Here is a 57,671-nt window from a genome sequence, read left to right as displayed (position 1 = left end):
AAATCAAGGACGGGACCAACGTGATTGGTAACCGGACTCGAATCAAAGTTGTTAAGAACAAGGTTGCGCCACCGTTTAAGCGTGCTGAAGTCGATATCATGTATGGTCACGGGATTTCTCAAACCGGTGAATTGATCGACATGGCCGTTGAAAAGGAAATCGTTGATAAGAGTGGCTCATGGTACTCTTATGGCGAAGACCGAATTGGTCAAGGTCGTGAGAATGCCAAGCAGTATTTAGCTGATCATGCTGACATGATGGCTGAAGTGAACCAACGTGTCCGGGCTGCCTATGGTGTTGCTGACGATGACGCTGCTGCGTCGAAGAAGGCTGACACTAAGGGGAAAGATAAGGCTGTTGAGAAGGATACCAAGTCTAAGGTTAAGCCCAAGGACACGGCTACTCAGATGGATTTGACCCCAGATACGGCGAATAAGCCAGATACTAAATAAGTTGTTCCTGTAAAACGTTGTTTCGTTTTTCGACCGGGAGTCGGGAAATTACAACGTTTTTTTACTATCCACAGATGTTTTCGTGACAACCGGTCGAGATTCCGGTGAGTTTAGTTGACAGCGTTCATGGCAACCATTAAAATTGAACTTGTGTCAGTTATCATAATCACCATCTAAAAAAAGTCTGATTTTAAATTAGTCATTTTTGATGATGCGGAGGTGGAATCATGAGTGTTCCAATTATAATCCTCGCAATCATCGCTATCGTTGTTGGTGTTGTGGGCGGGTATTATTTTCGTAAATCTGTCCATGAACGCAAGCTAGATGCTGCCAAGTACACTGCTGAAGGTGTCTTGACGGAAGCCAAAAAGCAAGCTGAGACTGCTACTAAAGAGGCTTTACTTGAAGCCAAAGAGGACAGCCATAAGTATCGTGCAGAGGTCGAACAAGAGCTGAAAGAACGTCGTGCCGAAGTTCAGAAGCAAGAAGACCGATTGATTCAACGGGAAGAAACGTTAGACCGGAAGGATAACTCTCTGGAAAAGCGTGAGAATTCGTTGAACCGACGCGACAAAAAGCTTAGCGGTGAAGAACAGAATTTAGCTAAGAAGCAACAGCAAGCAGACTCACTGATTGAAAAACGCCAGGCAGCGGTCGAAGAAGTCGCTGCCTTATCCCAGGAAGATGCGCGTGACCTGATTATTTCAGAGGCTAAGAAGGCTCTGGCGGGTGAACGTGCCAAAATGATTAAAGAAAGCGAAGAGACGGCACGCAAGACGGCCCAGGCGAATGCCAAGGACTTGATTGTGTCTGCTATTCAAAGAAGTGCTGCCGATATGGTGACCGAGACAACGATTTCTGTTGTGACGTTGCCTAACGACGACATGAAAGGCCGGATTATCGGTCGTGAAGGGCGGAATATTCGGACGTTGGAGACGTTGACCGGAATTGATCTGATCATCGATGATACGCCTGAAGCCGTCGTTTTGAGTGGCTTCGATCCTTTACGGCGCGAAGTTGCCAAGATTGCCTTAGAGAAATTGATTCAAGACGGTCGGATTCATCCGGCACGGATTGAAGAAATGGTCGCAAAGGCCAAAAAAGAACTGGACGAACACGTCCGGGAGCTTGGCGAACAAGCAACCTTTGATCTCGGGATTCATTCGATGCATCCCGAATTGGTTAAGCTCGTTGGCCGCTTGAACTTCCGAATTTCCCATGGGCAAAACGCGTTGGCCCATTCAATTGAGGTTGCTAAGATCACTGGGGTCTTAGCGGCTGAACTAGGTGAGGATGTTACGTTAGCAAAACGTGCAGGATTATTACATGATATTGGCCGCGCTGCAGAGCATGAAGATGACAATTCTTACATTACAACTGGAACCGAACTGGCAAAGAAGTACCGGGAAAGTTCTGTTGTAGTCAATGCCATCGCTGCTCAGGCAGATCAAACGGCACCGCAATCCGTAATTGCGGAACTGGTTGGTACCGCTGATATGATTTCAGCCACCCGACCAGGCGCACGTTCTGATTCTCTCGAAAGTTACATTCATCGTTTGGACAAGTTGGAAACAATTGCCAACGCCTTCGATGGTGTTGATCATAGTTTTGCCATCCAAGCTGGACGTGAAGTGAGAGTTATTGTGCGGCCCGAGAAGATTTCCGATACGGATGCCGTTGTCTTGGCACGAGACATTAAGAAACAAATTGAAGAGGACCTGGATTACCCAGGCCACGTCAAAGTTTCCGTCATCCGGGAAGTCCGGTCAGTTGAATATGCGAAATAAGTCAGAGAAGCTAGGCCATCTTGGTCCTAGCTTTTTTACGTCAATCCACCTTATTTTCGTGTTTTGTTGCGATTGAACACCTCATAAGCCGAAAGCTAGAAATTCATGGTAAAATATAAGTTATTGCCGCTTGGCACGTTACACGTCATGTATTGCCGAGCTTATTTAAAATTAAAAATAGCGATGACGGGTGATCCGTCATCACAGTGAACTGGCTAAAGACCAGATGGGCCCAGTGGGGTCTAGATAGGGGAACGAAGATGCGAATTTTGTTTGTTGGTGACGTTGTTGGAAATATTGGTGTCGCCATGATTCATGAGTATTTACCACAGCTAAAGCGGGACCTAAAGCCACAGGTCACCATCGTTAATGGCGAGAACTCAACGCCTGTTGGCCGAGGAATCAGCCAGAGCATTTATAAGCAGATCCTTAAGGATGGTGCCGATGTTGTTACGATGGGGAATCATACTTGGGACAACGCCGAACTTTACGATTTCATCGGTGGTGCCAATCGTCTGGTGAGACCCGCTAACTTTCCTGGGGATACTCCTGGTCAGGGGTGGACGAAGGTAAAAGTAAATCAACAGGTCTTGGCCGTGGTCAATCTGCAGGGGCGGGTCTTTATGAATCCCATGGATGACCCCTTTGCCAAGATGAAGGCCTTGCTTCCCGAGTTAGACACGGACTTTGTCTTCGTCGACTTTCACGCTGAAACGACCAGTGAAAAGCGCGCCTTTGCCATGCGGTATGATGGTCAACTCTCGGCAGTCGTCGGGACCCACACGCACGTTCAGACCAGCGATGCCCAAGTCCTGCAGGGCGGAACTGCCTTTATGACCGAGGCCGGGATGACCGGGCCAGCTGATAGTGTTTTGGGGATGAAGTCGGATAGCGTCATCGAGCGCTTCGAAAATCAACGACCGACCCGTTACACGGTTCAAGAAGTCGGTCCCGGATTGTTATCCGGTGCCGTCATTGATCTCAACGATAAGACGGGGCATGCGACGAGCATTAAACCTATTTTGATCAGTCCACAACACCCGTATCAAAGCTAAGTTCTAACGGAAGGATGAACCATTTTTCATGACGAAAACGAACACAACGCCCATGATGGTGCAGTACCAAAAGATTAAGGACCAGTACCCCGATGCCTTTTTGTTTTACCGGCTCGGTGACTTCTATGAAATGTTTAACGAAGATGCCGTTAAGGGGTCACAGCTGTTGGAGCTGACATTGACGAGTCGTAGTCACAGCGCAAAAAATCCTATTCCCATGTGTGGGGTACCGCATAAGGCCGTACAAAGTTATATTGATATTTTGGTTGACCAGGGTTACAAGGTCGCTATTTGTGAGCAGATGGAGGATCCCAAGCTGGCCAAAGGTATGGTTAAGCGCGAAGTTATTCAGCTGGTCACGCCAGGAACCCAGACAGATACCGGTGCTGCAGGTGCTAAACGGAATAACTATTTGACCGCACTAACGATGGTGGCACCCGATCAATATGGATTTGCGTACACCGACCTGTCGACTGGAGAACTCAAGGCGGCCGAAATTTCCGATCGTGAAGCTGTCATCAATGAACTCATGAGTCTCCAGACCAAGGAGGTTGTGATTGATGACAGTGTTGGTGAGGACCTACAAGCGACAATGAAACAACTGAGCGTCATGATTTCCAAGCAACTTGAAATTCAGACCAGTTCAGAATTGAGTTACGTGGAACAGGATTTGACCACGGCTACGTTAAAACGAGTCGTTGGGGTGTTGGTCACCTACGTGACGGTAACACAGAAGCGTAGTTTAGCGCATTTACAGCGGGCAGTGGCTTACCAACCAACGGCCTTTTTGAAGATGGATCACTCCTCACAGACTAACTTAGAAATTACCCAGAATCTGCGAACCAAGAAAAAATCTGGAACCTTGTTGTGGCTGCTGGATGAAACAAAAACGGCGATGGGCGGGCGACTGCTCAAACAGTGGCTCGACCGTCCACTGATCAACCGACAGCAGATAGAAGACCGTCAAGCCAAGGTCGAGGCACTGCTCGACCACTACTTTGAACGCAATAGCTTGCAGGCTGAACTTGTTAAAGTCTATGACTTGGAGCGATTAGCTGGACGTGTGGCGTTTGGAAGCGTTAACGGACGGGATTTGATTCAACTGCAAACGTCGCTAGAGCAGGTGCCACAGATTCAGCATACGATTGAGGAGTTGGGGGATGCGGTCTTTGATAGCATGCTCAACAAGCTTGATCCCGTGACCGACGTGGCCGACGCGATTCGTGAAGCCATCGTTCCCGAACCACCGCTGTCCGTCGCAGATGGTGGCGTCATTCGCGACGGCTTCAACGCCCAGTTGGATGAATACCGTGACGCCATGCGTAACGGAAAAACCTGGTTGGCAGAAATGGAAGCTCACGAACGCGAAGTCACTGGTATTAACAATCTGAAGATTGGCTACAACCACGTCTTTGGCTACTACATTGAAGTGACGAAGGTCAACCTCGATAAGTTGCCTGCTGATCGTTATGAACGTAAACAGACATTGGCAAACGCTGAACGTTTCTCGACCCCCGAATTAAAAGAAAAGGAACAGTTGATCCTGGAGGCCGAAGAAAAATCGGTCACTCTGGAGTATCAGTTGTTTGTCGACCTACGTGAACAGATCAAGCAAGCCATTACGCGACTTCAGAAGTTGGCGGCGACGATTGCTAGTCTTGACGTCTTACAGAGCTTTGCCGTGGTTAGTGAAGACTACCACTTCGTAAAGCCAGTGCTTGTCAAAGGCCACCAATTGAAAATTAAGCAGGGACGGCACCCAGTCGTTGAAAAAGTCTTGGGTCGTCAATCCTATGTGCCTAATGATGTGACGATGGATGATCAGACCAATATTTTGCTGATTACCGGGCCCAACATGTCTGGAAAGAGTACCTACATGCGGCAACTCGCATTGACGGTCATTATGGCACAGATGGGCTGTTTCGTTCCGGCCGAATCCGCTGAAATGCCGATCTTCGACCAGATTTTCACACGGATCGGGGCAGCTGATGACTTAATCTCCGGGCAGAGTACCTTCATGGTTGAGATGCAGGAGGCCAATCACGCCCTGAGTCAAGCCACGGCCAACAGTCTAATTTTATTTGATGAGATTGGACGTGGGACCGCGACTTACGATGGGATGGCGTTAGCCCAAGCTATCATTGAATATGTCCATAACCGGGTTCACGCCAAGACTTTGTTCTCCACACACTATCATGAATTAACGGCTCTGGAGACCTCCCTAAAGCAACTTCGTAATGTTCACGTTGGCGCAGTTGAACGCGATGGTGATCTGGTCTTCTTGCATCAAATGCAACCGGGTCCCGCGGACAAATCGTATGGGATTCATGTGGCTAAATTAGCTGGGATGCCCGACAGTCTCTTGCAACGAGCCGATGTCATCTTACGTGGCTTGGAGCAGGAAGCTAAGGAAAAGCCGGCAGTGGCAGCGATAACGGCGACTCCTGTCGCTGCGTCAGCCCCTGCGGAAGCTGACGTATCAGAAGCAGCAGGGACTGACACACCCCTAGTAGCACAACAACCGGTGGAATCAGAAATCCCCGAGTCAGAGGCAGATCAACAATTGTCTCTGTTTACGGACGAACCGGAGTTGAATCCGGCGCAAGCAAAGATTTTGGCCCAGTTAAAGGACCTTAATCTGATGGGGATGACGCCGATGGCAATTATGAATCAAGTTTATCAGTGGCAGCAAAAGCTGTCGAAATAGTGTAGAAAGGAGGGGGCGTTATGGCTAAAATCCATGAACTAGCGTCGGTATTGGCCGACCAAATTGCGGCGGGTGAAGTGGTTGAACGACCCGCTTCCGTTGTCAAAGAATTGGTTGAAAATGCGGTCGATGCCCACAGCACCCAAATCGACATTACGGTCGAAGAAGCTGGCCTACAGCGTATCAGCGTGGTCGATGATGGGGATGGTATTGCCGATGAGGATGCCGAGATGGCGTTCAAACGCCATGCCACCAGTAAAATCACCAATCGGCGAGACCTCTTTCGTATCAAATCACTTGGATTCCGTGGTGAGGCGTTGCCTAGCATTGCCTCCGTGGCTGACGTTACGCTCACGACCTCAACGGGTAGCGTGGGAACCTTGATTCACAACGTCGGTGGCATTATCAAGGAACACACCGCTGCTGAGGCACGTAAGGGGACGACCGTGACGGTCAAGGACCTCTTTGGCAACGTGCCGGCGCGGTTGAAATATTTGAAGTCACCGGCAACGGAGCTGGCGCGGATCACGGACATCGTGAACCGGTTGGCGTTGAGTTACCCCAATATTGCTTTTTCTCTGGTCCATAACGGACGTGAACTCACGCGGACGGCTGGTCGTGGGGACCTACAACAGGTGATTGCTGGCATCTATGGTGTTCAGAATGCCCGGAAGATGGTTGCTATCAATGGTCAGAATCAGGACTTTCAGGTCAAGGGGTATGTGAGCTTGCCGGAGCTGACACGCGCTAGTCGGCAATACATTTCACTCCTGTTAAACGGTCGCTACATCCACAATTTTCAGCTTAGTAAGGCATTGGTTGCAGGCTATGGGTCAAAGCTCATGGTGGGTCGCTACCCAGTGGCCGTCTTGGATATCACGATGGATCCGCTGTTGGTCGATGTGAACGTTCACCCGACCAAGCAGGAGGTCCGTATTAGTCAGGAACCAGAGCTGACCAAGCTGATTCAGGAGACTGTGTTTAAACGGTTATCGCAGGAAAATTTGATTCCCGATGTTTTCAGTGAAATGCCACAAAATAAGCATGAAGCTTCGACGACGGATCAATTGACTATGGCGTTGAATGACGTTTCCGCGAAATATGACATGTCGACCATGCCAACGTCAATGTCGTCTATGACGCCGCTCCCGCAAATATCAACGCCAGCACCAGAGGAATCCGCTGCGGCCGCTCCCCAGCCAGCAACGGCTGCGGGGCCACAACCGCTGCAGACACCAGAAGAGGTGCCAGTTGCGCCAGTCGTTATTCACAATCGAACCGATTTCAATCAACCTGCCGTTCAGGCGTTTGACGCCAAGTATCGAACTGAGCGGGTTGCGGCCCCCTTAGGTGGTTCCGCAATCAAACACGAACCGGTACCGGAAACCACATCAGTCGCTCTGGATCATCCGATTCCAGAACAACGGTTTCCGCAATTGCGGTATCTGGGACAGGTCCACGGCACATATCTATTGGCCGAAGCCGATGATGGCCTGTATCTGGTCGACCAACACGCGGCTCAAGAACGGGTCAACTATGAATTCTATCGGCAAGCCATCGGTGAAGTTAGCAACGATGAACAGAAATTATTGGTACCGATCGTCTTGGATTATCCGACTACGGACATTTTGGAACTCACGAACCATTTGGAGACACTGGCGACGGTCGGTATCCATTTGGAATCGTTTGGACCCAATAGCCTCATCGTCCATGAACATCCAACCTGGTTTAAGGCCGGGCAGGAGACTGATACGATTAAGGAAATGATTGATTGGGTCCTAAAGGACGGGAAGATTTCTGTTGCGGCCTTCCGTGAAAAAACGGCCATCATGATGAGTTGTAAGCGGGCCATCAAGGCCAATCACCATCTGGACGACCAACAGGCACGGGCTTTGCTGAAGAAGTTGGCAACGGCTGAAAATCCGTTCAATTGCCCACATGGTCGGCCCGTACTAGTGCATTTGACGGACCAGGATCTCGAGAAGCTGTTCAAACGGATTCAGGATCCGCATCACAGTGGGGATGACTGGGGAGAGTAAACTGATTCCAGGGATTCTGTCTGTTACGGGGGAACATCTGCAGTCTAAGAAGCGGGCTTTTGGCTCATCTGCAAGCCTCGAAAAACGTGAGTCTCTCAGGCCGCTCGCCGACGTGGGCTGGAAAATATCCTAAGTCACGTTGGCGACACAGCTGGCTACCTTCGGCTTACAACGCGTTCTGGGGTGTTAACCCGGTGGCACACAAACTATCTGGCTAGATTCACAACGGATTGGGAGCTACACAGCAACCGTAACGTCCTTTGAAGTCACTTCGGAGTTACCGTGTAAGCCGGTAAGGCGAGGCAATTACCAAGTTGTCGATAACCAATATGAATTTTCAACCTTCAGTTGTCGGTTTGAGCGGACAGTGTGGTACAATTTGAAGAGCAAACATATGTTTTCTTAAAGGAGATTAACTGGCATGTACGAATACCTTCACGGAACGGTAGCGGCCGTTTATCCGGATCACGTGGTGATCGATGTGAACGGTGTGGGGTACTTGGTCAATACGGCCAACCCCTACCGTTACGCGGCCAACGACGACCCGATTACCATCTACGTTTACCAAGCGGTCAGTGACTCTGCACAGACACTGTACGGTTTCGTGGATTACGCGGAAAAACAATTATTTTTAAAATTGATCAACGTTAACGGAATTGGTCCGAAGAGTGCTTTAGCAATTTTGGCTAATCCAGACCATCAAGGCCTGATGTTAGCGATTAAGACCAATGACGTCAGTTTTTTGACGAAGTTTCCTGGCGTTGGGAAGAAGACCGCTGGGCAAATCGTCTTGGACTTACAAGGGAAGCTAGATGATCTGGATCCGGCTGGCAGCGCCGACCTCTTCACACCAGAAGTGGCTGGCAGTACTGGGGATAATCCAAAGTTAGACGATGCGATTGCGGCATTAAACGCCTTGGGATACAAGGAAGCCGCCGTAAAAAAGATTTTGCCACAGCTTAAACAGACGGCGAGTCAGACCACGAATGACTATCTGAGTGCCGGCTTGAAACTGCTAACGAAGTAACGCGAAGGGAGGAATTTTAATGGCCGATGATGACCGTCTCGTTTCACCCGAACCAGAAGATGGAAACGAAGATTCAATTGAAAAGTCGCTCCGGCCGCAGACATTGGCTCAGTACATTGGCCAGGAGCCCATTAAGCATGAATTGCGCGTCTACATTCAAGCAGCCAAACAACGGGAAGAGTCCTTAGACCACGTGTTACTGTACGGGCCCCCCGGCTTAGGAAAAACGACGCTAGCCATGGTGATCGCCAATGAAATGGGCGTGCATATTCGGACGACCAGTGGTCCGGCCATTGAAAAACCGGGCGACCTGGTTGCGTTACTCAACGAGTTACAACCGGGCGACATTCTCTTTATTGATGAAATTCACCGCCTGCCGAAGATCGTTGAGGAAATGCTGTACTCAGCAATGGAGGATTTTTACATCGATATCGTGGTCGGGCAAGGGCCAACTGCCCATCCCGTTCACTTTCCGTTACCGCCGTTTACCCTGATTGGGGCAACGACACGTGCCGGGTTGTTGTCATCACCACTGCGGGATCGGTTTGGAATCGTCGAACACATGGCGTACTATCAAACCAACGATCTTCAGGAGATCGTCTTACGTTCCGCAGATATCTTTGACACGACGATTGCAACTGAAGGGGCCCATGAGATTGCGTTACGTTCTCGCGGAACGCCACGGATTGCGAACCGTCTTTTGAAACGGATTCGTGATTTCGCGGAAGTTTCTCCGGATCACTCGATGATCGACGTCGAAATTGTCAATCATGCGTTGTCTCTGTTGCGGGTCGATTCGGCCGGACTGGATTCGACCGACATCAAGCTATTGGAAACCATGATCGATTATTACGATGGAGGACCCGTTGGCTTGAATACGCTCGCCGCTAACGTGGGTGAGGAGACGGAGACCGTGGCCGCCATGTATGAACCGTATCTACTACAACGTGGGTATTTGAAACGCACCGCGCGTGGACGGGTTGTCACCGCTGCTGGTTACAAGCATCTTGGTCGTACCTTGCCGGAAGATAATCGTGGTTAGGCCCACGTTATTTTTAAAAATAATAGCGATAATGCCGAACATCTGAAGATTTTTTAGAAATAATTGGACGGATTCCCTGGATTCTGGTAAAGTTGTCCAATAGATAGGATACGAAGGAGTGTAAGATATATGGGTGGACAATACTCAACTTTAATTATTTTAGTGGTCTTCTTAGGTTTAATGTATTTCTTAATGTTACGACCACAACAAAAGCAACAAAAGAAACACCGGGACATGATGAGTGATTTAAAGAAGGGCGACCACGTGGTAACAATTGGTCGCTTGCACGGTGTGATTGATGAAATCAACGAAGCCGACAAGACGGTGACGTTGGATTGCGATGGTATCTACTTGGTCTTTGACCTGCGGGCCATCTCTAGTGTCACGTCGCAAGCACCAGCCGCTGTTACCGCACCAGTTGCTGCTAGCGAAGCTGCTACAAAGGAAGAACCTGCTGACGACGCCAGTGCTGCTAGTGCTGCTGAAGAACCAGCTAGTGAAGCTGCTGCCAGTGAAGCATCTGCTGACGACGCGGACGATTCCGAAGCGAATAAATAAGTTTATGAGAAAGTGGTTCCCGTTGCGGGCGACCGCTTTTTTTTAAACCCAAAAATGGGCGACCTTTTGATTGAGAACAAACGCGTGTTCGATTATAATCTAAATAGTAATAAAAACTGTGATGGTGCATTATGGCTGCCAGAAATTACGGCCGGCAAGACGGATAGGCGCTAGCGTTGCCAATTGAACGATTACTTAAGTATTTAAACGATGTAGCCAATAAGAAGGTGATCCGGATGGTACCGGAACAATTTACGCAACGAAAAATTATTCATGTGGATATGGATGCCTTTTATGCGTCCATTGAGGAAAGGGACCATCCGGAGTTCAAGCACCACCCACTGATTATTGCCCGAGATCCACGGAAAACGGGCGGCCGCGGCGTCGTCACCACGGCGAATTATGTGGCTCGCCAAGCCGGGGTGCACTCGGCGATGAATGCTAATGAGGCACTGAAGTTAAGCCCCAACGCTATCTTTCAGGAGCCAAATTTCCCCTTATACCGGCAGATTTCGGATCAGATTCATGCTATTTTTCACGAATACACGGATAAGATCGAACCAGTGGCGTTTGATGAAGCCTATTTGGACGTTACGGAGAATAAGCATCACATGCATTCTGCGGTGCAGGTAGCCCATGCCATCCAAGCCGAAATTTATGATAAAACGCACCTCACGTGTTCGACGGGAATCTCGTACAGTAAATTTTTAGCCAAGGAGGCCTCCGATTTTCGCAAACCAGTGGGCGTCTGTGTGATTTTACCGGAAGATGCCCACGATTTTTTGATGCGGTTGCCGATTGAACGCTTTCGGGGCGTAGGAAAGAAGACCGTGCCTAAGATGCATGACTTGGGGATTCACAATGGCGCTGATCTTTACCAGCGGCCACAGTTGACGTTGATTCATGACTTTGGTAAATTCGGTTACATTCTCTATCAGCGAGTGCGCGGTATTGATGATCGACCCGTCGAGTATCAGCGTGAACGCAAGTCGATTGGCAAGGAACGCACGTATGGCCCGCCCTTACAAACACTCGGCGAAGTGGAAAATCAGTTACAAAGGCTGGCTGAAATGGTGGCCGTGACGGTTAAACAGAAACAGCGACATGGCAAGACACTAGTCTTAAAGTTACGAGACAGTGAGTTCAACACAATCACTAAGCGGGTGACCCAAGCCGATTTTTTGGAAAATGACCCGCAAGTTTATTATGATTTAGCCTTAGAGCTCTACCACAGTGTGGCTGCCGATGATGAGCAGGTCCGTTTACTGGGCATCACGATTACGGGACTAGCTGCACAGACATTTGAGAACGTTCGTCTGCCACTGTTTGGCCAAAGCTAAAGAATGAATTTATCGTTTTAGGTGGCCGGACGCTTTTTTCAACGTTAGGTGTTGTCGCGTTGAGATTGACCAAGTATCTGTTTTGGCCAGAAAGTTGAAAGTCAGATTGTACACATTACTCTTACAACGGTAAGCGTTATTACCACTAATTAGTGATAATGGCCGCACGCCAGCTGCCAGCTAATCGTCCCTGGGAACATTCTTTTTCAGATAGTCGCAGACTTTCTTTGAAATTACCCGCTAAAACTTGTATACTGAAACGCGGTATCGACGCGTCTTGGTCGAAAAATCGGATAGAAAACGGGTGAACTATATGGCCATTGAAGTTGCCATTTTAGAAGAAATTAAAAAGTATCAAACGATTATTATTCACCGTCACCAACGGCCTGACCCCGACTGTATCGGGGCTCAGCTGGCTTTACGGGACATTTTACAAGCAAGCTTTCCGGACAAGAAGGTCTTAGCCGTCGGAAAACACTACCCGGGCTTTGACTGGATGGGTCAAGCCGACCAAGACGTGGTGGATGAAGTTTATCACGGGGCGTTAGTGATCGTTGTGGACACGGCTAACCAACCACGGGTAGATGATGAACGGTGGTCCACGGGGGCTGCTGTTATTAAAATCGACCACCATCCCAATGACGATGCCTTTGGGGATATTCAGTGGGTCTTGGATCAAGCATCTAGTACTTCTGAAATTATTTACGATTGGTTTGCGAAGAATGAATCGGAATTGACGATGCCGGACGATGCTGCGCGGTTACTTTACGCGGGTATCATCGGGGATACTGGGCGCTTCATGTACCCAGCCACTTCGGCGAACACCTTTGCCGTTGCCAGCAAGTTACTCGGTTATGACTTCTCGATGACGACCGTTAATCAGGCCGAAGATGAGATCTCACCAGCCATGGCGCGGCTGTCCGCTTACGTTTACCAGAACTTAGAAATTTTGCCTAGTGGGGCGGCTTACTTGAAGCTGACCGATGAAATTGTGGAATCATTCGGCCTCGCTGCCAGTGATTCGACCTCTGCCGTTGTGCCATTACCCGGTAAAATCACATCGGTCGTTGCTTGGGCTATCTTCGTTGAGGCTAAGGACAAGACGTTCCGCATTCGGTTGCGGTCCAAGGGTCCTTCTATCAACGGATTAGCTAAGAACCACGGTGGGGGCGGTCACGCGCTCGCCAGTGGTGCCACCGCCCATGATCAGGCTGAAATTGACCAGGTTATCCACGAACTCGATGAAGTCGTGGCTAGCGATAAAGGAGAAAATGAATGACCGCAGATTTTAAAGAGTTTAAGTTGCAGCCGTACTTGATGACGGCCCTGCATAAGATTGGGTTCACAACACCCACTAAGGTTCAAGAAAAATTGATTCCCGTGATTGCTGCGGGGAAGGATGTTGTCGGCCAATCCCAAACTGGGAGTGGGAAGACGCATACGTTCTTGTTGCCCATTTTTAACCAGTTAACGTCAGAAAATCAGGTTCAGGCAGTGATTACTACCCCTAGCCGTGAACTTGCTTACCAGATTCATACGGCTGCTGAACAGTTGGCTGCCGAAGCGCCATTTGAGATCCGGATTGGGAACTATGTTGGGGGGACCGACAAGCAGCGTCAAATCAATAAGTTACGCCATTATCAACCCCAACTGATTATTGGGACTCCAGGTCGTGTGCTGGACTTGATCCAATCACAAGCATTGGATGTGCATACGACACGGCAGTTTGTGGTCGATGAAGCCGACATGACGTTGGACTTAGGATTCTTGGACCAAGTCGATAAGATTGCTGGACGGATGCCTAAGAAACTCCAAATGATGGTCTTCTCCGCAACCATTCCGCAACGGCTCGATCCGTTCTTGAAAAAGTACATGAACCATCCCGTCATCGAAGAGATTCCGTCCGCAACGATTATCTCGGACACCATCGATAACTGGTTGATTTCTACTAAGGGTCAAAATAAGAACCAGCTGATTTACCAATTGATCACGATGGGGGAACCTTATCTGGTTCTGATATTTGCCAACACCAAGACGCGGGTTGAACAGATTCACGACTTCTTGCAGGCACAGGGCATGAAGGTCGCTATGATTCACGGGGGCATTAAGCCGCGTGAACGGAAACGGGTCATGCGTGAAGTGAAGAACCTTCAGTATCAGTTTGTTGTGGCGACCGATCTGGCTGCTCGAGGAATTGATATCGAAGGGGTCTCCCACGTCATTAACGATGATATTCCAGAAGACCTCGACTTCTTCGTCCACCGAGTTGGTCGGACGGGTCGCCAGGGAATGCCTGGTACGGCGATTACCCTGTACGCACCGGGTGAAGAGGCCAGAATTGCTGAGATTGAAGCAATGGGCATTAAGTTCCAGCCTAAGCGAATCAGTAACAATGAGATTGTCGACTCCTATGACCGGAATCGACGGACTCAACGGCGGAAGAGTACCGAAAAGCTTGACCCGACACTGATCGGTTTCGTTATGAAAAAGAAGCGCAAGATCAAGCCGGGTTACAAGCACCAAATCAAGCAGGAAATCCATCGGAAAAAGGATCAAGAGCGGCGAATTGCCCAACGTCAGGATGCTCGTAATGAGCGGAAGCGGCGGAAGCGTGAGTCAGACCGTTACCAATAAACGATCGAACTCATGAAAAGGGCACCGACTGATTGACAAGCCGGCACCCGCCACCTATAATTTCAAGTGGACAATTAAATATAGCTTTGAGGACATACCCTTGAATCGTGATTTTCAGAAACGTTTTGGCTGCTGTGAAAAACGAATCAGGATTCAAGCGGTGCTCCCTCAGTTTCATCGCGACTCAGCGTTATGAGTTTAAGAGGTTAACGATTAAAACATCGTTGCAAGTAGAGTGGTACCGCGCTTCGGCGTCTCTGCAGGCAACGGTGTTTTTGACATTTTTTTGGAGGTTATTGAGAGATGAAAGAGCTAACAAGTAGTCAAATTCGTCAAATGTACCTCGACTTTTTTAAGTCGAAGGGCCACACCATCGAACCAAGTGCGTCACTCGTGCCTAAGGATGATCCATCTTTGCTGTGGATCAACTCTGGGGTTGCCACGATGAAGAAGTATTTTTCTGGACAAGTTGTTCCAGAAAATCCGCGTCTAACCAGCTCACAAAAGAGTATTCGGACCAATGATATTGAAAATGTGGGGAAGACCGCTCGGCACCACACGTTATTCGAAATGTTGGGGAACTTTTCCGTCGGGGACTACTTCAAGAAGGAAGCCATTACTTGGGCGTGGGAGCTGCTCACATCGCCGGATTGGTTCGGTTGGGATCCAGAGAAGCTGTACATGACGGTTTACCCTAAGGATACTGATGCCAAAGCCGACTGGGAAGCTGCTGGTGTTGCGCCAGACCATATCATTCCCGTTGAAGACAACTTCTGGGATATTGGTGAGGGGCCTTCGGGTCCAGACTCCGAAATTTTCTATGATCGTGGTGAAACTTTCAATAATTTAGCTGATGATGATCCTGAAAACTATCCTGGTGGTGAAAACGAACGGTACCTCGAAGTTTGGAACATTGTGTTCTCTCAGTTTAATCATGAGCCAGATGGCAGCTACAAGCCATTGCCACGGAAGAACATTGATACGGGGATGGGTCTCGAACGGGTCGTTTCTATTTTTCAAAACGCGCGGACGAACTTTGAAACCGACTTGTTCATGCCAATTATCGAGAAAACCGCTGAACTCAGTGACGGCAAGACTTACGGTGCCAATAAGGAAGATGATGTGTCCTTTAAAGTGATCGCCGACCATGCACGGGCCATTACCTTTGCCATCGGTGACAGCGCTCTGCCTAGTAACGAAGGTCGCGGGTACGTTATCCGCCGGCTGATTCGGCGGGCCATCGTAAATGGCCAAAAGTTGGGCATCAAGGGAGCCTTCTTGGACCAATTAGTACCAGTTGTTGGTCAAATTATGCAATCTTACTACCCAGATGTTTTGAAACAAGCCGATTACATCGCCAAGGTCGTGCGTTCCGAAGAAGACCGTTTTGGCGAAACACTAGATGGTGGGTTAACGTTGCTGAACAGTTTGATTGCCGACTTGAAGAAACAGGGTGGTACTCAAATCGACGGCGCCGACGCCTTTAAGCTTTACGATACGTACGGGTTCCCGGTTGAGCTTACCGAAGAATATGCGGATGATGAAGGAATCACGGTCGATGTTGACGGTTTCAAAGCAGAAATGCAGAAACAAAAGGACCGTGCCCGTAATGCCCGGGGTAAACAAACGGCAATGGGGCTGCAGCATGATCTCTTAATCAACGTGAAGACACCAAGCCAATACGTGGGGTATACACAGTTGACCACGACCAGCAAACTGACGGAACTTGTCGTTGATGACCAGTTGGCCGATGAAGCAACGACTGGCACCGTTGAGGCTATGTTCGACACAACGCCGTTTTACGCCGAAATGGGTGGTCAAGTTGCTGACAAGGGTGATGTCTTGGACGCAGACGGGCACGTGGTTGCGCACGTTGCCGACGTGCAACATGCGCCAAACGGTCAAAATCTGCACACGCTAACGGTTGTTGCACCGTTAAAGAAGGGTGCCACATACCAATTGAAGGTCGATACGGTCTTCCATAGTAAAGTCGAGAAGAACCATACGGCGACTCATTTGTTGGACAAGGCTTTACGTGAGGTCTTTGGTGAACACACCCAGCAGGCTGGCTCGCTAGTTGAAGGCGACTACCTGCGGTTTGACTTTACTCACTTTGGGCAGGTTGACCCTGCTGATTTAGCTAAGGCCGAAGCCATCGTTAACGAGAAGATTTTCGCAGAGCTTCCCGTAACGACGGTCGAAACCGACATTGAATCCGCTAAGAAGATGGGTGCCATCGCGTTGTTTAGCGAAAAGTACGGCAAGCTGGTCCGGGTTGTGAGTGCTGGCGATTTTGTCACTGAATTCTGCGGTGGGAACCACGTGAAGAACACCAATGAAATTGGTCTCTTCAAGATTACGTCCGAATCCGGTGTGGGTGCCGGTGTTCGGCGGATTGAGGCCGTGACCTCAGGGGCAGCCTATCGGTACCTACATGACCACGATGACATTTTGCACGCCGTAGCGGCTGATTTAAAGGTCACTCAGGTGAGTGAAGTGGCATCAAAGGTATCTGCCTTACAAGCTCAAGTTAAGAGCTTAGAGCAAAAGCAAGCGGCCTTAGAAGGCAAATTGGCAAGCCAAGAAGCCAGCGCAGTCTTCGACAAGGTTACCGAAGCCGGCAACTACAAGCTGATTAACGGGACCGTTCAAGTCTCCAAGATGGACCAACTGCGGGCCCTTGCCGATACTTGGCGTGAACAAGCCTTATCCGACGTGTTGGTTTTAGGTGCCGAAGTGAATGGTAAGGCTAACCTAATTGTTGCGGTTAGCGCTGATAAGCAAAAGCAAGTTAAGGCTGGTGACTTAATCAAAGCAATTTCGCCAAAGATCAATGGTGGCGGCGGCGGTCGGCCAAACCTGGCCCAAGCCGGTGGGAAGAACCCAGCGGGCTTGCCGGATGCCATGACGGCCGCAGTCGATTGGTTGAAAGCACAAGACTAGCCGCGTTTTAGAACCAACATAAAATAGAATGAAAATAGGCGTTGTGGCGGGACTGATGGAGAAGTGGTCAGAACTACACAGCGTCTATTTAGTTATCATCGTAGCTAATTGAGGACTACACTTAAGTTGGAACGGTGATGGGCCATTTTACGACAACAACCTCATGGTGAAATGGTTGCAGTATTACGAATAGATTACATTGGGGGTCGTCCGTTGTAGTTTATCCGTCAATCGAGTAAAATTGAGGCTAAGTGAGGAAGTGCGGGGGTGTTTTATAGTGAGTTCATTAGACAAAACGATGTATTTTGACTTTGGGGCTAACCAACCAAAGGATGTTCACGATACACTGGTAACGGTTTATCAAGCACTAGAGGAAAAGGGTTATAACCCAATTAATCAGATTGTCGGGTACCTACTATCGGGCGATCCTGCGTATATTCCACGCATCAATGACGCGCGGAACTTAATTCGCAAGCATGAGCGTGATGAGATCATCGAAGAACTGGTTCGGGTTTACTTGAACCAGAATGGACCGGTGAAACCGTCATGAAATTAATGGGGTTAGACGTAGGATCCCGGACCGTAGGGATTGCAATTAGTGACGCTCTGGGCTGGACAGCTCAGGGAATCGAGATTATTCCAATCAACGAAGAGGAAAAGGTCTTTGGGTTGGACCGCGTGGCTGAGCTCGTTGAGGAACGTGACGTGCAAGGCTTTGTCGTGGGTCTACCGAAGAACATGAACAATTCGTTGGGGCCCCGGGCGGCAGCATCGCAGCATTACGGTGAGATGTTGACCGACCAGTTTGGTCTGCCCGTCGACTTTGAAGACGAGCGGTTGACAACCGTTGAAGCGGAGCGTATGTTAGTGGAACAAGCTGATACGTCGCGCCGGAAACGGAAAAAAGTGATTGATAAATTAGCAGCCGGGTTAATTCTGCAGAACTATTTAGATCGGCACGGAAAATTGACCCGAGAAAAGTGAGGTTTCCCATGAACGAAGACCAAGAACAAATCACATTAGTTGATGAAAATGGTAACGAAGAATTATACGATGTCCTGTTTACTTTTGAATCTGACAACTTTGGTAAGTCTTACATTTTGATTTACCCTTCAGGTAAGAGCGACGACGAAGAAGTTGACATCCAAGCGTACGCTTTACCAGCTGACGATGATCCAGCAAACCCTTCTGGCGGCGACTTGCAATTGATCGAGTCCGACGAAGAATGGGATATGGTTGAATCTGTACTGAACACCTTTTTGGCAGACGGTACGATTGATCCTAATGCTGGCAAACAAAGCTAGTCATTGCGCAAAGGGCCTGGGACGGATGTCTCGGGTCTTTTTTTTGTTATAATCTAAAGGTTAAAAGTCCCCAAGCATCTACTTCGTCTGGTCTAATAGTAATCCTGAGACTAAATTAGGCACCTTAGGCCAGTCATCGCTCTACCAGCTGGCAGATGTGGGCTGAAACGATGCGAACACAACCCGAACTTCGAGATGCCGAGTAAGTCAGTGGGGAAATCACCCTCTGGTAGCCGGGGTGCGGCTGTTTTCACGAATTCAGCGGTGATAATTCCTATAGGTACAAGAGTAAGGTGAGTATTTTGATTTTCAACCTTTAGTTATGATCAATTGACCTGCCGTGGGATGGGATGCAAAACGTGTTTTAGCGACCAGATTAATGGTAAAATAAGACGTTATGCGAAACAGGAGGAATTTAAAATGACTGAAGAGACACACCGTTTTAAGGCCATGATTGCGGGCAAATCCTATACAATCGTGGGTCAGGCGACGGATGAACATATGCGGGCCGTGACCGATGTCTTAAACGAACAATTGACGCAACTTAAGCAGTTGGCACCCAATATGAGTAAGGAAGATGCAGCCATTTTAATGGCTTTCAATGCGGTTTCCGACCAGCTTAAACTAGCAGCTGCCAGTGATCAATCGACAACGACTGGTGATAAAGCGACTGCTGAAACGAAAACGGAGGACTAATTTGCTGTTAAGTCTGATTATCTTAGCGATTCTGATTTTAGGCTTTCGCCGAGGTTATCGGCGGGGGTTAGTTTTACAGATCTTGACGACGATTGGCTACCTGATTGTGTGGATTGTCGCGCGATTTGGGGCTAAACCATTAGCTGCGGGTATTGGTCAGTTTGTGGGCAACTTGTCACTGGATAGTTCAGTGAGCGCCGTGGCTGCCAGCCAGAGTAGTAGTTTTTTTCTCAACGGCTTGGCGTTTTCTGCAATCCTAACGGTGGGGTATTTTATTGTCCACCGGGTGGCTTATGGGTTGAACAAAGTGACGTGGTTACCTGTAATTCATCAGGTTAACTCGTTAGCGGGGGGCCTAATCAACTTGGTGATTCGTTACGTTGTCATTTTTTTGACTTTAAATTTATTAATATTAATTCCCATTTCGGGATTTCAAAGTAGTTATCAGTCTTCATCAGTGGCACAGTGGATCGTTAAACAGACACCGGTATTATCTAAGCACGTATTCAACTGGTGGCTGACGGAGCAGAAACAAAAGACGAGTGCTACTGGTTCTGAAGAGAGAGGTGTCCTATGAATCAAAAAACGTTAAAAATTATGGAATATGAGCGCATCAAACAGGCTTTACGAGCTTATTTGGTCTCCGCTGCGGGTCAACATGAATTAAGCGAGCTGACCCCAACGACTAATGCGAAACAATTGCAAACCTGGCTGGACGAGACGCGTGATGGGGCGGATATTTACCGGCTAGAAAATGGAATTCCACTCCCCAAGTTAGATGATATTCGGCCGCACTTACACCGGTTGGCCATGGAAGCCGTTTTAAATGGGGTGGAATTGGCACAAATCAGTCGCGTACTCTGGACGACGGGATCGGTCGTCAAGTTCTTTCATGATCTGGCTGACAAGGAAGTTACCTTACGCCGATTGGATCGCGTGGTTAAGGAACTGGTAACGTTACCCGACGTGACTCGGCGTTTGCGGACGTCACTAGAAGGTGACGGGCATATCACCGATGAGGCTTCACCAGCACTTAAACAGATTCGACAGCACATTACCCAAACGGAAGCGGCCATTCGTAGTACCATGGATCAATACACGCGGGGGAAGGATGCCAAGTATCTGAGTGAAACCATCGTGACGATTCGTGATGACCGCTATGTAATTCCTGTGCGGTCAGAATACAAACAACGTTTTGGCGGCATCGTTCATGACCAAAGCGCCAGTGGCCAGACACTATTCATCGAGCCACAGGCTGTTGTGGGCTTGAACAACCAGTTACGACAAAATCAGATTGACGAACGGCATGAGGAACAACGTATCTTGACAGAGTTAACGGCATTACTGGACCCTTACCAGGAAGAAATTTTACGTAACGCCGAATTATTGGGCCACTTTGATTTTATCAACGCAAAGGCCAAGTACGCGCATCATTTGAAGGCGACGGAGCCCAGATTGTCCTTGGACAATCAAGTTAGTCTTCGCCAAGCGCGGCATCCTTTGATCGACCAAAAAAAAGTCATTGCCAACGACATTACTATTGGCAAGGACTATAAGGCCATTATTGTGACTGGACCGAACACTGGTGGGAAGACGATTACGTTGAAGACTTTGGCCTTAGTTCAATTAATGGGTCAGTCGGGCTTATTTATTCCGGCCAATGAAAACAGTGTAATTGGCGTCTTCAATGATATCTTTGCGGATATCGGGGATGAACAATCCATTGAACAAAGTTTAAGTACTTTTTCCGGCCATATGGAAAACATCGTGGCAATTCTCAAACAAGCCGACGAGAAGAGTTTAATCGTTGTCGATGAATTAGGTGCCGGGACTGACCCACAAGAAGGGGCTGCCCTTGCCATTGCTATTTTAGACGAGATCGGGACGTTGGGCAGTTACGTCATGGCGTCAACCCACTATCCGGAATTGAAAGCATACGGGTACAATCGGCCAGATACGATCAATGCCAGTATGGAATTCAATGGTGAAACCTTGCAGCCAACGTATCACTTGCTGATTGGAATTCCCGGCCGCAGTAATGCCTTAGATATTGCCGCACGCTTGGGTATGCCAAGTCAGGTCGTTGCTGCTGCACGTGGGTTGACCGATCAAGATAGTCAGGATCTAAACGCCATGATTTCTGATTTGACGGAGCAGAAACGTCGAGTCGATGCCGATGCCGAGAGTCTCCACACACAATTGGCCGAGGCAGATGAGCTACATGCCGAATTGCAAAAGCAATTTGACGGCTACCAACACCAGAAAGATCAGTTAATGCTAGATGCTAAACGTGATGCTAATCGGCTAGTCGATGAGTCACGCAAGCGGGCCAACCAGATTATTTCCGACTTGCGCAAGAAACAGTTAGCGGCGGGTCAAAGTGTGGTCAAGGAAGATGAGTTAATTGCTGCTCAGGGTGCCTTGAACGCGCTACAGCAGGATACTAAGCTCAAAAAGAACCGGGTCTTGCGGCGGGAAAAGGCTAAGCTGGACTTCCATAAGGGTGATAGTGTTCTCGTGAAGTCATATGGTCAAGTTGGGGTCCTGATGGAACAGCTCGATGATGATCATTGGGAAGTGCAACTGGGAATCTTGAAGATGAAGATTGCCAATGCCGATTTGGAAAAGGCCAAGGACCCAGCCAAGTCGAAGAAACAGCCCAAGGCCAGTATCAAACGGACCGGGTCAAATGGAATGTCACCAACGCTTGACTTACGTGGTCATCGCTACGAAGAGGCCATGGCGGAGGTGGACCGTTACATTGACTCAGCACTCTTAGCCGGTTATCCTTCCGTCACGATTATTCATGGTAAGGGGACCGGTGCCCTGCGTAAAGGGGTCACGGAATATCTGCAAAGTAATAGTCGCATCAAGAGCTTTGGTTTTTCACCAGCCAATGCGGGTGGTGACGGATCAACGGTTGTCCGGTTTAAGTAAAGGCGTACCTTCTCGACTTACCGGCCAAGTGGCGCGACCGTTCCCATATTTGCCGGAAAAATAACAGGTAACTCTGGACGGTCAGACCGATTAGCCGACAAGCATTGAATAATGCTAATAAATTGTAAGCAACTTAGTTGGTGATTGGGAGAGATTCTGGTAGACTGAGACTATCAATGAGAAATTAGGAGGTAATTAGGAATGGCAGCAGTAGCAGAAACAACGGATAAGACCTTCGAACAAGACACAGCTAAAGGCGTAACTTTGACCGATTTTTGGGCAACGTGGTGTGGTCCTTGCCGGATGCAATCACCAGTCGTTGAACAATTAGCGGGTGAAATGGACAAGGTGACCTTTAATAAGATGGATGTTGATGCCAATCCGAACACACCGCAATCATTTGGTATTATGAGTATTCCAACGCTACTCGTGAAGAAGGATGGTCAAGTCGTCGATTCAATCGTGGGCTACCACTCCAAAGACCAATTAAAGAAAATTTTAGATCAGTACGTTGAAGCTTAGGTTTTAGCGTAATTAAAAGCGACTACCGTATTGGCAGTCGCTTTTTTTAGAATGAAATTGTAAACTTAGTCTTCATTTGGATGCACGATTTTTAAGGGTTCTGGTGCATCATAGTCTGGAATAACGTCACTTGGGTCTGTATAAACGTTGAAGACGACGGCCTGGTCGCGTAATTTGCGTGGGGCGTCAGCCAACTCGGACTCCGTTTCGACGCCGAGCTGTTGGGCCATCATTTCCGCTAAGAAACCGGCTTCGAGGGTGAACCCCTCTTCAGCATTCAAGCGTTTGCGAAGCTTAACGGGTTCGCCACTTAACTGCCATTCGGAGACATGGTCGGTTTGTTTGAGTAAGGTTAAAGTACCAAAGCCAGCTTGTTCAAAGAAAATGCTGGCATCCTTGGGATTTCCCAGTGGAAAACGACGGGCAAGGGATTTTCCAGCCCAATAGTTAATCGCACCGTGATCGTCACCCAGCAGTTCTGGTAACAAAGCATCGCGGAGAATTAATTGTGGGAGGTAGGCGGCACCCTCAGCATCGCCCATGACAGTTTGGTATAAGTTTTTCACAATGGTTGGCTCCTTCATCCGTATATATTCTAATTTTATTATACCTTAATTTTTCTATGAGGTTGTCCTCACGCTAAATTTAAGTGTTTTTTTAGATGGATTGGCCGTTTTGCTTACCATGAAACTTGAAACCGGTTCATAAAAAGGCGATAATATAGTTTCAAGTAATTGAGAGGAGGCGTTGATTCATGCCTAGTGATCCAATTGGACTAATGGACTCAGGAGTCGGCGGCTTAACGGTATTAAAAGAAGTGCAACGGTTATTACCAACCGAAAACACAGTGTTCTTGGGGGACCAAGCACGACTCCCTTACGGACCACGGTCGGTGGCAGAAGTCACGACCTTTACGCGGCAGATTGCGGCGTACTTAAGACAACAAGCAAACATTAAGATGTTGGTGATTGCTTGTAACACTGCTACAGCAGCGGCCTTGACCACAATGCAGGCGGAACTTTCTGTACCAGTCGTAGGTGTGATTACACCTGGGGCTCAGGCGGCAGTTAAGGTTACCAAGAATCATCGAATTGGTGTTATTGCCACAGCAGGGACAGTCAAGAGTGATCAGTACCGGCAAAAGATTTTGGCAGCCGATTTGAAAAATACGGTTATTAGTGTGGCTTGTCCGGAGTTGGTTACCTTGGCTGAGGCTAATGATTTAACATCGGCGCATGCACAATCAGTAGTTGACGCGAGTCTAGCGCCATTTAAGGGGCAAAACATCGATACCCTCATTTTGGGATGTACCCATTTTCCACTGTTGAAAGCAGCGATTCAAACGGCCATAGGAGCGGATGTTTTATTGGTCGATCCGGGTGCGGCTACCGCTGAAGTGGCGCGCCAAATGTTGGCTCAGAATCATTTGTTAGCCCCGACAACAGTGGCTGGGACGGCGGACTACTATACCACGGGAGATGTTTCACAGTTTAATGAATTAGCCAGTCAATGGCTGAACATTGCACCCATTAAGGTGGCCCATTTGCCAGTTAGCACGTTAGAAATGACTGCAACGGAGGTTTAGTGATGGAAAACACGATTGTAATCGCAACGAACAATCCTGGTAAGGCACGTGAGTTTCGGGCAATCTTTGAACCCAAGGGATTGACGGTTAAGACGCTAGCCGATTTTCCGATGTTAAAGCAAGTGCAAGAGACAGGCAAGACATTTACGGAAAATGCCAAATTAAAGGCAATCGCAGTGGCACAACAAACGCAGCTTCCCGTGTTGGCGGACGACTCCGGTTTGATGGTCGACGCGCTGAACGGAGAACCGGGCATTTACTCGGCCCGTTATGCGGGCGATCACGACGATGCGAAGAACAACGAAAAGCTGTTGGCGAAGCTGGCGGGTGTTCCACAAGCGAAGCGTACAGCGGCTTTTCACACGTCGTTGGTATTGGTCAAGCCAAATGGTAAGGAACTTGTGACCACTGGGGAGGTTCGTGGTGAAATTTTAACGGTCCCGCGAGGTCACGATGGATTTGGCTACGATCCGCTATTTTACGTGCCCACAGAACAACAAACCTTTGCTGAAATGGGGTTGGCACAGAAAAATCAGCACAGTCACCGGGCTAAGGCTACGGCGGCGATGTTACCGCAGTTCGATCAATGGTGGGAGGAATAAACCATGAAACGTTGGTTAGTTGTGAGCGATAATCATGGTGACCGGGACATTTTGGTCACATTGAAGCAGGTATTGCAACCAGACACGATTTTTCACTGTGGTGATTCCGAAATGGATGCCACGGACCCTTGGTTCAAGGACGCTTATGTTGTTCAAGGTAATATGGATTATGATAGTCAACTACCATTGGTGGAAACACCAACCGTGGATGGCTGTAAGGTATTGCTGACACACGGTCATTATGATGCCGTCCACTGGGATTTGACCAAGCTGAAACACCATGCTGATCAAGAACAGGCGGATCTGGTTTTCTTCGGTCATACACACGAATTGGCTGCCGAACAGGTCGGTGGTCACGTCTTCGTCAATCCGGGGAGCATCAGTCAGCCACGCGGCGAGTTTCGCCAGCTGGGGGGAACTTGTGCGGTCATTACAGTCATGCCGGCGCAGTGGGTCGTTCAGTACTACACGAGAGATGCCCAACCGGTTGCCGATTTAAAATTTACATTTGACCGTTAGTTTCAGAAAGGATGAGTTCACGTATGATTGACGCAGCCGTCGAGCAACTGTTGCGCAAGGAAAAGAAAAGCTATGTGATTCCCGCAGACGTCGTTGCCAACGTGACAGCGACCAATACCTTGGAGCATGCGATTATGGTGTTGTCTAAGGTGGGCTATAGTCGGATTCCCGTCTTGGACGCGGATGATCACTTGCAGGGGATGATCTCCCTGGCAGCAATTACCAATCAACTTTTACAGGTACCAGGTGCCGCGGTGGACCAGCTCAGCAATTACACCGTTGCCGATGCCATGCTACCGATTGATCATTGGGTAGATGACCCGACAAAACTAGAAACGATTTTAAACTATTTGATTGACGAACCCTTTATTCCGTTGGTAGATGCTGATAACGTCTTTCAAGGTATCATTACGCGCCGTGAAATTTTAAAACGAATTAACTACTTAGCGCATAATTTGAATAATTACTATGATGTGATACCGCTAACCGATAAGGCGGGGCAAGCGAGAAAATAACGGGTCTTGAACCAAGAAACTGTATTTCGTGAGGGAGGGACCGCCGTGAAAATCGGATTAGGTATTTTAATTGCCATCCTGTGGTTGTTCACGATTGGCTTAGCCATCATGGCTGCTACTGGAACCGGTAGTTATTCGTCGTTCGTTATTCTTTTTGTGCTGGCAATTTTCAGCACAATCGGCTGGTGGCGACTGTAACTGTTAGCCATTGGATTTGAGAGGACTGTGACTTCGGTTACGGTCTTTTTTAGAACCTACCTTCAGCTGTAAGCTAAAGACATGTGGTGATATGTCAAGACAAAGTATTTAGAACTTTAGATACTTTGTCAGCAATCTAGATGAAAAATAACGCACTTAAATAAGCCAATCGATTCAAATTTTTTTGAATCGTGGCGATTACGCTTTACCGAGGTTAGTTTATACACCTATACCGATTCCTCCCTTTGATAGAGTTGGTGATTGCGGAGTAGTGTATCAATCACCCTGATTAGTTTTCTTGCGGTAAGTGCGAGGGCTCGTTTTCGTGGTGTTTTTTTAACCTCTGACATTTTATGGTTATAGTACTCTCTAAATACAGAATCATAGCGAACTATCGAACCGGTAGCTTCGATTAGATAGTAACGTAAGTACTTATCACCAGTATGAGTCATGGGCGTCACAGAGCTATTAAAGTTACCAGATTGATTTTGTTTCCAAGCAAGACCGGCATATTTAGCCAACTGTCTATCGTTATCGAATCGAGTTATTTGTCCGATTTCAGCAATAATACCAGCCGCGTAGACTGGACCGATGCCGGGGAAAGACTGCGTAATATCATTCTCAGGTAATATTGCCAGTAACTTCTTAATCGCTTGGTTAAGCTGTTTGATCATTTTTTCATAGGCTCGAATCTCAGCAGCATAAATAGAAAGCACCGTATCAATAGAATCTTGAACGATTGGACTTAAATGATAGGAACTACGTACAGCCTTTTGAATAGACTGAGCAAGCTTTTCAGAGTCGGCAAAGCGACCGTGACCCTTTTGGTTGAAATAAGCAATTAGATCTTCAATCGGGGTGTTCATGAGCTCGTCAGTAGTCATATCATCGATGAGTAAGTCCATCATCGTATGGCTAAAAATTGAGGTAGGAACGTCACCGACCACCAGTTTATTAGCCTTATAGTACAAGTTTTCGAGATAATGTTGTTTAGAGCGTGTCTGTGATTGGACAATCTCGAATCGTGATCGTGTTAGTCGCTGTAGAGAAATATATTCTTCTTGGCGCACGATACCAACGGTATAGTGGCCAACACGAAGAAAGTCAGCGATGTAGTATGCATCAAGTTTGTCGTTCTTATTGGCTTCAAAAACATCTTTAAAACGCTTAGTATCACGTGGATTGAGTACGACTGCTTCAGTAGCAAATTGAGCTAAATCCTCATCGTTTTTAAAGAAGAATGCTGGATGAAAGCTATAGATCGAAGTTGATTCCATACCGATTACGAGCTTGTCAAATGTGTACTGATCATTCAAGGCTAGAATGATCGTCTTAATCTCAGTAGCACCCTCTAAATCATTAGAAAAGGTGTCTCGGAAGATGGTCTCAGAACTATCAGAAGTCATCATAGCAACTTCGAGATTTTGAGAGCTAACATCAATACCTACAAGTAATTTCATTGGGTTGGCCTCCCTTCGTAATTATTGTCTGGTCTTAAGTTGGACACCGCATGATAATCCCTAATTACAATCACTACGCACATCCTCGCAAGATAAGTATTCAAAGACTATGAGGTTCAAAGCTGTCAGTCAAAAAAGCGCCATGACCGAAGTCACAGCGCAATAAAGACTAGCTTATTTAGGTGGTACGGTTGCGTGGGTCGGCAGTGTAATATTGGCCTCCCGAATGGCTTTGAGATAAGCCGTAAGAAACGTTGCTTGCAACTGGAACTGACTGCCACTCTTGGCGACAATGATGATTTGATAGACCAGTTCGCCGGTCGGTAGCGTGACAACGCCCATGACAGTGGGGTCACCAATAATACTTGGGTGTTCTGGAATTAAGCGCTCGTTCGTCGCTTGAATAATGGCGGGGAACTTCTCAACCGGTGTAGTCGAGGCGATTGGAATGTTAACCGTTGCGTGCATATCATTACGTGACCGGTTGGAAACGATGGTAATGTTACGATTGGGAATGAAGTTAACGGTCCCATCGGCACTAGTGACTTGTGTGGTTCGCAGTCCAATTGCTGACACGGTACCTTCAATCAACCCAATTTTAACCGTATCACCGACGTCAAATTGTTGTTCAAATAGAATCGAAATGCCGGTGACCAAGTCACTGACGAACCCCTGGGCGCCGAGACCTAAAGCCAAACTGAAAATTCCGGCCCCAGCAACTAGCGTACCAACGGGAACACCTAATGTGGAGAGAATCGCATAGATCCAGAAAAACATAATTGTATAGTGGAAAATGTTCATCGTTAGCATGCTGATGGTTTGTAGCCGATTGCTACCCTCAGCGCTAGGCTTTAGATAACGTTTGAAGCTCCTACGCAGGATGGCTTTACCAATCCAGTTGATTACCAGAAAGAGTAGGGTCAAGAAGAGGAGTGTGACGAAACGACTGGTAATCAGATGCATGAAGTTATCCCAGTCAAAGGATTTAAAATAATTTTGAAGCCACTTGGAAGAGGTGGCGGTCGTGGTAACTAGGGCCATCAAGGTGATGGGCCTCCTTTACTATCTGAGTTTATCTTCTAGTGTAGCAGATTTTTATCTGATTCGGGGTTTTAATTGCGTGTAAGCGCTGAGAATGCTATTCTATTGGTAAGTAACGAGTACAAGGAGGGGTTGTCATGACCGGTGGACAAGTAGCGGGCCTGATCGCAGCAATTGCGTTTTTGATCTTGGTCCTCTTCATTGGCATGTTCTTAGTAAAAATGAACAAAACGTTGGGTGAACTCAATCATTCAATGAAGACGATGACTTCGGACGTTGACGTAATTAGTCACCAGGCCGAAAACATCATGGCAAATGCTAACGAATTGTTAGAGGATGTCAACAAGAAGGTGGCGACCATCGATCCCGTCTTCCAAGCCGCCGCTGATCTAGGTGAGAGCGTTTCAGATTTGAACACGGCGACCCGCAATCTCACCGAGCGTGTGGGAGACACGGCCAAACAAACGGCTAAGGCGTCGCTAGCGACCCGAGTCGGTAAAACCGCGTTTGATTTATACCGGAACCATAAGAACAAGGATTAATCACGGAAAGGGAGTCACGAGTATGGCAAAACACAAGTTATTAGCAGGATTGTTATTGGGTGGTGCTGCCTATGCAGCCTACCACGCACTTGACTTGGAACAACGTGAAGCCTTAAAGGGTGCCGCACGCGACCGCTACAATGCATTCAAGGACCGGGCTGTCGATTACGCCTTCTACGCCGCAGATGCCGCGGACGATTTCAAGGAAGCTTTGGACGATCGCTTAGCTGGCAAGACCGACGCACCAGCTTGGAAAGACGGCGAAGACACAGCTGATGATGAAGATGACGACATCGTTTTAAGTAGTGATGAAGTTAATGATCTACCAGGTGAAGAAGCGAAGGAAGCAGCCGTAGAGCCAACTACGGCTGCTCCAGCAGATGGTGCCACAGATGTGGCTGATGAAAAACCCGCTGATGATGCACCAACTGAAGCATAATTTAGAATTAAAGAGAAAGTCGCGGCCAATTACCGGGGCTTTTTAATTTGGCGTTAATTAGTATTGCTTTCCCCAAAACAGACCGGGACAGAGGGTGGTTAGCTGGCGAGCTTGAAATCGGTCCTTTGACTGGAGGCGTTCCCCCACAGCAAGCAGAATTTTGGTAGTTGGCGTGCGGCTGTTGGCACTAATTTAGCCGTGACAACTTCTACTGCCGCAAGAGTAATGTGAACAATTTGGCTTGCAACCTCTTTAGTAATATAGATTTGGAGACATAAAAGAGCCTGGGGGTTATCCCAGACTCTAGTGAAACAGTCATTTATTTAGCCAACGTAAGTGAGTTCCTTAGAAGTATGCGTGAATGGCAAGCTCCCATCGGCGGTGACGTGGACACAGTCTTCAATCCGTACACCGGCGACTCCTGGAATGTAGATTCCAGGTTCGATGGAGAAGCACATACCGGGTTCGAGAACGAGGTCGTTACCTTCCATGATAGATGGAAATTCGTGATCACTCATCCCCATTCCGTGGCCAAGACGGTGAATGAAGTATTCGCCATAGCCAGCCTTGGTGATGATATCGCGGGCAATCTTGTCCAGCTCGGCAGCGGTCATGCCAGGCTTCACGGCAGCCTGAGCCGTCAATTGGGCTTCCAAACAAACCGCGTAGATTTCCATTTCTTTAGCCGTTGGGGTCCCTAAAGCAACCGTCCGAGAAGCGTCAGAAATGTAGCCGTCATAAACGGTTCCGAGGTCAAACAAGACCAGTTCGTTGTTTTCAAATTTCGTATCGTTCGTTGCACCATGTGGCTCTGCGGCGTGTGCACCGGCTTGAACCAGACTCCCGAAGGACATCTCCATAATGCCTTCCTTCATCAGGGCATACTGTAATTCAGCAACGGCAGATTGTTCCGTCTTGCCTGCCTTAACGGCGGCGAAACCATGTTCAAAGGCGAAGTCGTCCCATTTGCCGGCGATTTCTAGTTTCTTAATTTCTTCGGCGGACTTGATCAAGCGCATCCGTTCGATAAAACTAGTGATATCTAAGTCAAATTGGGGGGTGCTAAATTGTGCAGCCAAAGCTTCCATCCGGGCTACTGGGAGTTGACCCTTTTCCAATGCGATGTGGTCAGGATCGACGTGACGTTGCTTCACTTGATCGGCAATCATGGCCCATGGATTTTCGTGGTCCAGGTAACCAATAACTGGGAATTTCCAGCCGGTTGACTTGATGACTTCAACCTCTAAGGCTGGCGCAAAGATAAATGGATCTTGGTCTGGGAAAACCACCAGGGCTAGGACCCGTTCGATAGGATCACTGCCAAAACCAGTTAGGTACTGGATAGTTTTCGGATTGCTCAGGTACGTCATGCTAGCGTGTTGTTCTGCTGTCCATTGCTGGATTTGTTCGAGTTTAGTCATTCAATCACCCCTTCAAAAGATGAGTTTATTATAGCATAAGTTCACGGGTGATTTTGCCGTGAGGTCAATTAGTCAGCGGCTAGTTGGTCAACACCGTCATGACAGATGAAATCATGATGGAAAATGAGAAATTTGCAGATTTAAACACCGAATAATATTGGACATTTTTTTATCACATGCTAAGTTGAAAAATGTTTCTGTAAATAGCTTAACAACGCCGTTAACGAGACTTATAGTAAATCATATTAGCCTCGAAAATTCTCCTCTGTAGAGAGATGTGCCTTGAAAATTAAATGAAATTACGGTATTCTTTGACTTGAAAGCGTTTTCAATGTTGCGTGAATGATTGACTTTCTGTATACTGGTCAAGTTGCTTGAAAACGAATGAAAACAAACCAAAACAAGGAAGAAAGGGCTATCGCTATGGAAAAACAAACAGTAACGATTTATGATGTGGCGCGTGAGGCGGCGGTCTCGATGGCCACCGTTTCTCGGGTGGTTAACGGGAATCCGAACGTAAAACCAGCGACACGTAAGAAAGTTTTAGAGGTCATTGATCGGTTGGATTACCGACCAAACGCCGTTGCACGGGGGTTAGCAAGCAAGAAGACAACGACCGTTGGGGTAATCATTCCCGATGTCACGAACGCTTACTTCTCTTCATTAGCACGGGGAATCGATGATATTGCCATGATGTACAAATATAACATCATCTTGACCAACTCCGATGAAAACGGGGGCAAGGAAGTTCAAGTATTAAATACTTTGATGGCCAAACAAGTTGATGGAATTATTTTCATGGGTAACCAAGTCACCGACGAATTGCGTGAAGAATTCAAGCGCTCAAAAGCCCCAGTTGTTTTAGCAGGTTCGGTTGATGCTGAAAAGGCACAGCCGAGTGTCAACATCGATTACGTTGCTGCTGTCGCGGAAGCTGTGAAAAATTTGATTGATCACGGCAATCAGAAAATCGCCTTTGTTTCGGGGTCGATGGACCAAGCTATTAACCACGATTACCGGTTGAAAGGGTACAAGAAGGCTTTGAAAGACGCAGGTATCAGTTACGATGATAAGTTAGTCTTTGAAACGGATTACACTTACAAAGCTGGTCAATCACTCGAACCAGCTTTGACGGCTGCTGGCGCAACGGCTGCCTTTGTCGGTGACGATGAATTGGCTGCTGGTGTGATGAACGGCTTGACTGACGCTGGTGTCGATGTTCCTAGCGAATTCGAAGTTATTACCAGCAACGATACGAAGCTGACCGAATTGGTCCGGCCAAAGATGAGTTCAATTACGCAACCACTGTACGATATTGGTGCCGTGGCAATGCGGTTGCTCACCAAGCTGATGAACAATGAAACCGTTGATGAAAACACCGTGATTTTACCTTACGGGTTGATGAAGCGGAGCTCAACGAAATAAGCTTTTTTAAACGAGAAGGTTTACGAGGTCAATTAAGATTTCGGAACCTTCTTTTCGTTTACAGTGGTTCGTGGATGATGACCTGAAAAGTAGGTAAATTATGTTTTAATCTGGTAAAAATTAGCCGTTGATCTGGTGGACCTAATTGGGCGGAATCTCTGGCGACAGGGTGCGGTTAAGCTAAATGATACTGTCTTTTAACCTAGGCCATTAACTTAAGCTGGGCTTAACCCATCTGAATTTTAAATGTGCTAAAATGAAAAACAATAATAGACGTCTGATGAGGCTGATAAGCCGCGGATGACGGGTAACGGAGGTGGTTTTGTGCATACGACTAGTCGAATGGAACGCTACCATTCAGCAGAGCAGGAAGACCCGCAGCAACCTAGTCCGACCAAGTATCAACGGCGGCCTGCTTTGGGTCGATGGGTAGCCTTTTTGATATTACTGTTGACGGTTGCGGTTGGACTACGGCTGACGCTTTTTAATGCTAACTATGTTGCTGGTGTTGTTTCTCGGTCTACAACAGGAGAAAAGGTTATGGCCAATGTAAACAGTGATTTGGATGATTTAGGTGTGTCCGGTGATCCGGTCACGGCAGCAGTCATTCAACCCTATTTGGAACAGGGAATCGCGCAATTATACGGTCAGAGTGCAACGACGCCAGATAGTTCAGCTTTGTCGACCGCCATTACGACCCAGGCACAGACGTTGGGTGTCACTGCCAGTGCAACGCTCGTGAATAAGATTGCTAATCAGGCCCAAAAAAGAGCGGTAGCGGCCTTTAAGACGCCAGCTATGCAGACAGTCGGTTGGAAGATTCAACGGGCCCAACGGCTTGATTTTTGGCTACTGGTGGCAACACTCCTCTTACTGGTGGTCACGACCATCTACGCACTTGGTGTGCACCACTTCTTTGGGAGCTTAGGTCCGGGACTGACTTTGGGTGGATTTATGGGGGCAATTGTTGGTGTGGTCGGGTTTTTGGTTGCACCAGCAGTGGTGACGGCCACGACCACAACGCTCACAAGCTTGCTGACTTCGGTGATTCGTAGCGGATTGGGCGTTATCATCTTTGCCGGTGCCGCCGAATTTGTCATTGGATTGGTCGTTTTACTTGGTCACCGGACATTTCGAAAAAGCTAACTAAGCCGAAAGGTCGACAGATATGGGGTCAGGCGTGTTCGCCCGTTCCAGCCCCTATCCGTTGGTCGGTAAGGCGATGATTGGATAACATTGCCTATTTTTAACCACAAGATTGTTACGACAACCAGCATAAGTGGTAAGTTGAAACATTCAATCTTTAGAAGGTAATTTGAAGTCTAAATTTAGGGGATCTATGACGTTGGTCGTGGATCCCTTTTTTGTTCTTCAAGGGGATTCATTGCGTGCAACCGCTAACGATGGCCCACACTTAAAGTTAATTCCCGATGGTAATGTTAAGGGACTAACCCCCAGCCCCCAGTCAGAAATTGATGGCTTTGGGTAACTTCGGGACTAAAATACATGCGAAGTGAATGTTCTAATGTTGAATTCTATTCACGATTGAAGCAGTGTGTTGCGTAAAATTAAAAACTGCGGTCTATATGCGGTAAACCCAGTTCGATGGTACTTTGAGGGGGAGTCAGAGATTATGCGAGAAAAAGGGACGACCAAAGCACGCAGAAATGAACGGCAGTGGGTGGCGTTAGCGCTTGCCACGACGGCGATCGGCGTGGGGGCCATTACAGCGGTGCCGGTGACGAACGCGAAGGCTGACACAGTTACGTCAGCGAGTACGACGAGTGAAGATGAGGGTGAAAAAACGCCAGCAAATGGGCTCACCATAACTAGCGCCGCAGAGGCATCGTCCACGGCCACGGCGAGTCAGTCGACTGCAACATCATCATCTGCAGTCAGTGCAACTGCAGTATCGTCTACATCATCATCTACAGTCAGTGCAATCAGTTCAGCGACAGCACCAGCTAGTTCAGCAGCGTCAACGACTAATGTGGCCAGTTCGGTTGCTACCATAGCGCCAACGTCTACGGTGGCGTCCGTAGCAAGTAGTCAGGGGATAGCGGCAACTAATTTGGCATCTTCTGCTGCCAGTCAGTCGACGGTGGCCAGTTCGGCCTCAGTAACCATAGCCCAGCCGACGCAGTCAACACCTGCGTCGACGGTCGAAACCGCGAGCACGGTATTTAATTGGCAAACGGATGAGACGACTGGTACGGCAAGCATTATGGGGGTCAATCAGGCTGTCAGCGGCCTGTTGAATTTGCCGTCGACGTACGTGGCGAACGGGAAGACGTATCAGGTCACGTCAATTGGTCCTGACGCCTTCGCTTCGCAAACGGGACTGACGACAGGCCTAACTGGTGTGACTTTTGGGAACGGGTTGCAATCGATTGGGGAGTCCGCCTTTGCCTACCTTAACAATTTAAAAACGGCCAATTTTACGGCTGACCAGGCGCTAACAACGATTGGTAGTCAGGCCTTTGTTGGCACTGGGTTGACGCAAATTACGCTACCAAATAGTGTCACAACAATTGGTAGTGACGCTTTCAAATACGTTGGTGGGATCACAACTTTACAACTCCCAACGAATCTGGTCAGTTTGGGTGCTGGTTCCTTTTCAGAAAATCTGAATCTAACGACGGCCGACCTCACACCGGCAACTGGTCTGACGACAATTGGGAATGAAGCCTTTGCTGGGGATGGCCTGACGGCACTGACGATTCCGGCCACTGTTCAGGACATTGACGTTGGGGCGTTTATGACGAACCAGCAACTGACAGATGTGCGCTTTGCGTCAGCTAGTCAGCTAGTGACAATTGCGGATTCGGCGTTCATGTATGACACCGCGCTCAAGACGGTGACCCTGCCTGATAGCGTGCAGACGATTGGGGCTCAGGCTTTTCTATCTGATCAGAGTTTACAGACGGTCAGTTTAGGAAGTGGTGTACGAAATATTGACGCCAATGCCTTCACATACGATGGTAAGCTGACTACGGTGGATTTGAGTCGGGCAACGCAATTGGTTGCGATTGGTGACGGTGCGTTTGAGTACGCTGGGCTTTCTGGAACGCTGACATTGCCCGCTAACGTTCAGTCGTTGGGTAATTTGGCGTTTGCCGGTAATCAGATCACAACGTTGAATTTGGATAACGCTTTACAGAGCTTAGGTAACGACGTCTTTGGCAGTAACCAATTAGTCCAGATAACCGGGCCAGCATTACCAGGGTTAGCGCAGAATCAATTTGTGACGATTTTCGCTGATCCCCATGATTTAACAGTGACAGATCTATTGTCTGTAAAGGTAGGACAACTGACGCCAGCCGACGTGACAGTATCTGCGGTCGCAAACGCAACGTATCAAAATGGGCAGTTTGTGGTGACACCGGGTCAGTCGAGCTTTACCTTTGACTGGTCGCTGGCGAATGCTGTTGGCGCAACGGTCTATGCGGGACAAGCAACGGTGATATTAAGTGATCCAGCAATCAAAGCAATCAATTCGACGGTACTGGCGGGAAGTGTTTGGCAGCCGGCCGACAATTTCGTCAGTGCGACCGCACCTGATCATTCGGTGGTGCCTTTCAGTGCTGTGACGGTCACGGGGACGGTTGATTCGATGGTGGCGGGCACGTACCCGATTACCTACAATTACCAGGATGCTAGTAGTACGATTACAGTGACCGTCACGAAACGGCCAGGAACGTATCAGCTAGTGGGAGCGCCCCAAGTGACGTATACGGGCGAGCGACCATCGCTTGTACCGGCAGACTATCAGGTAGATTTACCCGATGGTCAGACCTATACGCCACAATTTGGTGATTTAACCACGACTGCTGAAGCTACAGTCGGGACCTATTCGGTGACGTTGACGCCGGCTGGAATGGCACATTTACAGGCCCTACCGGAATCCGATATCTATGATTGGACGTTGGGCGGACAGGGAAGCTTACAGGTTATTCCGGCATCAGTCACGATTACGATTGAAAATGAGTCTAAAGTGGTTGGCGATATGGGACCGACGATCCTTGCCAATGTAAGCGGTCTCCCAACTATGGGGGCGCCGCTAAACTATACAATTCAACGTGTAGTCGGAGAAACGGCTGGGACCTATCCGATTTCGGCCGTTCTTGGCTTGAATCCAAACTATGATGTTACCGTGCTTAACGGCGTGCTGACAATCACTGCGGCACCGGTTTCATCAGTTACAAAACCAGCACAGTCAGCAGCTTCAGTCCAGTCTTCATCGGCAGCCACGAGTGGGGGGGCGACCTCTAGTTCGGTAGCAACGACTAAGCCAGATTCGGCGACTAGTATCGCGTCGAGTGCTGCTGCCCCAGCAACGAGTGCTTCACAGGCGGCTTCAAGTACTGCGACGTCGGGGACCAGTAACTCGCAAGCTGCTTCAAGTGCAGCTAAAGGGTCACAAAGCGCATCAAGCGCCGCTACAGCAGTCACCAGTGGCTCACAAGTTACTTCAAATACTGCTACGCCCACAACCGGTGATTCAGAAGCTGCATCGAGTGCTGCTGCCCCAGCAACGAGTGCTTCACAGGCAGCTTCGAGTGCCGCGACGTCGGAAACCAGTAACTCGCAAGCTGCTTCAAGTGCATTTAAGGGTTCACAAAGTGCTGCAAGTGCCGCTACAGCAGTCACCAGTGGTTCGCAAGCAGTAAGTGCTGCCACGTCAGCAACGAGTAGTTCACAGAGTGCTTCGAACGCCGTTACCCCAGCGACAAGTCCATCAAGTTCGGCAACCGCCCCTGGGTCATCAGTAGCAACTAGTAGTCAGGTATCACCAATCGTCCAGCTTGGCAGCACGGCAGACAGTGCGGCAGCACCAACCACTTCTAATGCTCCCGACCGTACTGGTGAGACGCATACGGTAACCGGGGATGTTGCAGTGCCCGCGACCGCCAAGAAGGCAGAGAAGCAAGGCAAGCCTCAGGTTGAGGTGGATCGCGTCATGGGCAAGCAGCCGACAACTAAATTCCAGTCCACAGTGCAGGCCAGTGCTAAGGACTTAGCTAGTAAGGCCACGAAACATGGTGAAAAAGCTGTTCAGCTACGGAAAGCCCCCGCAAAACCAGCGCGATGGCAGTATTCGAGCCAATCAGCAAGGCAGGCAACGCTTCCACAGACCGGTGAACACACAACGGCGGATTGGTCAGTATTAGGCATACTTCTAGGTGTGTTAGGGGTCTTAGGATTTCGGCGTCGTCGAGACTAGAGAGGATGCAAGGAAGATTAATGTAAGCTGACTTCGCTCGGATCGTAACTAAAAAATTAGATGGTATTTTCACAGAATTGTTAGAAATGAGCTGGTAATTCCGAGTATCCTGGGCTGAAGACAGTTTTCACAGCAGGTGGAATTTTTGTTGGTCGAAGCGGGCTCATTTCGCGTTGATAAAAAAGGCATCATCCCAGCCAGTCCAATTAAGGGACTCGCGGGTGATGCCTTTTAAGGTTGGAATTAAATTCAGTTGTTACATCAGAATCTTGGAAAGGAAGTCTTGCGCCCGTTCCGTTTGGGGATTGTCGAAGAAAGCTTCTGGCGTGTTGTTTTCCTGAATGTAGCCGTCGGCCATGAACCAGACACGGTCAGCAACAGACTTGGCAAAGCCCATTTCATGAGTAACCACGACCATCGTCATGCCTTGGTTGGCCAGCTCCTGCATGACGTTCAACACCTCTCCGACCATTTCGGGGTCTAAGGCAGAGGTGGGTTCGTCAAACAGCATCACCTTGGGATCCATGGCTAAGGCCCGTGCAATGGCAACCCGTTGTGCCTGGCCACCGGAGAGACTGCTAGGGAACGCGTCGGCGTGATCATCCAAGTTGACCTGTTTAAGAAGTTCGTGTGCCCGCTTGGTGGCTGCTGCGTCGTTGATGCCTTTGACCTTCATCGGTGCCAACTTAATATTTTCCAATACGGTCATGTTCGGGAAGAGGTTAAAGCCTTGGAAAACCATCCCCATTTCCTCTCTAAGTTCGTTAACGCGCTTAGTATCTAGGGTGGTCAAGTTTTCACCGTCAAAGTCCACTTCGCCGCTCGTCGGTGTTTCTAAGAGATTGAGACAACGTAGGAAGGTACTTTTTCCACCACCAGAAGGACCAATAACAACGATGACTTGCCCTGAATCGACTTGTTCCGTGATATCCTTTAAGACTTCGTTTTTACCGAAGCTTTTCGCGAGATTTTTAACCTCGATGATTGGTTTAGTCATGTTGCATTCTCCTTTCGAAGTAGTTCAGAATTCGAGAAGCGGTAAACGTCAAGATGAAGTAGAGTACCATGATGACGGCGATAGGTGCCACGCCTCGGTAAGTGTCGGACCGAACAATGTTGCTTTGGAAGATCAATTCGGAAACCCCGATGATAGAAACGATGGAACTGTCCTTGATCAAGGTGATAAATTCATTCCCAAGTGATGGCCAGATGTTCTTGAGGGCTTGCGGTAAGATGACGTAGCGCATGCTCAAACCACTGGACATCCCCAAGCTTCTAGCGGCCTCCGTTTGGCCGTCATCCACAGAATTGATCCCACCACGGATGTATTCGGCAACGTAGGCGCCAGAGTTCAGCGAAATCGCAATGATCCCGGAAGTTAATGCAGGGAGATTAACGATCAAGCCTAAACCGAAGTAAACGAACATGACTTGAACCATCATTGGCGTACCTCGGATAAATTCGACGTAGGCCGTGGCTAACCAACGTAAACCAGTCTTGACAGCACCGCCTTGACCCATCCGAGCGAGGGCCAAGATGACCCCAATGATGAACCCAAAGAAGACGGAACAAACGGTAATGATCAACGTGTATTCGATCCCGGTTAGGAAGGCTTTCCAGTAGTGAAACATGCTGGTGTTGACGGTGTTGGTCTTGAGATATTTCCCAGCAGCGGGAAGGTAAGTCTTGTTGACTAAGTTTTGCTTCTTGATTTGATCAACGGACTTGTTGGCAGCGGTAACTAGTGCAGTAGACCCTTTTTTGAAGGCAACAGAGGCGCTGGTATCGGAGGCACTCAGGTTAAAGTCACTAGGGATGGCAGCTAATTCCTTGTTGTTTGCCACGTAGGCCTGAGCAGAAGGTTTTTCCATGGCGACTCCTTGAATTTTGTGACTCTGGAGCGCGAGAATCAGGTCGGACACGGAGGTCATTCCCTTAACGGTCGTGCCACTCGTTTGTTTCTTAGACTCATTGTACATCGTAGACCCGGTTTGGGCCCCAATGGTCTTGTTCACGAAGGAATCTTTGTTCTTATAAATACCCTTGTCACTTTTGTTAATGACAATACTGTACCCACCTTGATAGTAGGTATGTGTGAAGTCAACGTTCTTTCTCCGAGCTGGTGTCGGGTTCATCCCAGAGATGACCATGTCGACCTTACCCGTCTGCAGGGCAACCAGCAGGGAATCAAAGGACATGGATTTAACGACTAACTTAACGCCCATATCCTTCGCAATCTTTTCTCCAACGGCCACATCCATACCGACAATTTTAGTTTTGCCGTGAACCGTGGCTTGAAATTCGTAAGGAGGGTAATCCGGCGAGGTCCCCATGACCAACGTTCCCTTCTTTTGAACCTTCGACAGTGATGTGTCAGTGGCGGCATTGGCCGTCGTGGCGGTCATCGTGGTAAAGCCGGTGACTAACGCTAACACGAGTGCGAAGAATAATACCAATCTCTTTTTCATATTCTGACTCCTCTATAATATAAGTTGTTGCCCTTGATTATAGTGGAGACTGCGTATTTATACAAGGATTATTTTAAAAACCAGCTTTTTATACATCTAATATTCGATTAAACAATGACGAGATCCCTTGATATATGGTAACTGGTGAAATTAATATACATTTCTTGATGAATAATGGAATTTTCAAGCTAGCCAATTGAATGAATTGAAAGTAAGTGCTAACATGTATAGTGTCTGTTTTATACGGATATCTAAAAAAATTTAGAAAAGAGGAGTTACGATGTCAGGACATTCTAAATGGCATAACATCCAGGGCCGGAAAAATGCTCAGGATGCAAAACGTGGAAAAATCTTCCAAAAAATCTCACGTGATTTGTACCAAGCTGCAAAAGCAGGTGGTCCTGATCCCGACGGTAACCCTCAACTTCGTTTGGAAATGGACAAGGCGCGGGCAGCTAACATGCCTAAAGACAACATCAAGCGGGCTTTAGATAAAGCTTCTGGTCTTGGTGGCGCTAAGTTCGAAGAAATTACCTACGAAGGCTACGGTCCAGCCGGGACAGCAATCATGGTTGCTGCCTTAACGGATAACAAGAACCGGACGGCTGCGGCTGTTCGTTCTGCCTTCACGCATCATGGTGGCGCATTAGGTGCAGCAGGTTCCGTTTCCTACATGTTTGATCGGAAGGGTTACATTGTAATCTTACGTGATGGCTTGGATACGGATGAAGATACGATGTTGATGGATGCTTTAGACGCCGGGGCGGACGACATGGAAACCACGGATGACGAATTCAAGATCTACACGGACTCAACTAGTGAGATCAGTGCGCGTGATGCCTTACAGGCTAAGGGTTACAAGCTTGATACTGCTGAAGTTCGGATGTTCCCACAAAACACGACTGAAGTGCCAGAAGCTAAGGCTTCTCAATACCAAGGCCTGATTGAGGAACTTGAAGACAACGATGACGTTTCCGATATTTATGAAGCTGCCGTTTTACCTGAAAACGTTGAATAGTACTTCTGAAAGAAGATTCCCAGCGGAGTCTTCTTTTTTTTGTGCTTTTTTGAAAAAATAAAATATTCGGCGTTCTTTTACGGAGTTAACTTAAAGCAACACGGGAGGTAGGAACGGTGATTAAACCATTTATTGAAAAATTACTAGCGCAGGCGATTGATCAGAAAGTCAGTGACATCTATGTTATTCCCCATCAAGCGGATTATCAGATTCGTTTTCGGCGGTTACAAGCCGTCACCATTTGGCAAACGGTGCCATTTGCAACAGGATTGCAGATAATGACTTACTTTAAGTTTCATGCAGACATGGCGGTTAGTGAGAATCGGCGACCACAAGTGGGGGCTCTGACCTGGACCCACGAGCAGTTGCCGGTAGAGCTTCGGTTTTCCACGGTTGGGGACTATGCCGGAAAAGAATCCTTGGTGATTCGGTTGATTTATCCATATACGGCGACACAAGCGGCTTATTTGGTGCCACAGCAAGCCACGACTTTGATGCAATTGGCAGGGAAACGGGGACTGATGGTATTTGCAGGACCAACTGGGTCAGGAAAGACCACGACCATGTACGCTACAGCAAGTCGACTATGCACGACGGCCTTGGTCTTGACGATTGAGGACCCCGTTGAGATCAAAGAGTCACGGTTCATTCAACTGCAGGTCAATCCAACGGCCGGGATGACCTATGCCGATTTGATCAAGGTGGGGTTACGTCATCGCCCGGACGTGTTTATTATTGGCGAAATTCGCGACCAAGTGACAGCCCAAGCGGCGGTGCGAGCAGCATTAAGTGGTCACCTGGTCTTGACGACCGTTCATGCGCGGAGTGCGGCCGGGACGATTTCGCGTCTGACTGAACTAGGCGTGTCTTTACAGCAACTTCGACAAGTCTTGACGGCGGCCTGCTATCAGCGCCTGATTCCACGGGTGACACAAGTGCCAGCCGTACTATTGGATATTTTAACTACGGATACAATTTGGGATGCAGCCAGTCAGATGACGGAAGGATGGCGACAGACTCTTGAGCAAGCAGTCCGTGCAGGAACGATTACAACAACAACGCAACAAAATTTTCGGGCGGGGTAGGTGGACTTTAACGCAGCAGGCCCAGTTTTGCCGCCTCTTAGCGGATCAACTTCAAAGCGGTTTTTCTCTAAAGCAAGCGGTCCATTTTATTTGTGTCGTTGCCAATGGTCTACCGAATGAAGTGGCTAATTTGGAGCTTCGTTTAGCGGCGGGAGCGGATTTTGTGGGATTAATGGCGCCTTATTTACAGGCAAACGTTTACTTTCAACTCGAACTGATGACAAAATATGGGGAATTGGCGCCAGCACTCGATCAAGCGGCTACATTGTTGCAGCTGATGGCTACGCAGCGTCGGCGACTACATCAGTTGTTGGTCTATCCCATGGGTCTACTTGCAAGTATGGCGTTAGTATTTGTCACGTTACGGGTGGTGATCTTGCCACAACTACAACAGGAGATGGGGCGCGACGGAATCCTAAGCAGGGGATGGCGGGACTACCTTGTGGTGGGGGGCAGTCTATTGATCGTGGGAACTAGCGCGTTGGGCTGGCGATGGTGGCATCGCCAGTCGAGCTTATTACGTGCCAAGTGGATCTTACATTGGCCGGTGGTGGGGCACCTTTTTCGTGCTTACTACGCCTACTATTTGACCCTCAATTTAAGTCAAATGGTACACAGTGGTCTCAGTATCAAGCAAATGCTGCGGGTATTAGATCAGTTGCCAGAGCGGGCGTTGCTGCATCAATTGGCGGCGGTGTTAGCACAACACTTATCGGTCGGAGACTTGCCGATCGTTTGGCTACGGAATCAGTCCTACATTCCCCCGCAGGTCATTATTCTCCTGCAAAAGGGGAGCACAACGCCCCAACTCGGTAGAGAGTTGACGGCGTATAGTCGCTTACAGTATCGGGAGTTAGTCCGCCGCAGTGAGCAGGGGTTGGCCATTGTCCAGCCCCTCTTACTAGGAATCGTTGCGCTGCTGATTGTGGGGGCCTATTTAAGTCTATTGTTACCAATGTATCAAAACTTACAGGGGGTCGCTTAATGCGTAAACGACAAGGTTTCACGCTGATTGAAATGACGATTGTCCTATTCATTATTTCGCTGTTAGTCCTGATTATTTTGCCAAACTTGAATGGTCAAAGACAGCGTGCTCAAGGGATCCATCGGGGGGCGATGACGACGGTCGTTCAGGGACAAGTCACGGCGTACATTGACGATTATGTTGCCGTGAATCACGTGGTACCAGACGTAACCTATGCCAAACTGACAGGCAAATATTTGACTGCTGATCAGGTCAAGAGTGCGAAGACAGAAGGCTTAGTTATCGATAAGAATGAAGTGAAACAAATCAAAGATGGCAAATAGACGAGGATTTACACTCTATGAGACCTTGTTAGTCTTAATGATGGTGACTGGCTTGACCGTATTAGTAGGATTTAAATCTTCTCAGCAACATCGATTAGTCGCCGAACGCGCTTTTTGGCCGGTCTGGCAGCAGATGTGGACGGCTGGTCGACAGTGGGCGATGACGCATCATACGACGGTCAATGTCAGCATTAATGCAAAGCAACACCTCGTTTCCCTATATCATGAGCATCATCGACTAAAGAGCCTGGAGATTCCTCAGTCACTGGAGCTGATTCATATGAACGGTGGCAGTGGGGACATTGATGCTGCAGGTGTCGCCCAAGGTCGTACGTTGGAGTGGCACAGTCGAATCGATCAGCGATGGATCTATCAGACATTTCAAATGGGAGGCGTTATCTTTAATGTTGAAGATGAAGAATTTCGGCGACCGCGGTGGGTGGACGCTCCCTGACGCGCTCATTGCCTTAAGCATTGTGGCGTTGACGGTTATCATGGTGCAACAGGTCTTGATGACAACGCAAGAACAGACACAGCGGCGTACGCACGCATTACTGGTGGCACGCCAACAACATGACCAAGCATTGGAACGCTGGTTGGCACAACAATGATGCGTCGTCAGGGATTTACACTCATTGAAACGGTGTTTGCACTGATGATTACAGCGGGGATGTTTTTACTGGTATCCGGGACTAGTCGAACGTTGATCCGTGGCATTCATCAAGATTCTTTAGCATGGTTGCAAGCAGTCCAGGTTTTGGAACGGCCAGGCAAGTATCAGTTGGTTAGAACGACTGGGGATGTCTTGGTCGTTAAGGATCATGATAAGCAGGGAAAATTACGTGAAATGAAGGCGCTGCTGGACAAGAAGGGTGTTTTAAAAATGACGGCGACGTTGCCGGGGAAACGTGCGACTCAGGGTTACTACCCGTTACTCAGACACGTGACCACAATTCATTGGCAGAATCTGGGGCATGGTGTCGTCAAACTTAGGCTTAAACAGGAGAATTTACCATGGCGAGAAACGCTAGTCGATTTACGCGGCGTCAAGGGTTCTTGACCTTATGGGCACTCTTATTTCTGGCGAGTGTGAGTCTTTTATTGACCTTGATTTCGGTGGGACAGGCGGGACAACGGGAGACCACAATGATTTTAACGACCGAATATCGGACGACAACGCGGCAAATTAATGGAGAAACTCAAGCGCAACACAAGTGGTCGCGTTGGTGATAAGCCGCAGAGTTAGCCAGAGATTAACCATAAAGTTGCTTGAATAAGTCTAGAAAAATCGGTAGTATAGATAGCGGATGCAAGTACCATGGAATTTCACAAGGAGGCGAAGCGCGCTGTCACAAGAACAGACTGAAGCACTATTTAAGGTCTTAGATGAGTCAACAACGACCTTACAAGCAGTGCTAAGTACATCTTACTTAGATGCGTTTATTGAGACTGGAGACAACTTGCTCAATGGTCAGGTCCAAGTGGAAGACGGTCGTCCCGCCGACAAGGTCGTGGCCCAATTGACTGATTTGTATGCGCAGGTCGATTGGCAAAGCTTCGATGCCGAGACGGTGCGACGAGCAGTTCAATTAGTGATGCTCAAAGCGATTCGGGTTGATGAGATTCAAGCAAACCATCAATTAACACCGGATACGATTGCCTATATCATGGGCTATTTGGTAACACGGTTGGAAAAGGGTAAGTCACATCTAACCTTGCTGGATCTTACGGTAGGGACGGGGAATTTGCTAACGGCAGTGTTATCACAACTAAAGGAAGTCGTTGCTGGTACAATTGACGCGTATGGAGTGGATAATGACGATACGTTATTGGCCATTGCTCAGACGTCGAGTGATCTTCAACGGCTCCCTATTGAACTGATTCACCAAGATGCTTTGGAACAGTTGTTGGTGCCAGCTAGTGATTTGATTGTGGCGGATCTGCCAATTGGGTATTACCCGATTGATGAGAACGCAGCTAACTATCAAACACGTGCGGTCGATGGTCATTCATTTGTTCATCATCTGTTGTTGGAGCAAGCCGTGAATCAACTGACTCCTGGCGGTATCGGGGTATTTTTAGTGCCTTCCCAACTCTTTCAGACGAAAGAAGCGAAGGGCCTGTTGAAATGGCTGCCTGCCAATGCCTACTTACAAGGCTTGTTGAACTTGCCAAGTGAGCTTTTCATGAACGCCAATGCCCAGAAGGCCATCCTGATTTTACAAAAGCCAGGTGCTGGGGCTAAGCAAGTTGAACAAGTGATGTTGGGAGAATTCCCTTCGTTTAAGAATCAATCAGCGTTTCAAAAGTTTGTTGCGGAAATCGTCCAATGGGAAGAGCAAAATCTACTGACGGACCGCGCATAAAAGGAGAAAAAAACCATATGGGAAAATCATTAGCAATTAACGCCGGTAGTTCTACGTTAAAGTTCAAGTTATTCCAAATGCCTGCAGAAGAGGTCATCGCCGAAGGGGCCATTGACCGGATTGGTTTGGGTAACTCATTGGTCGAAATCAAGTATGATAACGGTCAAAAGTACGAAACGCACGAAGACGTTAACGATCACAGTGCCGCTATTCAGTTGATGTTGAACCAATTGACTGCGTTGAAGATCATTACAGACTTCAATGAAATCACTGGTATCGGTCACCGGGTCGTTGCCGGGGGTCAAGAATTCAAGGATTCCGCCATCATTGACGATGAAGTTCTCCAAAAAATCAAGGATTTATCCGAATATGCGCCACTTCACAATCCTGCCGCTGCATTAGGGATTGAAGCGTTCAAAAAAATCTTGCCTAACGTGTTGAGTGTGGCTGTTTTTGATACTTCTTTCCACACGTCCATGCCACAAGAAAATTACATGTACGCTATCCCTTACGAATATTACGAAAAGTATGGTGCTCGTAAGTACGGTGCCCACGGGACGAGTCACCGTTACGTCGCTGGCCGTGCCGCTGCAATGCTAGGCAAGCCATTGAAGGACTTGAAGCTGATTACGATGCACCTGGGTGCTGGTGGTTCGATCACAGCTATCAAAGATGGCAAGTCTTTTGATACGTCAATGGGCTTCACGCCATTGGCTGGTATCGAGATGGCTACCCGTTCTGGAGATATTGATGCCTCATTGGTTGCTTACCTGATGGAAAAACTTAACATCGACAAGCCTAATGACATGATCAATATCTTGAACAAGAAATCCGGTTTAATCGGAGTTTCTGGTGTGTCTGCTGACATGCGTGACTTGGAAAAGGTTCAAGCTAAGAACCCACGTGCCAAGTTAGCACGTGACATGTTCATTAACCGGATTGTGCGCTACGTGGGGTCTTATCTGGCTGAATTAGGTGGAGCTGATGCCATTGTCTTCACTGCCGGCGTTGGTGAAAATGACATTATGATTCGCCAAGAGGTTGCTGATAAGTTGTCATACTTTGGCATCGGTGTTGATCCTGAAAAGAACGACATTCGTGGGGTTGAGCGTGATTTGAGTGTTGCAGGCTCAAAGATCAAGACCTTATTGATTCCTACTGACGAAGAGTTAATGATTGTTCGGGACATTGAACGGTTACGGAAAAACAACTAAAAATTGGTTTAATGAAGCAGTCCTTGCCGTGAGTAGCGGAGGGGCTGCTTTTTTGAGGAGATAGGCGAATTCTTTAGATGAATATATTTCATCTTATTATTATATAGATGAATAAAATGCAGACTTCATGCTGGTTCGCGCTATTTAGTTTGGCAAACTAACCAGCGTCAGAACTGGCATTCCGGGAGGTGGCGAGTATAATGAATTTCAACAAAGGGGAGATTAAGATGAAAGAAAGTCAACCAAATAACAACCAAGAATTATCCCGGGGGTTGAAGAGTCGCCACGTTCAGCTGATTGCGCTTGGGGGTACAATCGGGACCGGTCTCTTCTTAGGTGCTGGCCAGTCGATTCATTTAGCGGGCCCATCTATTTTACTGGCTTACCTAATTACGGGCATCATGTGTTTCCTACTAATGCGAGCATTGGGCGAACTATTGCTATCCGACCTGAATGTCCACTCTTACATTGATTTTATTCAACGATATTTGGGTGACAATATGAGCTTTGTTGCCGGGTGGACCTACTGGGTTTGCTGGATCACAATTGCCATGGCAGAAGTTACGGCGGCTGGACAATACATGCAGTTCTGGTTCCCACAACTTCCACAATGGGTTACCGCGCTAGTTCTGCTGGGTATTTTACTCACGTTGAACTCCGTGACGGTCAAGGCGTTTGGTGAAACGGAGTTCTGGTTTGCTATCATTAAAATTGTTGCCATCGTTGCTCTGATTTTGGCTGGCGCTTACATGGTGGTGGTCCACTTTCCGACACCAGCCGGACACGCTAGCGTCGCCAACTTGGTGAGCGGTGGATTCTTTGCGAATGGTGCCAAGGGTTTCTTCTTATCCTTCCAAATGGTCCTCTTTAGTTTCGTTGGGATTGAAATGGTGGGGATGACTGCTTCCGAGACAGCCGACCCCAACAAAGTGATTCCAAAGGCCATCAATGAGATTCCAATGCGAATTATTCTCTTTTATTTGGGCTCCTTATTAGCCTTAATGTGCATCTACCCCTGGCAAGCCGTTTCACCTACCAGTAGTCCCTTCGTTCAGGTCTTTAAGAACGTCGGCATTCAATCCGCAGCGGCAGTCATTAACTTTGTCGTGTTGACGGCGGCAGCGTCTGCCTGCAATAGTTCGCTCTTCACAACGGGACGGATGTTGTTCTCACTGACTTACCGTGGTAAGGGCCGGTTTGCTAAGCGCATGGGTAGATTATCCCGGGCTCAAGTTCCTGTTTCTGCACTGCGTTTCTCGACGATAGTCATTGCGGTATCGGTCTTCTTGAATTTTATCATTCCGGGGCACGTATTCGCATTTGTGTCCAGTGTGGCTACGACTTGCTTTCTCTTTATCTGGGGACTGATTGTGATTGCTCATCTGAAGTACAAGCGGCAACAGGCGACATTACCAGGTGCCACGGATCACGGGTTCCACATGCCATTCTTCCCACTGAGTGATTATGCTATTTTGTTGTTCTTGGTGATGGTTGCGGCGGTCTTACTCTTCAGAGTAGACACACTGATTGCCCTGATTGGATCAGTTTTATGGCTAATTGCCTTAAGTGCAGGTAAGTACCTGAAAGACCGACGCACGGCATCAGCCATTGACTCCGAGAACCAACGTTAGTCTAAATAAAAATATCGAGGTGTCAATCAGTGACTTAACATGAAGTCATTGAGGGACACCTCTTTTTTGAACTAGCTTCGGTGTTGGTCGATTTCTAAGATGACAGATGGAATTTCAAACAGCATCTGCTAATATTACTGGCGTTTATATCGTTCAGTCGTTCCAAAGTGACATTTAAGACTTGAGGCTGAAGGCCGACCCATCATAATCCAGATGCTACCTCAGACCAACTGCCGTCAGCCGAGAGGTCGGCAGATAGGGACTCAGGCGCGGCGTTCGTCCATCTGTCGACTAGTAAGACGATGACGAGATAACGTTGCCTAGTTTTAATCTCAGTATCGTTGTTAGCATAGTTATAATAGGTGTTTTAAAGCCTTCAATCTTTAGCTTATCTTGACGTGATAACAGCGAAAACAGGGTGGAAGTGCTACGATGAGAGTAACTAATTCAAACGGGGTGTTAAGTGATGAAACAAGTTAAAATTGCTGGTCAACAAGTACCAGCTATGGGAATCGGAACCTGGCATATGGGCGAACGGTCAGCGCAAAGAGAGACTGAAATTGCGGCAATTCAGGCCGGAATATCTGCCGGCGCGCGAGTCGTGGATACAGCTGAGATGTACGGCTCTGGAAAATCTGAAAACTTGGTGGGTGAGGCGTTGAAGCCTTTCAAACGGGAAGATATTTTCTTAATCTCTAAGGTGTTGCCCGAGAATGCGTCTCAGCGCCGTATGGAGGACAGTCTCGATGCGAGTTTACAACGACTACGGACGGATTACCTCGACGTTTATCTCTATCACTGGCGGGGAAGTGTGCCGCTGGCCGAAACGGTGGCTGAGTTGCAACGTTTGCAAACGACCGGTAAGATTCGCTCCTGGGGTATTTCTAACTTTGACATTGCCGATCTGCAGGAACTGTGGAATCTTCCAGGTGGCGACCAAGCCGTTGCCAACGAAGATCTCTACCACTTAGGCAGCCGTGGATTAGACTATGCCGTCTTGCCTTGGCAGCGAGAGCACGACTTGCCATTGATTGCGTACTCACCAATCGCACAGGGGGATTCTTGGGGCCATCATTTAACCACAACGCCTATAGTTCAGCAAATTGCGCAGGCGCATCACGCCACTATCTATCAAGTTTTGCTGGCATGGGTCGTTCGTAACCCACAAGTCTTAGCGATTCCGCAGACGAGTTCCGTGGCGCACATGGAACAAAACATTGCCGCCGCAGATCTGACGTTAAGCGCTGGCGAATTGGCCGCTTTGGATGAGCAGTTTCCGGCGCCGACCAGCAAGCAACCACTCGATATCATTTAAGGGGGAGTTCATATGCAATATTTTACCTCGGACACGCACTTTTTCCACGCTGATCTATTAGGAGACAATGATTTTGCCCCACGACCATTTTCCAGTGTAGAGGAAATGAACCAAACGATTATTGACAACTGGAACGCGCGCGTGGCGCCGACTGATACCGTGTACCATCTGGGCGACATTGCCCTGTACTTCACGAAGCCGGCCGTAAAATCTGACGAGGCGGTTACCGATGTTTTATCCCAACTGAATGGGCATCTCGAATTGATTAAAGGAAATCATGATAGTCGAGCGCTGTTTAAGTACCTATCTGCCCACAATCCAATTGATCACGGGCAGCCTAAGTTTTCTTTTCATGACGTGGGTGTGCTGATCAAGTACGATCATCGGCAGTACTATATGACACATTATCCAATGATGATGGGAATTGTAAATCAAATTATCAACTTACACGGCCATATTCACCACTACGCAGTGCCAGTCAAAGAAAACATCAATGTCGGCGTTGATACGCCCGAACAACGCTATCTGGCAGAACAGGTGCCATTTGGCACGCCATTTTCAACCAGTGAGATCGAGCAAATGGTGGCTGGCAAGGCGCAAGAGTTCCGCGACAAACAATAGCGCTTGACCGTTTCTCCCCGATGCCGTAGGATTAAAATCAGTGTTAAGAGGAGAATGAGAACATGGAACGGATTACCATCTTGCATACGAACGACCTCCACTCGCACTTTGAGAATTGGCCGCGCATTCGACGTTATCTGGCGACGAGTAAGGCCCAGGCCCAGGCAGCCGGGCACACGGTGTTCACCTTTGACCTCGGCGATCACGTGGATCGCGTTCATCCCGTGAGTGAAGCAACAAATGGGCAGAAAAACGTGGCGTTGATGAATCAGATTGGCTACGATGCAGTTACCATTGGGAATAACGAGGGCCTCGGATTTATGCGGGCCCAGTTAGACCATCTGTATGACCATGCGAATTTTCCGGTGATTGTGGGGAACATTCTTACCGAAGATACGCGTGAACAACCCAAGTGGGCGCTTGATCATGAACTATTTACGACCAAGGCGGGGACTAAGCTCTTGGTTCTCGGGTTGACCGCACCCTACAAGTTGACCTATCCGTTAGCAGGGTGGGAACCAATTGGGGTGAACCAAGCCCTCGGTGATTTGTTGGCTAAGTATGGTCAAGAGGCTGACGCTTGTGTGCTCCTATCTCATTTAGGATTGGATGTTGATCGCCAGATTGCCAAACGCTTTCCACAGGTGACGGTCATTATTGGCAGTCACACCCACCATTTATTGCCTCACGGTGAGCAAGACCAGCATAGTCTATTGGCCGCTGCTGGGAAATTTGGGCGTTACGTTGGTAAAATCGAACTGACTATGACGGCAGAGCATACTGTCGAAACAGCAACGGCTAGCGTGGTGGAAACGGCGACACTACCAGAACAGCCAGGGGACCAAACGGAAATCGATGGTCTTCTGGAACTCGGTCGCTCGATTTTGTCTGAGCAACGTGTAGCGGACCTTCCTGTAGCAATGGAGGCGGACCCCATTGGGCAACCCCGATTGGTGCGGGAGGGACTACATGCCATTGCCGAGTACGCGGGGACACAAGCAGCAGTGTTAAACGCTGGCTTATTCCTGGAAGACTTGCCTCGTGGTGTGGTCAACCAACGCCAATTACACGATCTCTTGCCCCACAACATGCACGTCATGACGGTCACTTTAAATGGGTATGACCTTTGGCGACTGGTTCAAGAATTCGAGCTCATGCGACTCTTCTTGCGGCGTTTTCCGCAAAAGGGAATGGGTTTTCGGGGCAAAATCTTTGGAGAATTGAACTACTTAGGTATTGCCTATGATGCTCAGACGCACCAGGTCACTTGGCGTGGTGAGCCACTTTCACCTAACCGGCAGTACAAGTTGGCGGTGTTAGACCATTATTTATTCATTCCCTTTTTCCCGACGATCTCTATTGTGGGAGAAAATCATATTTTATATCAAGACCTCTTGCGGGAAGTGTTTGCCAAGTATTTGGCACGTCACTATCCGTTAGCTGACAAGTAGAAAGGATGACGACGGTGGATCGTAAAGACTTAGAAGCCTTAGTTGCTGAACAACGAGAGAACCGAGAACCAGCCGCCGAAGTAGTTCGGGTGGATGAAACCCATCTGACCATTAATGGCCATCCCTATGAGGTGGTCACAGATGTCCGCGACGGTTTTGATTTTGCAGAATTTTCCCGACGATTCAGTACGATTTTAAGTAAATTTGATTATATTGTGGGTGACTGGGGATTCGAACAGTTACGCCTCAAAGGATTTTACGCGGAGGACCGGGCGGGTGCCAAACAAAACCAAATCGATTCGGTGCAGGATTATCTGTATGAATCGTGTAATTTTGGCTGTGCTTACTTTATTCTGCACAATTTAGACGTCAAAACGGCGCCCAAGCCACGCCGAAGTCGGCGGCGACGTAAGCCAACGGAAAATGGAACACCCCGTTCGGCAGCAGCCAAACCAGTTGCAAAGGCCACGGCAACCAAATCAGCGGCACCTAAAGCGACAGCAACTCCTGCTACCGGTGAAAAGGCTCAGCATGCGACCGCTAACAGCAATAATAACAGTCAGCATCGGCGTCGGCGGCGCTCCCGTCACCGGAATACGGCACATCCATACACCGAAGAGCGGCGAACGACGGTTAAGCCAGCACAACAGACGACCAAGACCGTGACCGTTGCCTCCGGTGGTCAGAGGCGGCGGCATTTTACCATTCGGCAGAAAAAAGAAGATTAGGGAGAGTTTGTGGTGAAAGATTATCAGGCATATTTGATTGACTTGGACGGAACGGTTTACGCGGGTTCCAAGCGTTATCCGGCAGCAAAACGGTTCGTTGAACGCCTACAAGCAGTTGGAACGGCATTTAAATTCGTGACGAATAATACGACGAAACTCCCCGTGGACGTGGTCGCCAATCTGGCGGACAACCATGACATCTACGTAACAACTGATAATGTTTACACGGCGGGGTTGGCAACGGCTGATTTTCTGGATCAACGCGCGGGTGATGGTGACCGAACTGTCTACGTCGTGGGTGAAATTGGCTTGCGTCAGGCGCTGATGGCTAAAGGGTTTACGGTCGATGAAGAGCACCCACGTTATGTGGTCGTGGGGTTAGACAGCGACGTGACCTATGAAAAGTTTGCCAAGGCTATCTTAGCGATTCGTAGCGGGTCGACGTTTATTGGCACAAATTCGGATTCTAATATTCCAAAGGCACGGGGATTAATGCCGGGAGCAGGGGCCTTAGTGGATCTCGTCCGTTATGCGACGCAGACGTCACCAATTTTTGTCGGTAAGCCCGAGCCAATCATTTTGCAGAATTCACTGGCTCAGCTGGGGGTGGCCCCACAGGATGCCTTGATGGTGGGAGATAACTATCAGACAGACATTCTTGCAGGAATTCATGCCGGAGTTGATACCCTGTTGGCTTATACGGGAGTTTCCACACCGGAACAGGTTGCCCAAGAGACGATTCAACCAACGTATACGGTGTCATCACTGGATCATTGGGATTTAGAGGTGGGGCCGCGTGAGTAGGTTAAATCGTTGGGGTGGTGTGACTGTCTTGATGCTAGCACTGATTACGTTAAGCATTACGTTGACTATCAATGCGGTTTGGCTATACCGGTTAGATATTCATTGGCTGGGGATTACGCATCTGGTACAGATGGCTCCTCAGCGAATTATGCACAATTATTATCAGATGTTGGGGTACCTCGAATTGCCTTGGATCACCAACCTTAATATGACCGATTTTCCCACGTCATATACGGGGATGATTCATTTTGAGGACGTGAAACACCTATTCTTGCTGAATAACGTTGTTTTATTGGTGACGGTGGTTCCGGCCGGAATGTATCTCCGTCAGCTCCATCGGCGTGCGGAACAATGGCGTCTGCTACGCTCAGCACAGGTTGCTGCGGTGGTACCGCTTGTCTTGGCCGCAATGATGGCAGTTAACTTCAACGGCTTCTTCGTGGCCTTTCACAAGGTCCTCTTTCGTAACAACGATTGGTTATTTGATCCGGACTTAGATCCAATTATCACGGCATTGCCAGACACGTTCTTCCTACATTGTTTCATCTTAGCCTTCGCGTTGTTTGAAATTGGTGTGGGTATCCTGTATTGGCGGGGTAAGCGCGCTATTAAGAATGCATAAAAAATAGGCAATATCGTCGGTGGTAGCTGACGATATTGCCTATTCTTATACAATTAATTTAAGTTAATCATCTTCGGGGACACGGTTAGGATTCTGAGGATGACTGCGGCCCTTTAGCCAGCCAACGATAGCAGGAATCAGGGAAATAACGATGATGCCCAGCACGACGGCGGAGAAGTGTGCCTTGACGAAGGGAATATTGCCGAAGAAGTACCCACCCCCACAGCAGATGACGACCCAAGTGATCGCGGCACTTGCATTGTAGGCGATGAACCGACGGTAAGGGAATTGGGAGCCCGCCGCGGTAAAGGGAACGAATGTCCGAATGATGGGCATGAATCGTCCCAGAAAAATGGCGAGGGGACCGTGTTTGCGGAAAAACTTTTCGGATTGTGCGAGTTTATCCTTATTGATCAGCCGACCGAACCAGGAATGGTTGGACAGAGCGGCTCCTGCCTTTCCGCCTAAATAGAAGTTCAGAGAATCGCCGGCAATCGCTGCTAATAAGAAGAGACCGCTAAAAATCCAAATATTCAATCCGTATGCTGGGTTGGCGGCTAAAGCAGCCGCAGCGAACAGTAGTGAGTCACCAGGTAAAAACGGTAGAATCACGGCGCCAGTTTCAATGAAGACGATGGCAAATAAAATCAGGTAGGTCGATCCACCAAAGGTATTGACGATATTGACCAAATGATCATCGATGTGTAAGACAAAATCGATTAGGTATCCCATTAAGTTACTCCTTATAAGCTAATTTGAATGTACCCACATTGTAGTGGGTTTTTATCCCGCCGTCAGCGGGTGCAGTGAAACTTAAGAAAAACATGACGTTTATTGAAAAGGTGTGTCCTGCTCGCCACGGTCATCGTGGGCAAGTCGTGCAGCTGCTGCTGCGGCCACGGCACCAACCAGGTCATCTAAGAAAGTATGAATGATGCCCGGTTCGTGCGCATTAAGGTGAGCTAAGATACCGGGCTTTACACGATCAATATAGCCATAGTTGGTAAAGCCAATTGAACCATAGATGTCAACAATGGAAAGAGCCATGGTCTCGTCCACGCCATAGAGACTCTCATCACGCTCGACAATTGTTTGAAGGGGTTCCAGCAATTCGTGTTTTTCAGCGGCGATGTCGAGCTGTATGCCAGTAATGATCGCGTTTTGGACTTCTCGCTTATTGAGTACTTTTTGGACGCTATCTTCGGCTTCGGCTAACGTGAGGTTTTGAATATAGTCTTTTTGCAAGAAAATAACAAGTTCAGCAATGGCATCTAAGGAAACACCCCGTTGGTTAAGCAGATCAATGGTTCGTTCGCGTAGGGCGGTAGTTGGTTTAGTCATAAATAGGTTCCTCCATCAAAATAAGTGTTATCTATTAAGTATAGCACCGATGCCGTGAGTTGCATTTTTTCTTCCGGGCGGTGATAATAGTAGAGATAGAAAGTGTTTAAAAGATATGGAGGATAATTATGACAAAGTTTCCACAAATTGATTTGGCTAACGCCAGGGGCCCGCAAGTAACGATTGAAACGTCCATGGGAACCATTCAGCTGCAGCTCTTCCCCGAGCAAGCACCAAAGACAGTTGAAAACTTTGTGACTCACGCAAAAGCGGGTTACTATGATGGCCTAACTTTTCACCGGGTCATTCCAAACTTTATGATTCAAGGTGGCGATCCAACCGGTACGGGTATGGGTGGTGAGAGCATCTGGGGTCAACCGTTTGAAGATGAATTTTCTCAAGAATTGTACAATTTGCGTGGGGCCGTTTCAATGGCTAACGCTGGTCCCAATACGAATGGCAGTCAGTTCTTCGTTGTTCAGGACACGGATATGACTGATCAGATGCAGGCACAAATGAAGGATGCGGGCTTCCCCGAAGAAATCGTTGATGCCTATAAAGATGGTGGGACACCATGGTTAGATTTCCGTCATACTGTGTTTGGCCAAGTCATCAAGGGGATGGACGTGGTTGATGCCATTGCTAAAGTGAAGACGGATGCCAGTGACCAACCAGCAACGCCTGTCACAATGGATAAGGTTACAGTCACTGAGTAGGAACGCATCTTTTTATAGAAGGAAGGTGAACGCATGGCATTTGCAATTGGCCAGCGAGTCACGGGACGAATCACCGGGATTCAACCGTACGGCGCATTTGTAAGCTTAGGCGGTCACCGGCAAGGTCTCATTCATATTTCAGAGTGTCATTGCGGGTATGTTAAAGATATTCATGACTACCTTAAAGTTAATCAAGAGGTCAACGTGGTCGTGTTAGATGTTGACGAGTACACCGGGAAGATTAGCTTGTCGATTCGTTGTTTAGAGCACGTAGAACATGGTGCTGAGTTAAGCGAACACCAACATCGACATTATTGGACCAATCATCGGGTCAACATTGGGTTCAAACCAATTGCTGATCATTTGGAAGGCTGGAAGGCGGAAGCACTACGACAATTAGACCAGTCAGAGACATCCTAATGGGTGTCTTTTTTATTGAAAAGAGAGGTGTGACTGGCAATTCTTCAAGGCAGATTGCTATCTCTCTGGGGTGGGAACACCTAGTTTTGGCTTTTCGTGGATTTTATTTCAGATTTTGCTTGACCTGTTCGTGGAATATTGATAAGATATTCTCTGTTGCCGTTACGACAACTTGAATGCATAAAAATTAGATTTATGGATAGCCATACAAATTAAAATTTGTGCTTGACGAGCTAAACTGCAACTGATACAATGATTTATGTTGTCTGTTACCGAGATCGACAAAATTGATTCTTTCTTGGATATTGAATATATATTCAAAGGAAATTAAAAAAGTTGTTGACAAGGTTTTGGCGACATGATATACTTTAAAAGTTGTCACGGAGCGTTTGCTTCTCTGATAACTTGGTAGACCTTTGAAAACTGAACATTGTTTCGACAAACCAAATATGTGTAGGGCGGTTTGATACTTGGTATCAAACCCGAAATATTTATTTGCGAAGTCAATTCGCTTTAAAAATGTAACAACAATCGATGAGCTATTCAAGC

General features: G+C 48.1%; 56 protein-coding genes (1 of these 56 running past the window's edge). 48 read left to right on the top strand and 8 right to left on the bottom strand.

The genetic code is table 11. The annotated features are described in order from the left end of the window. From recA to trxA, 19 genes are all read left to right on the top strand, one after another. A protein-coding gene (gene recA / locus EKM89_RS02470; protein WP_125685582.1) for a recombinase RecA crosses the window boundary here: on the top strand, nt 1-452 show its 3' end. It extends 685 nt beyond the left edge of the window; 452 of the gene's 1,137 nt are visible here — the last part of the coding sequence; its start codon lies off the left edge, out of view; it ends in the stop codon at nt 450-452. A 227-nt stretch (nt 453-679) separates the two neighbouring features. Continuing rightward, a complete protein-coding gene (gene rny, locus EKM89_RS02465) occupies nt 680-2,239 on the top strand; it encodes a ribonuclease Y (RefSeq protein ID WP_048732102.1) in 1,560 nt (519 codons plus the stop codon). Between the two features lie 260 nt (nt 2,240-2,499). Beyond that, nucleotides 2,500-3,294 (top strand): TIGR00282 family metallophosphoesterase, encoded by a 795-nt coding sequence (locus tag EKM89_RS02460; RefSeq protein WP_125685581.1) that lies wholly within the window; start codon nt 2,500-2,502, stop codon nt 3,292-3,294. A gap of 28 nt (nt 3,295-3,322) precedes the next feature. Further along, on the top strand, nt 3,323-6,001 hold the full coding sequence (mutS, locus tag EKM89_RS02455; RefSeq protein WP_125685580.1) for a DNA mismatch repair protein MutS: 2,679 nt from the start codon (nt 3,323-3,325) through the stop codon (nt 5,999-6,001). Between the two features lie 20 nt (nt 6,002-6,021). After that, nucleotides 6,022-8,040 (top strand): DNA mismatch repair endonuclease MutL, encoded by a 2,019-nt coding sequence (gene mutL / locus EKM89_RS02450; protein ID WP_125685579.1) that lies wholly within the window; start codon nt 6,022-6,024, stop codon nt 8,038-8,040. Nucleotides 8,041-8,461: 421 nt separating this feature from the next. Further along, nucleotides 8,462-9,067, top strand: a complete 606-nt coding sequence (gene ruvA / locus EKM89_RS02445; protein WP_125685578.1) for a Holliday junction branch migration protein RuvA — start codon at nt 8,462-8,464, stop codon at nt 9,065-9,067. Between the two features lie 19 nt (nt 9,068-9,086). Next, nucleotides 9,087-10,109, top strand: a complete 1,023-nt coding sequence (gene ruvB, locus EKM89_RS02440; RefSeq protein ID WP_125685577.1) for a Holliday junction branch migration DNA helicase RuvB — start codon at nt 9,087-9,089, stop codon at nt 10,107-10,109. A gap of 129 nt (nt 10,110-10,238) precedes the next feature. Next, nucleotides 10,239-10,667 (top strand): preprotein translocase subunit YajC, encoded by a 429-nt coding sequence (gene yajC / locus EKM89_RS02435; protein ID WP_125685576.1) that lies wholly within the window; start codon nt 10,239-10,241, stop codon nt 10,665-10,667. 236 nt (nt 10,668-10,903) lie between these two features. Further along, entirely contained in the window at nt 10,904-12,007 is a 1,104-nt protein-coding gene (gene dinB, locus EKM89_RS02430; RefSeq protein WP_125685646.1) for a DNA polymerase IV, read from the top strand. Between the two features lie 313 nt (nt 12,008-12,320). Next, complete coding sequence (locus tag EKM89_RS02425; protein ID WP_125685575.1) at nt 12,321-13,286, top strand: DHH family phosphoesterase; 966 nt, start codon at nt 12,321-12,323, stop codon at nt 13,284-13,286. Further along, nucleotides 13,283-14,641 carry a DEAD/DEAH box helicase gene (locus EKM89_RS02420; RefSeq protein WP_125685574.1) on the top strand — a complete coding sequence of 453 codons (1,359 nt, stop codon included), beginning with the start codon at nt 13,283-13,285 and terminating at the stop codon, nt 14,639-14,641. The genes EKM89_RS02425 and EKM89_RS02420 overlap by 4 nt, the downstream gene beginning before the upstream one ends. Nucleotides 14,642-14,944: 303 nt before the next feature. Continuing rightward, a complete protein-coding gene (gene alaS / locus EKM89_RS02415; RefSeq protein WP_125685573.1) occupies nt 14,945-17,584 on the top strand; it encodes an alanine--tRNA ligase in 2,640 nt (879 codons plus the stop codon). Between the two features lie 277 nt (nt 17,585-17,861). Further along, nucleotides 17,862-18,134, top strand: a complete 273-nt coding sequence (locus EKM89_RS02410) for an IreB family regulatory phosphoprotein (RefSeq protein ID WP_020088343.1) — start codon at nt 17,862-17,864, stop codon at nt 18,132-18,134. Beyond that, nucleotides 18,131-18,568, top strand: a complete 438-nt coding sequence (gene ruvX / locus EKM89_RS02405; RefSeq protein WP_125685572.1) for a Holliday junction resolvase RuvX — start codon at nt 18,131-18,133, stop codon at nt 18,566-18,568. The genes EKM89_RS02410 and ruvX overlap by 4 nt, the downstream gene beginning before the upstream one ends. 8 nt (nt 18,569-18,576) lie before the next feature. Beyond that, nucleotides 18,577-18,888 (top strand): DUF1292 domain-containing protein, encoded by a 312-nt coding sequence (locus tag EKM89_RS02400; protein ID WP_125685571.1) that lies wholly within the window; start codon nt 18,577-18,579, stop codon nt 18,886-18,888. Nucleotides 18,889-19,308: 420 nt separating this feature from the next. Further along, on the top strand, nt 19,309-19,584 hold the full coding sequence (locus EKM89_RS02395; RefSeq protein ID WP_125685570.1) for a cell division protein ZapA: 276 nt from the start codon (nt 19,309-19,311) through the stop codon (nt 19,582-19,584). Nucleotide 19,585: 1 nt separating this feature from the next. Further along, complete coding sequence (locus EKM89_RS02390; RefSeq protein ID WP_125685569.1) at nt 19,586-20,161, top strand: CvpA family protein; 576 nt, start codon at nt 19,586-19,588, stop codon at nt 20,159-20,161. Next, nucleotides 20,158-22,521, top strand: a complete 2,364-nt coding sequence (locus EKM89_RS02385) for an endonuclease MutS2 (RefSeq protein ID WP_125685568.1) — start codon at nt 20,158-20,160, stop codon at nt 22,519-22,521. Before EKM89_RS02390 ends, EKM89_RS02385 begins: the two co-directional genes overlap by 4 nt. A gap of 201 nt (nt 22,522-22,722) precedes the next feature. Beyond that, a complete protein-coding gene (gene trxA, locus EKM89_RS02380) occupies nt 22,723-23,043 on the top strand; it encodes a thioredoxin (RefSeq protein ID WP_125685567.1) in 321 nt (106 codons plus the stop codon). Between the two features lie 65 nt (nt 23,044-23,108). Here the strand turns inward: trxA and EKM89_RS02375 are convergent, their stop codons facing one another. Next, the gene (locus EKM89_RS02375; RefSeq protein ID WP_125685566.1) at nt 23,109-23,609 is read right to left on the bottom strand and encodes a YslB family protein; all 501 of its coding nucleotides are present in this window, start codon (nt 23,607-23,609) and stop codon (nt 23,109-23,111) included. A gap of 188 nt (nt 23,610-23,797) precedes the next feature. Here EKM89_RS02375 and murI point away from each other — a divergent pair, with 188 nt between their 5' ends. The 5 genes from murI to EKM89_RS13995 are packed head-to-tail and all read left to right on the top strand — an operon-like array spanning nt 23,798 to nt 26,462. Then, nucleotides 23,798-24,628 (top strand): glutamate racemase, encoded by an 831-nt coding sequence (gene murI, locus EKM89_RS02370; RefSeq protein WP_125685565.1) that lies wholly within the window; start codon nt 23,798-23,800, stop codon nt 24,626-24,628. Nucleotides 24,629-24,630: 2 nt separating this feature from the next. Then, the gene (locus EKM89_RS02365; RefSeq protein ID WP_125685564.1) at nt 24,631-25,230 is read left to right on the top strand and encodes an XTP/dITP diphosphatase; all 600 of its coding nucleotides are present in this window, start codon (nt 24,631-24,633) and stop codon (nt 25,228-25,230) included. A 3-nt stretch (nt 25,231-25,233) separates the two neighbouring features. Continuing rightward, a complete protein-coding gene (locus EKM89_RS02360; RefSeq protein WP_125685563.1) occupies nt 25,234-25,749 on the top strand; it encodes a YfcE family phosphodiesterase in 516 nt (171 codons plus the stop codon). A gap of 23 nt (nt 25,750-25,772) precedes the next feature. Then, nucleotides 25,773-26,264, top strand: a complete 492-nt coding sequence (gene cbpB, locus EKM89_RS02355) for a cyclic-di-AMP-binding protein CbpB (RefSeq protein WP_125685562.1) — start codon at nt 25,773-25,775, stop codon at nt 26,262-26,264. A 45-nt stretch (nt 26,265-26,309) separates the two neighbouring features. Further along, complete coding sequence (locus EKM89_RS13995; RefSeq protein WP_164510486.1) at nt 26,310-26,462, top strand: hypothetical protein; 153 nt, start codon at nt 26,310-26,312, stop codon at nt 26,460-26,462. Nucleotides 26,463-26,689: 227 nt separating this feature from the next. On the opposite strand, the gene EKM89_RS02350 is transcribed toward EKM89_RS13995, so the two are convergent. Together EKM89_RS02350 and EKM89_RS02345 are read right to left on the bottom strand one after the other, a co-directional pair. Beyond that, a complete protein-coding gene (locus tag EKM89_RS02350; protein ID WP_125685561.1) occupies nt 26,690-27,922 on the bottom strand; it encodes an IS110 family RNA-guided transposase in 1,233 nt (410 codons plus the stop codon). A gap of 174 nt (nt 27,923-28,096) precedes the next feature. Further along, nucleotides 28,097-28,966: a mechanosensitive ion channel family protein gene (locus EKM89_RS02345; protein ID WP_125685560.1), complete on the bottom strand. Its 870-nt coding sequence runs from the start codon at nt 28,964-28,966 to the stop codon at nt 28,097-28,099. 134 nt (nt 28,967-29,100) lie between these two features. Between EKM89_RS02345 and EKM89_RS02340 the strand changes: the two genes are divergently transcribed. Together EKM89_RS02340 and EKM89_RS02335 are read left to right on the top strand one after the other, a co-directional pair. Beyond that, nucleotides 29,101-29,505, top strand: coding sequence for a DUF948 domain-containing protein (locus EKM89_RS02340; protein ID WP_048732058.1), 405 nt, complete (start codon nt 29,101-29,103; stop codon nt 29,503-29,505). 22 nt (nt 29,506-29,527) lie between these two features. Beyond that, the gene (locus tag EKM89_RS02335; RefSeq protein WP_125685559.1) at nt 29,528-29,944 is read left to right on the top strand and encodes a hypothetical protein; all 417 of its coding nucleotides are present in this window, start codon (nt 29,528-29,530) and stop codon (nt 29,942-29,944) included. A 323-nt stretch (nt 29,945-30,267) separates the two neighbouring features. On the opposite strand, the gene EKM89_RS02330 is transcribed toward EKM89_RS02335, so the two are convergent. Then, complete coding sequence (locus tag EKM89_RS02330; protein WP_125685558.1) at nt 30,268-31,365, bottom strand: M24 family metallopeptidase; 1,098 nt, start codon at nt 31,363-31,365, stop codon at nt 30,268-30,270. A 423-nt stretch (nt 31,366-31,788) separates the two neighbouring features. On the opposite strand from EKM89_RS02330, the gene ccpA reads away from it, so the two are divergent. The 3 genes from ccpA (at nt 31,789) to EKM89_RS02315 (ending at nt 38,014) form a co-directional block, all read left to right on the top strand. After that, on the top strand, nt 31,789-32,790 hold the full coding sequence (ccpA, locus tag EKM89_RS02325; RefSeq protein WP_125685557.1) for a catabolite control protein A: 1,002 nt from the start codon (nt 31,789-31,791) through the stop codon (nt 32,788-32,790). Between the two features lie 324 nt (nt 32,791-33,114). Next, nucleotides 33,115-33,936, top strand: coding sequence for a hypothetical protein (locus EKM89_RS02320; RefSeq protein ID WP_125685645.1), 822 nt, complete (start codon nt 33,115-33,117; stop codon nt 33,934-33,936). 487 nt (nt 33,937-34,423) lie between these two features. Beyond that, on the top strand, nt 34,424-38,014 hold the full coding sequence (locus EKM89_RS02315; protein ID WP_125685556.1) for a leucine-rich repeat protein: 3,591 nt from the start codon (nt 34,424-34,426) through the stop codon (nt 38,012-38,014). Nucleotides 38,015-38,270: 256 nt separating this feature from the next. Here the strand turns inward: EKM89_RS02315 and EKM89_RS02310 are convergent, their stop codons facing one another. Both EKM89_RS02310 and EKM89_RS02305 read right to left on the bottom strand, forming a co-directional pair. After that, nucleotides 38,271-39,011 carry an amino acid ABC transporter ATP-binding protein gene (locus tag EKM89_RS02310; protein WP_125685555.1) on the bottom strand — a complete coding sequence of 247 codons (741 nt, stop codon included), beginning with the start codon at nt 39,009-39,011 and terminating at the stop codon, nt 38,271-38,273. Further along, nucleotides 39,004-40,482 carry an ABC transporter substrate-binding protein/permease gene (locus EKM89_RS02305; RefSeq protein WP_125685554.1) on the bottom strand — a complete coding sequence of 493 codons (1,479 nt, stop codon included), beginning with the start codon at nt 40,480-40,482 and terminating at the stop codon, nt 39,004-39,006. Before EKM89_RS02305 ends, EKM89_RS02310 begins: the two co-directional genes overlap by 8 nt. A 280-nt stretch (nt 40,483-40,762) precedes the next feature. Between EKM89_RS02305 and EKM89_RS02300 the strand changes: the two genes are divergently transcribed. The 17 genes from EKM89_RS02300 to EKM89_RS02220 all read left to right on the top strand — a co-directional run bounded on the left by EKM89_RS02300 (nt 40,763) and on the right by EKM89_RS02220 (nt 54,645). Then, nucleotides 40,763-41,500 carry a YebC/PmpR family DNA-binding transcriptional regulator gene (locus EKM89_RS02300; RefSeq protein WP_125685553.1) on the top strand — a complete coding sequence of 246 codons (738 nt, stop codon included), beginning with the start codon at nt 40,763-40,765 and terminating at the stop codon, nt 41,498-41,500. A gap of 116 nt (nt 41,501-41,616) precedes the next feature. Next, nucleotides 41,617-42,585, top strand: coding sequence for a competence type IV pilus ATPase ComGA (gene comGA, locus EKM89_RS02295; RefSeq protein ID WP_125685552.1), 969 nt, complete (start codon nt 41,617-41,619; stop codon nt 42,583-42,585). Next, nucleotides 42,521-43,570, top strand: a complete 1,050-nt coding sequence (locus tag EKM89_RS02290; protein ID WP_225421796.1) for a type II secretion system F family protein — start codon at nt 42,521-42,523, stop codon at nt 43,568-43,570. Before comGA ends, EKM89_RS02290 begins: the two co-directional genes overlap by 65 nt. Further along, the gene (locus EKM89_RS02285) at nt 43,570-43,893 is read left to right on the top strand and encodes a prepilin-type N-terminal cleavage/methylation domain-containing protein (protein ID WP_125685550.1); all 324 of its coding nucleotides are present in this window, start codon (nt 43,570-43,572) and stop codon (nt 43,891-43,893) included. The genes EKM89_RS02290 and EKM89_RS02285 overlap by 1 nt, the downstream gene beginning before the upstream one ends. After that, a complete protein-coding gene (locus EKM89_RS02280; protein ID WP_125685549.1) occupies nt 43,883-44,347 on the top strand; it encodes a type II secretion system protein in 465 nt (154 codons plus the stop codon). The genes EKM89_RS02285 and EKM89_RS02280 overlap by 11 nt, the downstream gene beginning before the upstream one ends. Further along, on the top strand, nt 44,298-44,504 hold the full coding sequence (locus EKM89_RS02275) for a hypothetical protein (protein WP_125685548.1): 207 nt from the start codon (nt 44,298-44,300) through the stop codon (nt 44,502-44,504). The genes EKM89_RS02280 and EKM89_RS02275 overlap by 50 nt, the downstream gene beginning before the upstream one ends. Continuing rightward, complete coding sequence (locus EKM89_RS02270; RefSeq protein WP_125685547.1) at nt 44,501-44,953, top strand: competence protein ComGF; 453 nt, start codon at nt 44,501-44,503, stop codon at nt 44,951-44,953. The genes EKM89_RS02275 and EKM89_RS02270 overlap by 4 nt, the downstream gene beginning before the upstream one ends. Further along, nucleotides 44,908-45,123, top strand: a complete 216-nt coding sequence (locus EKM89_RS02265; protein WP_125685546.1) for a hypothetical protein — start codon at nt 44,908-44,910, stop codon at nt 45,121-45,123. Before EKM89_RS02270 ends, EKM89_RS02265 begins: the two co-directional genes overlap by 46 nt. 77 nt (nt 45,124-45,200) lie before the next feature. Beyond that, nucleotides 45,201-46,259 carry a class I SAM-dependent methyltransferase gene (locus tag EKM89_RS02260; RefSeq protein WP_125685545.1) on the top strand — a complete coding sequence of 353 codons (1,059 nt, stop codon included), beginning with the start codon at nt 45,201-45,203 and terminating at the stop codon, nt 46,257-46,259. 17 nt (nt 46,260-46,276) lie between these two features. Next, the gene (locus EKM89_RS02255) at nt 46,277-47,473 is read left to right on the top strand and encodes an acetate/propionate family kinase (protein WP_125685544.1); all 1,197 of its coding nucleotides are present in this window, start codon (nt 46,277-46,279) and stop codon (nt 47,471-47,473) included. 227 nt (nt 47,474-47,700) lie between these two features. Beyond that, entirely contained in the window at nt 47,701-49,104 is a 1,404-nt protein-coding gene (locus EKM89_RS02250) for an amino acid permease (RefSeq protein WP_125685543.1), read from the top strand. A gap of 466 nt (nt 49,105-49,570) precedes the next feature. Continuing rightward, complete coding sequence (locus EKM89_RS02245; RefSeq protein ID WP_125685542.1) at nt 49,571-50,419, top strand: aldo/keto reductase; 849 nt, start codon at nt 49,571-49,573, stop codon at nt 50,417-50,419. 12 nt (nt 50,420-50,431) lie between these two features. Further along, nucleotides 50,432-51,040, top strand: a complete 609-nt coding sequence (locus EKM89_RS02240; RefSeq protein WP_125685541.1) for a metallophosphoesterase family protein — start codon at nt 50,432-50,434, stop codon at nt 51,038-51,040. 62 nt (nt 51,041-51,102) lie between these two features. Then, complete coding sequence (locus EKM89_RS02235; RefSeq protein WP_125685540.1) at nt 51,103-52,491, top strand: bifunctional metallophosphatase/5'-nucleotidase; 1,389 nt, start codon at nt 51,103-51,105, stop codon at nt 52,489-52,491. A gap of 5 nt (nt 52,492-52,496) precedes the next feature. Next, nucleotides 52,497-53,219 (top strand): YutD family protein, encoded by a 723-nt coding sequence (locus EKM89_RS02230; RefSeq protein ID WP_125685539.1) that lies wholly within the window; start codon nt 52,497-52,499, stop codon nt 53,217-53,219. Nucleotides 53,220-53,231: 12 nt separating this feature from the next. Next, complete coding sequence (locus tag EKM89_RS02225) at nt 53,232-54,023, top strand: TIGR01457 family HAD-type hydrolase (protein ID WP_125685538.1); 792 nt, start codon at nt 53,232-53,234, stop codon at nt 54,021-54,023. Beyond that, on the top strand, nt 54,016-54,645 hold the full coding sequence (locus EKM89_RS02220; RefSeq protein ID WP_125685537.1) for a TIGR01906 family membrane protein: 630 nt from the start codon (nt 54,016-54,018) through the stop codon (nt 54,643-54,645). The genes EKM89_RS02225 and EKM89_RS02220 overlap by 8 nt, the downstream gene beginning before the upstream one ends. Before the next feature lie 63 nt (nt 54,646-54,708). Here EKM89_RS02220 and EKM89_RS02215 read toward each other — a convergent pair whose 3' ends face one another. Together EKM89_RS02215 and EKM89_RS02210 are read right to left on the bottom strand one after the other, a co-directional pair. Next, a complete protein-coding gene (locus EKM89_RS02215) occupies nt 54,709-55,377 on the bottom strand; it encodes a VTT domain-containing protein (protein WP_125685536.1) in 669 nt (222 codons plus the stop codon). A gap of 99 nt (nt 55,378-55,476) precedes the next feature. Then, nucleotides 55,477-55,986, bottom strand: coding sequence for a phosphatidylglycerophosphatase A family protein (locus EKM89_RS02210; protein ID WP_125685535.1), 510 nt, complete (start codon nt 55,984-55,986; stop codon nt 55,477-55,479). Between the two features lie 128 nt (nt 55,987-56,114). On the opposite strand from EKM89_RS02210, the gene EKM89_RS02205 reads away from it, so the two are divergent. Both EKM89_RS02205 and EKM89_RS02200 read left to right on the top strand, forming a co-directional pair. After that, a complete protein-coding gene (locus tag EKM89_RS02205) occupies nt 56,115-56,702 on the top strand; it encodes a peptidylprolyl isomerase (RefSeq protein ID WP_125685534.1) in 588 nt (195 codons plus the stop codon). A 33-nt stretch (nt 56,703-56,735) separates the two neighbouring features. Continuing rightward, a complete protein-coding gene (locus EKM89_RS02200) occupies nt 56,736-57,122 on the top strand; it encodes a CvfD/Ygs/GSP13 family RNA-binding post-transcriptional regulator (RefSeq protein ID WP_125685533.1) in 387 nt (128 codons plus the stop codon). Nucleotides 57,123-57,671 lie beyond the last annotated feature (549 nt).

Source organism: Levilactobacillus fujinensis (assembly GCF_003946335.1).
Lineage (GTDB): Bacteria > Bacillota > Bacilli > Lactobacillales > Lactobacillaceae > Levilactobacillus > Levilactobacillus fujinensis.
The sequence above is the reverse complement of the archived record's forward strand: the minus strand, read 5'-3'. Positions and strand labels throughout refer to the sequence as shown.

Coding starts and splice junctions, on each gene's coding strand:
- rny (WP_048732102.1), top strand. CDS start 680: ATGAGTGTTCCAATTATAATCCTCGCAATCATCGCTATCGTTGTTGGT.
- EKM89_RS02460 (WP_125685581.1), top strand. CDS start 2,500: ATGCGAATTTTGTTTGTTGGTGACGTTGTTGGAAATATTGGTGTCGCC.
- mutS (WP_125685580.1), top strand. CDS start 3,323: ATGACGAAAACGAACACAACGCCCATGATGGTGCAGTACCAAAAGATT.
- mutL (WP_125685579.1), top strand. CDS start 6,022: ATGGCTAAAATCCATGAACTAGCGTCGGTATTGGCCGACCAAATTGCG.
- ruvA (WP_125685578.1), top strand. CDS start 8,462: ATGTACGAATACCTTCACGGAACGGTAGCGGCCGTTTATCCGGATCAC.
- ruvB (WP_125685577.1), top strand. CDS start 9,087: ATGGCCGATGATGACCGTCTCGTTTCACCCGAACCAGAAGATGGAAAC.
- yajC (WP_125685576.1), top strand. CDS start 10,239: ATGGGTGGACAATACTCAACTTTAATTATTTTAGTGGTCTTCTTAGGT.
- dinB (WP_125685646.1), top strand. CDS start 10,904: ATGGTACCGGAACAATTTACGCAACGAAAAATTATTCATGTGGATATG.
- EKM89_RS02425 (WP_125685575.1), top strand. CDS start 12,321: ATGGCCATTGAAGTTGCCATTTTAGAAGAAATTAAAAAGTATCAAACG.
- EKM89_RS02420 (WP_125685574.1), top strand. CDS start 13,283: ATGACCGCAGATTTTAAAGAGTTTAAGTTGCAGCCGTACTTGATGACG.
- alaS (WP_125685573.1), top strand. CDS start 14,945: ATGAAAGAGCTAACAAGTAGTCAAATTCGTCAAATGTACCTCGACTTT.
- ruvX (WP_125685572.1), top strand. CDS start 18,131: ATGAAATTAATGGGGTTAGACGTAGGATCCCGGACCGTAGGGATTGCA.
- EKM89_RS02400 (WP_125685571.1), top strand. CDS start 18,577: ATGAACGAAGACCAAGAACAAATCACATTAGTTGATGAAAATGGTAAC.
- EKM89_RS02395 (WP_125685570.1), top strand. CDS start 19,309: ATGACTGAAGAGACACACCGTTTTAAGGCCATGATTGCGGGCAAATCC.
- EKM89_RS02385 (WP_125685568.1), top strand. CDS start 20,158: ATGAATCAAAAAACGTTAAAAATTATGGAATATGAGCGCATCAAACAG.
- trxA (WP_125685567.1), top strand. CDS start 22,723: ATGGCAGCAGTAGCAGAAACAACGGATAAGACCTTCGAACAAGACACA.
- murI (WP_125685565.1), top strand. CDS start 23,798: ATGCCTAGTGATCCAATTGGACTAATGGACTCAGGAGTCGGCGGCTTA.
- EKM89_RS02365 (WP_125685564.1), top strand. CDS start 24,631: ATGGAAAACACGATTGTAATCGCAACGAACAATCCTGGTAAGGCACGT.
- EKM89_RS02360 (WP_125685563.1), top strand. CDS start 25,234: ATGAAACGTTGGTTAGTTGTGAGCGATAATCATGGTGACCGGGACATT.
- cbpB (WP_125685562.1), top strand. CDS start 25,773: ATGATTGACGCAGCCGTCGAGCAACTGTTGCGCAAGGAAAAGAAAAGC.
- EKM89_RS02350 (WP_125685561.1), bottom strand. CDS start 27,922: ATGAAATTACTTGTAGGTATTGATGTTAGCTCTCAAAATCTCGAAGTT.
- EKM89_RS02340 (WP_048732058.1), top strand. CDS start 29,101: ATGACCGGTGGACAAGTAGCGGGCCTGATCGCAGCAATTGCGTTTTTG.
- EKM89_RS02335 (WP_125685559.1), top strand. CDS start 29,528: ATGGCAAAACACAAGTTATTAGCAGGATTGTTATTGGGTGGTGCTGCC.
- EKM89_RS02330 (WP_125685558.1), bottom strand. CDS start 31,365: ATGACTAAACTCGAACAAATCCAGCAATGGACAGCAGAACAACACGCT.
- ccpA (WP_125685557.1), top strand. CDS start 31,789: ATGGAAAAACAAACAGTAACGATTTATGATGTGGCGCGTGAGGCGGCG.
- EKM89_RS02315 (WP_125685556.1), top strand. CDS start 34,424: ATGCGAGAAAAAGGGACGACCAAAGCACGCAGAAATGAACGGCAGTGG.
- EKM89_RS02310 (WP_125685555.1), bottom strand. CDS start 39,011: ATGACTAAACCAATCATCGAGGTTAAAAATCTCGCGAAAAGCTTCGGT.
- EKM89_RS02305 (WP_125685554.1), bottom strand. CDS start 40,482: ATGAAAAAGAGATTGGTATTATTCTTCGCACTCGTGTTAGCGTTAGTC.
- EKM89_RS02300 (WP_125685553.1), top strand. CDS start 40,763: ATGTCAGGACATTCTAAATGGCATAACATCCAGGGCCGGAAAAATGCT.
- EKM89_RS02285 (WP_125685550.1), top strand. CDS start 43,570: ATGCGTAAACGACAAGGTTTCACGCTGATTGAAATGACGATTGTCCTA.
- EKM89_RS02280 (WP_125685549.1), top strand. CDS start 43,883: ATGGCAAATAGACGAGGATTTACACTCTATGAGACCTTGTTAGTCTTA.
- EKM89_RS02275 (WP_125685548.1), top strand. CDS start 44,298: ATGTTGAAGATGAAGAATTTCGGCGACCGCGGTGGGTGGACGCTCCCT.
- EKM89_RS02270 (WP_125685547.1), top strand. CDS start 44,501: ATGATGCGTCGTCAGGGATTTACACTCATTGAAACGGTGTTTGCACTG.
- EKM89_RS02265 (WP_125685546.1), top strand. CDS start 44,908: ATGGCGAGAAACGCTAGTCGATTTACGCGGCGTCAAGGGTTCTTGACC.
- EKM89_RS02260 (WP_125685545.1), top strand. CDS start 45,201: ATGCAAGTACCATGGAATTTCACAAGGAGGCGAAGCGCGCTGTCACAA.
- EKM89_RS02255 (WP_125685544.1), top strand. CDS start 46,277: ATGGGAAAATCATTAGCAATTAACGCCGGTAGTTCTACGTTAAAGTTC.
- EKM89_RS02250 (WP_125685543.1), top strand. CDS start 47,701: ATGAAAGAAAGTCAACCAAATAACAACCAAGAATTATCCCGGGGGTTG.
- EKM89_RS02245 (WP_125685542.1), top strand. CDS start 49,571: ATGAAACAAGTTAAAATTGCTGGTCAACAAGTACCAGCTATGGGAATC.
- EKM89_RS02240 (WP_125685541.1), top strand. CDS start 50,432: ATGCAATATTTTACCTCGGACACGCACTTTTTCCACGCTGATCTATTA.
- EKM89_RS02235 (WP_125685540.1), top strand. CDS start 51,103: ATGGAACGGATTACCATCTTGCATACGAACGACCTCCACTCGCACTTT.
- EKM89_RS02230 (WP_125685539.1), top strand. CDS start 52,497: ATGACGACGGTGGATCGTAAAGACTTAGAAGCCTTAGTTGCTGAACAA.
- EKM89_RS02215 (WP_125685536.1), bottom strand. CDS start 55,377: ATGGGATACCTAATCGATTTTGTCTTACACATCGATGATCATTTGGTC.
- EKM89_RS02210 (WP_125685535.1), bottom strand. CDS start 55,986: ATGACTAAACCAACTACCGCCCTACGCGAACGAACCATTGATCTGCTT.
- EKM89_RS02205 (WP_125685534.1), top strand. CDS start 56,115: ATGACAAAGTTTCCACAAATTGATTTGGCTAACGCCAGGGGCCCGCAA.
- EKM89_RS02200 (WP_125685533.1), top strand. CDS start 56,736: ATGGCATTTGCAATTGGCCAGCGAGTCACGGGACGAATCACCGGGATT.